Here is a 44,522-nt window from a genome sequence, read left to right as displayed (position 1 = left end):
GGCCGGGGCGATCGGCTGGTCCACGTGCTGCTCGGCCCGGTCCCGCCGCTGCTGGCCGGCGCCACCCCGCCCGCCGGCACCGACCTGCGAGCCCCACGTGGCGCGGACCCGGCCACGGACGGCGCGGTGCGGTCCGACGCCGGTGCGGTCTCGCCCGAGGCGCTGGTCGCCGACCTGTGCCGACTGCTGGGCCCGGCACCGACCACCGACGTGCCCGCGCTCTACGACGCGCTGTGGAACCACCCGGTGGTGCTGCGCCGGCTCCTGGACACATCGGGCGCGGATCTGCGCGCGTGGCTGGAGGTGATTCGGCCGTGGGACGACCGCGCGCCCGAATGGCTCGCGCCGTACGCGCTGTTGGCCGGCGAGCGGTTGCGGACGGCCGAGATACCCAGTGCCGAGGCGGTGTTCACGCTGCGCGTGGCCGGGCACACCGACCCCGCCACGATCGCCGCCGTCCTGCACGACCTGTGGCCGACGCTGGTCCCGCTGACCGACCGTCGCGCGGATCCCGCCGCTCAGGGCCTGGCCGCGCTCCTGGGTACCCCGCTGGGTGCGCAGGCCCCGGTCGCCGCCCGAGTACGCGCCGATGTACTGCGGCTCGCGCTGGGCGGTGCGCCCACGGACGGGCCGTACGTCGCGGCGGACCTGTTGGCGCTGCGGCACGAGCCGGTCGCCGAGGGGCGGTTCGCCGGCTGGATCGCCGCGCTGCTGCGTGCCGTGCCGGTCACCGCCGAACTGCTCGGCGAACTGGTCCGGGCCGGCGATCCCGCGGTCACCGCCGCGGTCGCGGACGCGGTGCTCGCCGACGCCCGCCTCGCCGAACTGCCCGGACTGGACAACGCGTGGTGGGCGGCGGTTGCCCGGGCCCGCCCGGAACTGGCCGGGCGCGCCGCGAGCGGTTGGTTCCGCGACGCGCTGCGCGGGGTGGATGCCGAAGCGGTGGCCCGGGTGTGGGCGGGCGAGATCGTCGACGGCCCGGCCCGGGCGCGCCGCGACCTGTACGTGCACGAGGTCGGCCGCTGGTGGCACGGCGCCGGCGACCGCGAGCGCGACCTGCTGCTGCCGCACCTGGAACGCGAACTGACCGCCCGCGGGCCGACGCCGGCGCAGGCACGCGAGGAACTGCGGGCGATCAGGGTGCTGATCGCCGCGCACAGTTGGGGGCCGGAGGCCGCATTGCTGATCGTCGAGCGCGAACAGGACGAGTTCGACGCGTTCCGCCGACACCTCAAACAACTGCGGGCCGCGCTCAAACACGGCGAGGGGCCGCGTGCGCTCGCCGTCGCGGTGGTTGTGGCCCTGATCGCGCTGTGGGCCGCGGTGCCCGCGCACGACTCCGCGGCGGCCGCGCGGCCGGCGGCGGTCGGCGCCGAACCACCCGACCCGTACGGCGCCGAGCGGCTGATCGCGAGCCTGGGCGCGGATCGCGAGGGCGCGAACTACGTGATCCTGATCGATGCCTCGGAGTCGATGAACCGCACCGGCCGCTACGCCGCGGTCAAGACCGCGACGACCGCGTTCCTGGGCCGGCTCACCCCGTCCGACCGGGTCTCGCTGATCAGCTTCGACAGCACCGCGACGGAGTACGGCAACGGCCTCGAACCGGTCACCGATCCGGCCGCGATGGCCGCGCGGTTGCCCGCCCCGCAGGCCGGTGATCCGCCGTCGGGCGGCCCGGCGGGCACCGTGCCACCGACCCGGGCACCGGAGCCCGCCGACCTGCACGCGGCGCTCGACCGGGCGCTGACCGTGTTGCGCACATCCGCGCCGAACTCGGTGAACGGGGTGCTGCTGCTCTCGGACGAGGCCCGCGACGCGGTCGGCCCGGACCTGCGCAAGGACTTCGATCGGCTCGGCGAGGAGGGTCGCACGGTCACGGGCTTCGCGATCCCACTGGCGAGCGACAGCAGCGCGGGGCCGGCCCTGCAACGGGTGCTGTCGGACACGCGCATCCTGCGCGACAATCCGGCCGACCCGGGCACCGGTCTGACCCAGGCCCGAACCGGTCTGCAACTGCGCAGCGCCGCCCGGATCGTGGCGGCGGACCGGGACCGGGGCGTGCAGGCGACGTGGTTGATGCCGCCGGCCGAGCAGCCGGACGCGCTGGACTGCCGCGCGTTCCAACCGGTGCCGCCGAACACCCGGCTCGACCTGTCCTCGGGCCGCGAGTTGTGCCTGCGCCTGGTCGCGACCACGACCCGGGTCCCGCTCCAGGTCACCAGGCTGCGGGTGGACGGCGTCGGGGTGGTCGGCCTCAAGGACGGCGCGCCACTGTTGGCACCGGGCCGACCGGTCTACTTTTCGGTCAACCTCGCCGCGCGCACGCACCGCACCGACGGCATGTGGGCGGACGCCGGCCACTACGAGGCCAGGGCGCATGTGGTCGGCGAGGTGCACACCCCGTTGGCCGAGTCGTTCAAGGAGCACCTCCCGGACACCCGACTCGAAGTGCGGCCGGAGGTGTCCGGCGACGATCTGCTCTATCGGGGCGACGAACGGGTGGACCTCAGTTGGTGGCCGTGGCTGCTGGCGGGCCTGGGCACGCTCGCGTTCGGCGGAGCCGTGTGGTTCGGGTGGTCGTGGATACGCCCCCGTGTTCGACGCCGCCGGGTACCGTGACCGGCATGCGGATCTTTATCGTGGACGCGTTCACCGATCGACCGTTCCGAGGCAATCCGGCGGGGGTGTGTCTGCCCGACTCCGCGCACGCCGACGACGTTGCCTGGATGCAGTCGGTCGCGGCCGAGTTACGGCATTCCGAGACCGCGTTCGCGGTGCCCATGGGGGGCGTCGACGCGGACTTCGCGCTGCGCTGGTTCACCCCGCAGACCGAGGTGGACCTGTGCGGGCACGCGACCCTGGCGACCGCGCACGTGTTGTTCGGGCAGGGCCTGGCGAGCACGTCCCGGATTCGCTTCGCGACCCGCAGCGGGGTGCTCACCGCGACGCTGGACAGCTCCGGTGTGCTCCTGGACTTCCCCGCGCTGCCGCCGCGCGAGGTACCGGCACCGGCCGACCTGGGCCTGGCCCTGGGGGTGGAGCCGATCCGGGTGGCCGCGGGTGGTGACGACCTGCTGGTCGAGGTGGCGTCCGAGGCGGTCGTGCGGGCGGTGGTCCCGGACCTGGAGATGATCGCCGCGCTGCCGTATCGGGCGCTGATCATCACCGCCGCGGGCGAGGGCCGGGCCGACTTCGTCTCGCGCGTGTTCGCCCCCTCGGTGGGCGTCGCCGAGGACCCGGTCACCGGTTCGGCACACTGCGTGCTCGGCCCGTACTGGGCGCCGCGCCTGGACCGCAGGCGGATGGACGGCGCGCAACTGTCGGCGCGCGGCGGCACGGTCGGAGTGGAGTTGGTCGGCGACCGGGTGCGGCTGTCGGGACGGGCGGTCACGGTGCTGGAGGGCGACCTGGTCACCGACTGAGCGGGCACGGCCGAGCGGGCACGACCGAGTGGGCACGGCCGAACGGGCCGGGACCGGCGAGATCGGCACTGCGCGGATCGGCACTGCGCGCATCGACGGAAACGAGAGTGGATCATCGTGCCCGCCGTTGCCGGCGTGCGGGCACCAACCGACCTGACGCACCGTCAGCAGAGCCGGGAGCCGCACCATGTCATGAAGCTGGAGGGCTGACCCGGACCGGACCCGCGCGCGCTCACCCGCTCGGCCGCGTCATCACGTCGCGCAGACACTCGCGCAGCCACGCGTGCCCCGGATCGGCGCTGTTGCGCGGGTGCCAGGCCAGGCCCATCGGCAGCGGCGGCAGGTCCATCGGCACCTCGAACGTACGCAGCCCCATCTCCTCGACCATCGTGGCGAGTTGGTTCGCGATCAGGCCGACCAGGTCGCTCGACCGGAGGACGAACAGCGAGGACGGGAAGGTCGGCACGGTGCCCACCACCCGTCGGGTCAGGCCCAGTTCGGCGAGCGCGGAGTCGACCGGTCCGTGCAGTTTGCCCCGGCGCGAGACGATCAGGTGCTCGGCGGCGGCGAACCGCTCGGGGGTGCACCGACCGTCCAGCAGCGGGTGACCGACCCGGACGCACGCGACCATGTGGTCGTCGAAGAGGTGCTCGGTGTGCACCTCCGGCGAGATGGTGTCGATCACGCCCACCTCCAGGTCGGCGACCCCCTCGCGCAGCGCCGGGGTGTCGACGTAGCTCTCCGCGAGGAACTTCAGCCGCACTCCCGGTGCCTCCCGCGCCGCACGCGCGAACAGCGGCGCGGCGCACGCGGCGGTGAAGGCGTCGTGCGAGAGCACGGTGAAGGTGCGCGACAGGGTGCTCAGATCCACGTCGCCGGCGGCGGTGAACAGGGTCCTGGCGCGTTCCACGATGACCCGCACCTCGGCCCGGATGGCCAGTGCGTGCGGGGTGGGCACCATCGAGCGGCCGGCCCGGACCAGGACCGGATCGCCCAGCGCCTTGCGAATCCGGCCGAGCGTACGGCTCATCGCGGGCTCGGACAGGTGCATGCGCTGCGCCGCGCCGGAGACGCTGCACTCCTCCAGGAGCGCGTCCAGCGCGGTGAGCAGGTTGAGGTCCATTCCCGATTGCGTCACACGCATCCTTCCCATGCAGAACATGCACTGGAGTCAATCGACGTCCCACCCTACGGTGAAGGGGTCCGGACACGCAGTTCCCCGCGTCACCCCTTCTTCTTCCGTCAGTCGGCTTCTCCTGGGGGACCCATGTCCACGCCCGTTCCGGCCACGTCGGTGCATCGCGCCGGTGGCGCCGAACCCGACCGCGCCGGCGCCTCGCGCGCCGTACTGATCGCGATGTGCGCCTGCGTGCTGGTCGCGCAGAGCATGGTCGCCGCGATCAACCTGGCCATTCCACAACTGGCCGCGTCCCGGCTGCACCCGTCCGCCGACAGCATCCTGTGGATCGTCGACGCCTACGTGATCGTCTTCGCCGGCCTGCTCATCCCCGCCGGCGCCCTCGGCGACCGCTACGGCCGCAAGGGCGCGCTGCTCGCCGGGCTCGGCGTGTTCGCCGCCGGCGCCACGCTCAGCGCGCTCGCCGCGAACTCGGCCACGCTGATCGCCGGCCGCGGTATCTCCGGTGCGGGCGCGGCGCTGATCATGCCCGCGACCATGTCCATCCTGATGCACGTCTTCCCGGCCGAGCGCCGGCCGCAGGCGATGGCGTCCTGGACCCTCGCGGTCGGCCTGGGTGGTCTGCTCGGCAACGTGGGCGGCGGCCTGGTCCAGGAGTACCTGCCCTGGCAGGGCCTGTTCTGGATCATGGTCCCACTGGCCGCGGTGCTCGCCGCGGTCGTCCAGTGGGTGACCCCGCGTACCGCCACCCACCCGGCCGCGCTCGACCCGATCGGATCCGCACTGCTGGTCGCCGGCCTGGTCGCGGTGCTGTACGGGATCATCGAGGGCCCGGAGTTCGGCTGGGGTTCCGGCCATGTGATCGGCGGCTTCGCGCTCGGCGGCCTGCTCTTGGCCGGCTTCGTGCTGCACGCGCTGCGCGCCGAGCACCCGCTGCTCGACCCGCGCGTGTTCACGTCCGCCAAGCTGCGGGCCGGCGTGCTCGGCATCGGTGCGAGCTTCTTCGGGCTGTTCGCGCTGTTCTTCATCAACGCCCAGTACCTGCAATACGTGAAGGGCTTCTCGGCGCTGCGCACCGGCTTTGCGATCATCCCGCTCACGGTCGGCATGGCGCTCGCGCCCAAGGTCGCGGTCAAGGCGCAACAGCGCTACGGCACCCGGCCGCTGGTGGTGTTCGGGCTGAGCCTGATCGGGATCGGGCTGCTGTGCATGGCGAGCGTGGACGCGCACACCCCGTACGCGGTGTACGCCGGATTCCTGTTGATCCTCTCGGTGGGCACCGGTCTGTGCGCGCCCGCGTTGTCCTTCGGGGTGGTCTCCGAACTCCCGGCCCACCAGTCGGGGTTGGGCTCGGGACTGAACACCGCCGCGCGAGAGGTCGGCGCCGCGTTGGGGGTCGCGGTGTTCGGCACCATCCTGGCCGCCCGTTTCTCCGGTCAGCCGGCCGCGGAACTGTCCCGGAGCCGGGGCGCGGAACACGCCGGTGTCGTGGACTCGTTCACCGACGCGATGTCGGTCGGCTTCCTGGTGGTGGGCGGCCTGCTGCTGGTGGCCACGGCGGTGGTCGCGATGGGCTATCGGGACCGCCCGGTGGCCTCGGCCATCCCGGCCGGTGCGGGCGGTGCCGCATGAACCGGGTGACGAGTCGGCGTCGCGGGCCGGTGGGACGGCTGCTCGATCGGGTGTTCCTGACCGGCACGATCGTGGAGACCGAGGCGATCGCGGCCCGGATGCGGCGAATCCGGATCGGCGACCCCGCGTTGCTCGGATTGGCCTGCCGACCCGGACAGCAGGTCCGGGTGCACGTGAACGACATGCTCTCGATGGCGGGTTGGCGCCAGGGCGCGGGCAACCTGCTGCGCACCTACTCGGTGTGGGACAACGACCCGGCGGCCGGGACGCTGGACCTGTGCGTGATGGACCACGACGGCGGCCCGGGACCGGGAGTCGCGTGGGGTCGGGCGGCGCGGCCCGGCGACCGGGTCCGGTTCGGCCGGCCCGAGGGCGGCTTCGTGGGGCGGGCGGATGCGCCGTACCACGTGTTCGTCGGCGAGGAGACCGCATCGGTGGCGCTGGGCGCGATGATCGCGGCGGTGGGTTCCGCGGTGAACGTGTACGGGGTGATCGAGACCGCGACCGAGGCCGACCGGCTGCCGATGCCGCACGCCGAGCGGCTCACCTGGTTGACCCGCGGCGACGCGTCCGCGGCGTCCTCGACGACGCTCGCCGAGGCGGTCGGCCGGCTGGTGCTGCCGGCGACGCCGGGCGTCGCCTATGTGGCGGGCGAGGCGAGGACGGTCAAGCTGGTCCGCGACCGGTTCGTCGCCGACCACGGCTGGGACCGCCGCTCGGTGGTCACCAAGCCCTTCTGGTCCCCGGGCCGAACGGGCATGGACTGACCGTGTCCGGTCCGGGTCGCCCGGTCCGGTCGGGCCGCCCCCGGCGATGGCCCGACCTCGGGTGCCGGTCGAGTGGACGTCGACTCGACCGGCACCGTACGCGCCCATTGCCGTCGCCCGACCGGCGCCGACGGTCGGGTGACGACGACAGGCGGGGCCTACCCGGTCACACCACGCCGAAGGCGGTCATCGCCTCGGCGACGCGCAGGAAGCCGGCCACGTTGGCGCCCAGCACGTAGTCGCCCTCGTGGCCGTGCTCGGCGGCCGTCTCCAGGCACGTGGCGTGGATGTCGCGCATGATCGCGCCCAGCCGGGCGTCGGTGTCGGCGAAGCTCCACGACGTGCGGGCCGCGTTCTGCGCCATCTCCAGGGCCGAGGTGGCCACGCCGCCCGCGTTCGCCGCCTTGCCCGGTGCGAACGGCACACCCGCCGCGCGGAAGACGCGCACCGCGTCCGGTGTGCACGGCATGTTGGCACCCTCCGCGACCGCCATCAGACCGTGCTTGACCAGGTGCGCGGCAGCCGTACCGGAAAGCTCGTTCTGCGTCGCGCAGGGCAGCGCGACATCGCACGGGACCTCCCAGACCGAGCCGCCCGACACGTAGCGCGCGTGCGGCACGCGGTCCGCGTATTCCGCGATCCGGCCGCGTCGCTCCAGCTTGATCTCCTTGAGCAGATCCAGGTCGATGCCCTTGTCGTCGACGATGTAGCCGGCCGAGTCGGACGCCGCCACGACCTGGGCGCCGAGTTCGCGGGCCTTCTCGATCGCGAAGATCGACACGTTGCCCGAACCGGAAACCACCGCACGGCGATCCAACAGGTCGTCGCCGCGCACCCGCAACATCTCGGCCAGGAAGTACACACAGCCGTAGCCGGTCGCCTCGGTGCGCACCTGCGATCCGCCCCAACCCAGACCCTTGCCGGTGAGCACCCCGGACTCGTACCTGTTGGTGATCCGTCGGTACTGGCCGAACAGGTAGCCGATCTCTCGCCCGCCGACCCCGATGTCGCCCGCCGGCACGTCGGTGTGCTCGCCCAGGTGTCGGTACAACTCGGTCATGAACGACTGACAAAAGCGCATCACCTCGGCGTCCGAGTGGCCCTTGGGGTCGAAGTCCGAACCACCCTTGCCGCCGCCGATGCCCAGCCCGGTGAGGGCGTTCTTGAAGATCTGTTCGAAGCCGAGGAACTTGACCACGCTCAGATTGACCGAGGGATGAAAGCGCAGGCCCCCCTTGTATGGACCGAGCGCGCCGTTGAACTCGACTCGAAAGCCGCGGTTGACCCGGACCCGACCGGAGTCGTCGGTCCACGGCACCCGGAACAGCACCTGGCGTTCGGGCTCCACGAGCCGCTCCAACAGCGCCGCGTCGGCCAGTTCGGGCCGCCTGGTGAGCGCCGCGGCGAGGCTTTCCAGTACCTCGTGCACCGCCTGGTGGAACTCGGGCTCGCCGGGGTTGCGGCGCAGTACCTCGTCGAAGGTTGTGGCTGCCGGGCCGGTCAGCTCGGCGAATGTCTGGGCACTCATGGGTGGTTGTCCTTCCGTCGACGGGTGCGTCGCGGGCGATCGCATGCGGTCACGCTATCCGTCCTGCGGGCCCGGGCGATCGCTGCGCGCCTTCGTGTCGGGATGAGGGAACGCCCTCGTTCGTGTCGAACCCCCACCTGCGATGCTGCATTCCGTGTGGCCCAAAAGATTTGATGCAGCGTCACGTCGAGTGGCGGCCCTGGTACTTGTGCTCCTGACGACCGCGTGCGGGACGGGCGGGTCGGACGGCGCCGACGCTCGGTCCGATCCGCCGGCCCGGTACACCCCGATCGAGGTCGGCGTGCCCGATCCGGTGCTCGCCCCCCCGGTCCCGGCGCCGCCGTGCGATCCGAGTCGGAGCCTGACCCCGACCACCCCGGCCCGGGCGGGCGCGATGCCGGGCGGTTCGACGATGCGGGCGATCCAGGACCGGGGTCGGCTGCTGGTCGGCGTCGACCAGAACACCCGGATGTTCGCCGCGCGCAATTCGAGCACCGGGGCGCTTGAGGGCTTCGACATCGACCTGGCCCGGGAGGTGGCCAAGGCGATCTTCGGCGACGCCGACCGGATCCAGTTCAAGACCATCCCGCCCGGTCGCCGGATCGACGTCCTGGTCAACGGCGAGGTGGACATGGTCGTGGACGCGATGACCATCACCTGTGAGCGCCGGCAACAGGTGGAGTTCTCCGGTGTGTACCTGGACGACGCGCTGCGTTTCCTGGTGCCCAAGGGCACCAAGGTGGCGAGCCTGGCCGATCTGGCCGGACAGTACGTGTGCGTGTCCTCGAACACCACGCCCGAGCGCCGGGTGGCCGAGTCCAAGGCCCGGGTGTACGCCGTCGCGGACCGCACCGACTGCCTGGTCGCGCTCCAGGAGGGCCGGGTGGCGGCGGCGTACACCAATGCGTCGCTCCTGGAGAGCCTGCGCGAGCAGGACCCGTGGCTGGAGGTGGTCGGGCCGACCGCCGTGGAGGAGGTCAAGGGCATTGCGATACCCAAGGGGCAGACCGACTTCGTGCGCTTCCTCAACGGCGTGCTGGAGCAGCTGAAGAGCAACGATCGGTGGCAGGCGCTGTATGACAAATGGCTGCGCGCGGCGCTCGGACCGGCCAAGCCGCCGACCACCACCTACGGCGGATGACCGTTGTGGCAGCGGTTACTGACGATGCGTCAGGTCGCTGCTACGTTGCCGCCATGTTCCTTTCGCTCGGACTGCCCACACACCTGGTCGAGGCCGGCGCCGATCTGATCAGCGCCGAGGCCGTGATGGAGATGTCCCGCGCGGCCGAGTCCGCCGGGTTCGACGCGGTCTTCACCACCGACCACCCGTTCCCCGGCGACCAGTGGCTCGCCCACGGCGGCCACCACACGCTCGACCCGATGGTCACACTGTCCTTCGCGGCGGCGGCCACCACGCGGCTGCGGCTGCACACCAACCTGTTCGTACCGGCGTACCGCAACCCTTATCTGTCCGCGAAGATGATCTCCTCGTTGGACGCGCTGTCCGGCGGTCGGGTGATCCTGGGCGTGGGCGCGGGCTACTTGGAGCCCGAGTTCGCCGCGCTGGGCGCCGACTACGCGAACCGCAACGATGTGCTGGACGACGCGCTGCGGGCGATGCGCGCGGCGTGGACCGGGGAGAGCGTGGGCGGCAACACCATGCGCCCGCGCCCGGCGCAGCCGCGGATCCCGATCTGGGTGGGCGGCAACAGCAAGCGGGCGATCCGCCGAGTGGTGGACCTGTGCGACGGCTGGCTGCCGATGCCGGCCCCTGCGGGCGCGTCCAAGTACCTCAAGACCCCGGGCCTGGAGACGCTCGCAGACCTGGCGGCGCGGCTGGATTACGCCCGCGAGTACGCGGCCTCGGTGGGCCGTACCGACCCGATCGACGTCACCTTCATGCCGCGCGGGATGAGCATGTTCGACGGCGACGGCATCGACCACGAGGCGATCGTCGCGGACCTGACCGAGCAGGCCGAGGCCGGGGTGACCGGGGTGACGCTGACCCTGCCGGCCACGTCGCGGGCGCAGTACCTGGAGCAGACCACCGCGTTCGGCGAGCTGGTCGTGCCGCACGTCAAGAAGTTGGCCGTGCGCCCGCTCCTGGGCTGAACGGCGCCCGCTCCTGTGTTGGAACGGCGCCCGCTCCCGGGCTCGAACGGGAAGGGCCCGACGCCGATCGGCCGATCGGCGCCGGGCCCTTGCGTCATCGCGGGCTCACTGGCTGTACGAGCCGATGAATTCGCCGATCCGGGTGATCGCGTCGGTCAGGTCGTCGACCTGGGGGAGGGTCACCACGCGGAAGTGGTCCGGCTGGTGCCAGTTGAATCCGGTGCCCTGCACGACCAGGATCCGTTGGCTCTGGAGCAGGTCGAGGACGAACTTCTCGTCGTCGACGATCTTGCACACGTCCGGGTCGATCCGGGGGAACGCGTACAGCGCACCCTTGGGCTTGACGCAGGTCACCCCCGGGATCGAGGTCAGCGCCTCGTACGCGGCGTCGCGCTGGGCGTGCAGCCGGCCGCCGGGCAGGATCAGATCGTTGATGCTCTGGTAGCCGCCCAGCGCGGTGGCGATCGCGTGCTGTGAGGGCACGTTCGCGCACAGGCGCATGTTGGCCAGGATGTTCAGGCCCTCGATGTAGCTCGCCGCATGCCGCTTGGGACCGGACAGCAGCAGCCAGCCGGAACGGAATCCGGCCACCCGGTATGCCTTGGACAGGCCGTTGAAGGTCAGACACAGCAGGTCCGGCGCGAGTGAGGCGAGCGGGACGTGCACGGCGTCGTCGTAGAGGATCTTGTCGTAGATCTCGTCGGCGAGGAGGAGGAGTCCGTGCCGGCGGGCGAGATCGACGATGCCTTCCAGGATCGGCTGCGGATAGACCGAGCCGGTCGGGTTGTTCGGATTGATCACCACGATCGCGCGGGTGCGGTCGGTGATCTTGGCCGCGATGTCGTCGAGGTCGGGATACCACTCCGCGCCCTCGTCGCACAGATAGTGCACCGGGGTGCCGCCGGACAGGCTCACCGCGGCCGTCCACAGCGGGTAGTCCGGCATCGGCACGAGCACCTCGTCGCCGTTGTTCAACAGCGCCTGCAGAGCCATCACGATCAGCTCGGACACGCCGTTGCCCAGGTAGACGTCGTCGACGTCGACGCCCTCGATGCCGCGCGTCTGGTAGTGCTGCACCACCGCCCTGCGGGCGGACAGCACACCCTTGGAATCCGAGTAGCCCTGTGCGGCCGGAAGGTTGCGGATCATGTCGTGCAGGATTTCGTCGGGTGCCTCGAAACCGAACGGCGCCGGGTTGCCGATGTTCAGCTTGAGGATCCGGTGGCCCTCGTCCTCCAGGCGTTTCGCCTCGTCGAGGACCGGGCCGCGAATGTCGTAACAGACGTCCGCGAGTTTCCCCGATTGGCGTACCTCGGGCAACGGACGATGTTGTGGCTGCGACAACTCTTCGACGCTCACCTGGATATCTCCTCCTCGCAGGGCAATCGCCCGCGCGATCCTCGGGTGCACGGTGTGGGCGGGCGACCTTGCGAGTCTTCCACGCCCGGGGTCCGGCACGCAGTGGGATATTTGCCACGTGGATCACCCGATACCCGCTCGGGACCGCGCCGGCACCCGCCCGTGACGCCGCCGGCCGGCCGACAAGAGTTCATCCGCGCGTTGCCCGCGTGGCAGATCCAAAACACCCGACGGCGCGCTCGCGGTGCCACCCTGCCGCACATGGACCTGTCGTACTTCTACGGAACAGCAGGCGAAATCGACGCCGCGAGTCTGTACCGGCTGCTGTCGCTGCGCAGCCGGGTATTCGTGGTCGCACGCAGGCAGCCCTGGCTCGATCCCGACGGCCGTGACATCGAGCCCGGTACCGCGCACCTGTGGGCGGAACAGGACGGAGTGGCGGTGTCCACGCTGCGCCTGACCGAGGAGGGAGACGGCCTGTTGCGGATGGGCCGCGTGTGTACGTTGTTGTCGCATCGGCGGCAGGGTCATGCCACCGTCCTGGTTCGGCACGCCCTGGTCCTGGCGGGCCCGCGCCCGGTGATCGCCGACGTGTACGCGCGCAGCGCCGACTGGTTCACCGGTCGCGGGTTCGAACCGCGCGGCGGGCGCACCGTCGTGGACGGTGAGCCGCACACCTCGATCCAGCACGTTCCCGCGGCGCGACGCGCACCGGCGCCGTCCGGCGGGTCCGGTCCGGGGCATCGGGACGGTGGGTACGTACCGGCGTGGGCGTCGACCTGAGCGGGACGTCGACCCGAGCGGGGCATCGCCCCGGACGGGTGTCGATCCGACCGCGCGCCGATCCGGGCGGGCATCGACCCGCGGCCTTGATCCGAACCTCGCGCGCCCCGGTACTCTCGGGTGCCCGGCCCTGACCATTCGCAGGCGCCGGACTCCGGCGATCCGACGCGTCCGTCGCCGTGCCGGCAAGAATGTGCCCGGGAACGACCCGGCGGGATTCGGGTCACGCCCGGGCATCCCACCCGCCGTCACGCGCCCGTGCGATCCGCGGCGTCGCGGGGCCGGAAACCGGTGGCCTCGCGGGCCCCACGGCGATGCCGGGACGTGTTTGGATGGCCTCTCGCGTCGGGGAGGGATCGGCCATGCGATTTGTAGTCCTGGGGGCCGGGGCAGTCGGCAGCGTCCTCGGTGCTCGCCTCGCGCAGGCGGGGCACGTCGTACACCTGGTGGGCCGGCGCGCCCACGTCGACGCCATCCGCGCGCACGGACTTCGGGTCCAGTTCCCGGACGGCGAGGACGTGGTGCGGCTGGACGCGGTGACCGACATCGCGGCACTGGACCCGCTCGTGGACTGGGCCGAAGTGGATGCGGTGGTGCTGTGCGTGAAGTCCCACGACACCGCCGACGCACTGCGTGAGCTGGCCCGATACGCCGATTCGCGGGTGCCGATCCTGTGTGCGCAAAACGGCGTGGCCAACGAGGGCACCGCGCTGCGCCTGTTCGCGAACGTCTACGGGGTCCTGGTCGCGTGCCCGACCGCCTTCCTCGAACCGGGCGTCGTGCGCGCGTACTCGTCGCCGGTGACCGGGGTCCTGGACATCGGCCGCTACCCGCACGGCCGGGACACGTTCGCGGCCCAGGTGTCACGTGTCTTGTCGGGCGCCGGCTACGGCTCCGAGGTGTACGAGGACATCACCGCGTACAAGTACGGCAAGCTGGTGACCAACCTGGGCAACGCCGTCGAGGCGCTGTGCGGCCCGAGCGCGCGCGGCGGCAATCTGGACCGATTGGCCATGGACGAGGCCCGCACGGTGCTCTTCTCGGCGGGCATCCATGCCGAGTTCGCGCCGGTGAGCACGCTCGTCCAGGTGCGCCCGGTGCGCGGCGAGCGGCGACCCGGCGGCTCGTCCTGGCAGAGCCTGTACCGCCACACCGGCGGCATCGAGACCGACTACCTCAACGGCGAGATCGTCCGGATCGGCCGGCTGCACGGCGTGCCGACCCCGGTCAACGCCGAGTTGCAGCGCGCGGCGAACCGATTGGTCGCGATCGGCGGCGAACCCGGCTCGGTGTCCGAACTCGACCTGCTCCGCGCCGTCGTGGACGGTCGGGATTCGGCCCGCTGAGGACGCCGAGCCGCGCCAACCGGGAGCGGATGGGAAAAGCCGGTGACCGGCATGTCGGCCGCTCGCTAACCTGACGCTCCGTCGGCGATCGGCCGACGTGCCGACCCGACGCTCCGTCGGCAGGTGCCCACGATCCGCCCGTGAAGGGAGCAAACCGATGGGAGCCGCCAGTGCACCCGGGTGACGCCCGTTTCGCGGATCCCGCGGAGCCATAGGGCCGGCCGCCGGATCCGCCGCACGTCCCTCGGGGGGACCCCATGAACGACCCGGACACCCACTCCCGCACACCATCCCTCGAGGACTGTCTCGCCGTCCTCGGCGCGCTCTCCGACCTGGGGCCGGAGGCGCCCGAGCGGCGGCGGATCGAGCAGGCGCTCGCCTCCTTCATCCGTTCCGGGCGCCACCGCCGCAGGGCCGAGCAGCGTGAGCTGCGCACGCGGGAGCGCACCGCGGTGACCGAGCGGACCGCGCTGGGCGCCGCCGACCGGATCGAGGACCTCCCGCTGGACGACACCGGGCTGCCCTCGTGTGTCGGCGTGGTCGAGATGGGCCTGCGCTGCTACGTCTGCAAGCGGCCCTACCGGCGGGTCGACGGCTTCTATCACCGGCTGTGCCCCTCGTGCGCGGTGGAGAACCGACAACGACGCCACGCGCGCACCGACCTGACCGGGCGGCGGGCGCTGGTCACCGGCGGTCGGGTGAAGATCGGCCACGAACTGGTGCTCAAACTCCTGCGCGACGGCGCGGAGGTGATCGTGACGTCGCGCTTTCCGCACGACACGCACGAGCGGTTCGCCGCCGTGCCGGACTACGACGCGTGGGCGCACCGGCTGCACGTGCACGCGATCGACCTGCGCGACCTCGGCGGGCTGGTGGCCTGGTGCGATCGATTGGTGGCCGAAGGCCGCCCCCTGGACATCCTGGTCAACAACGCGGCGCAGACGATCCGGCGCCCGGCGTCGGCGTACGGGCCGTTGTTGGCGGCCGAGCGGGCCGCGCTCGGGGCCGGTGCGTTCGCGTTCGCGCCCGGGATCGGTTCGTTCGCGCTCGACCGGTTGCCCGCCGACGGGTGGGACCCGGCCGCGCCGTCGCTCGGTGCGGAGCCGGCTCGGGTCGAGCCGGACGCGGCGGGGCTGATTCCGGACCGGGCTTCGGCCAACTCGTGGTCCAGGCGGGTGGACGAGGTGGATCCGGTGGAGCTGCTCGAAGTGCAACTCGTCAACGTCACTGCACCGTTCGTGCTGGTGAGCCGGCTGCTGCCGCTGCTGCGCGCGGCCGTGCGCGAGCGGCGCTACATCGTCAACGTGTCGGCGGTGGAGGGCCAGTTCGGGCGCGCTTACAAGTCGCCCGGGCATCCGCACACCAACATGGCCAAGGCCGCGCTCAACATGTTGACCCGAACCAGCGCCGAGGAACTGGCCACCGACGGCGTGTACATGACCAGCGTGGACACGGGCTGGATCACCGACGAGAAGCCGCTCCCGGACAAGGCGCGGGTCGCGGCGGCCGGGTTCCGCACGCCGTTGGACATCGTCGACGGTGCGGCTCGGGTGTACGACCCCATCGTGCGCGGGGAGCGAGGAGAGCCGGTGTTCGGGTGTTTCCTCAAGGACTATCGGGTCGCGCCCTGGTGATCGGGGGGCACCCCGACGGTCGGGTTCGACGGGGCGGACCGGAGGGTGTCCCGGCAGTCGGTTTCGACTACCGGGACACCCCGCACGGAACCGGCCTGCGCGGTGGCACGGGTTTGCCGAGCCGCAGACGGCGATCGGTGATCCGGGCGACCCACATCAGTCGGCTTCCGCCAGGATCAGGTAGAGCCGCTTGCGCGTGTCGGTGACGACCTCCAGGGCCTTGGCCCGCTGCGCCTCGGTGCCGTTCATCATCAGCTGGCGCAGTGCGTCGCCGATGCCGTGCATCGCCGAGCGCAGGTCGTGGACCGCCTCGAAGTCGACGCCCTGGCTGGCCTCGTCCCAGGGCTTGGTGCCCTCGGGGAGTGCGGCGGCCTCCTCACGGCCGGCGTCGGTGAGGGTGAACAGCTTGCGGCCGCTGCCCTCGACGCCCTCGATCACACCCTCGTCCTCCAGGAGCTGGAGGGTCGGGTAGACCGAACCGGGGCTGGGCTTCCACACACCGCCGGTGCGTTCGCCGATCTCCTGGATCATCTCGTAGCCGTGCATCGGCCGTTCGGTGAGCAGGGCCAGGATCGAGGCCCGTACGTCGCCGCGTCGGGCGCGACCGCGCCCACGGCCTCGACCGCGCCCTTCCGGTCCGCCACGGCCACCGTGGCCGTGCCCGCGTCCCCACGGGCCGGGGCCGGGCGGGCCCCACGGTCCGAAGGCGGGGCGGTTCTGTCCTTCTGCGCCCCACGGGGGGCGCCCTTTGCTGCGGTGCATGGGTTTCTCCTTGTGAAGAGGCGACTCGTCGAGCCGCCGATCGACCTTGCATTTGATCAGGCGGTCGTTCTCCCGGTTGGTCCGGTTGATCTTCCGTGTTGATCTTCTGTGTTGATCTTCTGTGCGTATCGCGATCGTTCGCGATGCCTCAACGATATATCGGGAGTGCTTCTTTCGCAAGCATGTGCTGTGGAGTGCCGTCTGTCCTGTGACAGCGATGCTTCACCGTTTGCCATCGAAGATTGACCGGGTGGGGTTGCTGGTGGTCTGGGGGGACGGTGGGGGTACCGGCGCGTGCGTTCGGTGATGCCGCGTTGTCCGCGTTCGAACTGGACTTCTTCGAGTCGGGTGAGCGTCGGCGGCAGCCGCTTGGGCAGGGCTGGAGCACGAGGTTCGAATTGGCGGATCCGGTACGGGAGTTCCGTTGGGCCAAGGGTGGCGCGAGTTTCCCCGGCTGATACCCGCGACCACCCTCGGATCCGGCCGCGCCGGGCGCCGGGCCGGACGCGGTCGCCCGGCCCGAGTACGGCCCGGATCGTTCGCGCTGACGGCGCGTCAGCGAGCGAAGGCCGCCGAGTTTTCGCCGCCCTCGCCGGCATCGCCCTCACCTCGGCCAGGCCCGAGCGCCGAGAGCAGGCCGAACGCCTCCTCGACCTCACCCTGGACGGACTGAAACCCGTGCCGCGAGTCCCCGAAAACACAGCATTTGGGAAGCTCTTCTCGACGATCTGGTCTCCGTCTCAAGTGACCTGGTCTGATTCGTCGTTGATCTCAGTTGATCTGGTTCGTCATCCTGATCACTGCACTACTCTGTCGAGCCATGAATGCGGCCCGCTGGTTGGCAGACACCCGGACCTCGTACGACACGGTCGCGGTCAGCTATGCCGACCAACTACGCGAGGTTCTGGCCGGGGCGCCGTATCTTCGGGCGGCTCTGGCGCTGTTCGCCGACTTGGTGCACGCCGCCGGCGGTGGGCCGGTGGCGGACGTGGGCTGCGGACCTGGACACGTCACCGCTCACCTGCACGAGCTGGGTGTGGACGCTTTCGGCATCGACCTTTCATCCGTGATGATCGACGTGGCTCGGCGTGACCACCCCCGCCTGCGGTTCGAGGTGGGCTCGATGACCGACCTCGACCTCGCCGATGCTTCAGTCGTCGGCCTGCTCGCATTTTGGTCGTTGATTCACGTCCCCGACGAAGCAGTGCCCACGGTGTTCGGCCACTTTCGGCGCGTGTTGCGTCCCGGCGGACCACTGCTGCTCGGCTTTCACGTCGGCGACGAGTCGAGGCTGAAGACGCAGGGCTACGGCGGCCACCCGATGAACGTCCACGTTCACCGCCGCCGGCCCGACCAAGTGGCGGCCTGGCTACGCGATGCCGGGTTCACCGTCGAGGCCCAAATGCTGATCGACCCCGACGAGAGCGTTCCGGGTGCGGTCCTCTTCGCACGCCGTCAGTCCTAGCCACGTCAGCAGTCCAGTTGCAGCCGACCATGTTCAGTGAGACGGAATGCCCACCGGCTGTATTTCCTACCCCGCGGACAACAGCAGATGCCGACCGTGACCGACCATTTGCCCTTGGCCCCAGAGATCTGGGCCCCGTCTCAGATGATCTGGTTCTCGGGGTGTGTGAAGCAGGTGGTCACTCATTTGACTACTGGGCGGCGACCTCGCGTGACCGGGTGGGGTTACGAGTCGTGGGTGGAGCGGGACGCCGCGAGCGGCGCGCTATCGCCATCCGCGCTGCCATCGGGTGTCGGCGGCGGAGCTGTTGCGGGAGGTGTTCGTCGAACCGCAGTTGCTGTTCGCGGGGGCCGACGACGTCGGAGACCGGATTGCGGTGTTGCCGGTGCTCTATCACCTGCTCTGGCGGCACGAACGACGAGGTGGGAGGGGCTCGGGTGAATCGGGGTGGGCGGGCGGGAACCCGGGTCGCCCGCCGTGCGTCCTTGGGGGGCGTGAGGTTCGCAGACCGGTCGGTAGACCGGTCGTCCCGTTCGGTCGGACGGCGGGCCTGCACGGGTTCTCCACGAAACCCGCACGAGGCGGACGCGCGAGACGCGTTGGGCGAGCCTCGCTTACGGGTAGATTTCGGTTGATAGCTCTTGGTGATCGACTGGCGTGGGGAGAGGGCTGTGTGGACCTGGTTGGCGGTGGGGGTGGTCGCATACCTGGCGTTCCTCGCGTGCGTGGTCGTGGTGCTTCGGGCCGCCAAGGCGCGGGCGCGGGTGGAGCGGGCCGCCGACGTGCAAGCGGTCGGGGCGCCGACGCCGGCGGGGGAGTCGACGGAGGCGATCGCGCCGGTTCCCGAGGGTGATCGGCCGACGGCCGAGCCGGTGGTCGAGGGCGACGAGGCACGTGCTCATCCGCTGCCGGACGAGCACGTTCGGCCGGTGCGCGAGTGCGACGGGGGACCGTCCGGGCCGCCCGCTCCGCCCGCCTCGCGGGCCCGGGGCTGAACCCGGCGGCGGTTTTCCGGCTTCTGTGCAGGGTAGGCGCGGCGCATGGTTGATCCGATTGTCACGACCACCCAGGACGGGGATGACCAGCGTCCACTCGGCGAATTGGTGCCGGCACCGGACCGCGTGATGCGCGTCGCCGAGATGATTCGCCACCTCTTGGAGGAACTGCGCGACGCACCGCTGGACGAGTCCGGTCGCGGCCGGGTGCGAGTGGTCTACGAGCGCTCCCTGCCCGAGCTGCGGCGCTCGCTCGCACCCGACCTGTACGAGGAACTGGAGCGCCTCGCCCGGCCCTTCGCCGACGGCGATGCGCCGAGCGTGGCGGAACTGCGGATAGTGCACGCCCAGCTGATCGGCTGGCTGGAAGGGTTGTGGGGCGGCATTCGGCTGACCCTGATGTTGCGGAACAACGCCGAGGTGGGACCGCCGAACGGGTTCCCGGACCAAGAGGACGACGGCTCGTATCTGTGAGTGCGGGCCGCGGCGGGCATCGGGTAGCCGGCCGTGAGGGCGCGGCGGCGGCCCGAATCCATGACTGTGCCAAGCTGATCGTTCGTCAGCCGAGCATCCGTGGAGTCGTCACCATGACCGAGCAGGCATCCGCCGAGACCGGGCCGGCCGCCGCCGAGCCGCGCCACGAACTGGATCGGGACACCACGTGCGTCCCGCGCCCGGACGCACCGGGCACCTACGACACCACGCTCTCGCCGGACTGGGCGTTCGGCATGGGCCTCAACGGCGGATACCTGCTCGCCCTCGCCGGCCGCGCGCTCGGTGCGGCGCTGCCGCACCCCGACCCGTTCACGATCACCGCGCACTACCTGACCACCTCGCAGCCGGGGCCCGCCCAGGTGCGTACGGAGGTATTGCGCACGGGGCGCACGCTCAGCACCGGCACCGCCCGGATCGTGCAGGACGGCGAGACCCGGGTGCACGTGACCGCCTCCTACGGCGATCTGGCCGGGTTGGACCCGCAGGTGCGGACCGGCGCCCGGCCGCCGGAATTGCCCTCGCCCGCGCGGTGCGCCGCGAGTTTTGCCGATGTGGCGCCGATTCGGCGCACCACGTTCATGGACCGCACCGAGCAATTGCTCGACCCGGCGACGGCCGGCTGGCTCACCGGGAAGCCGTCCGGACGCGGCGAGGTGCGCGCCTGGTGGCGGCTCGCGGACGGCCGCGAGCCGGATCCGCTCGCGCTGCTGTTGGCGGTCGACGCGCTCCCGCCGACCGCGTTCGACCTGGGCCTGCGCGGCTGGGTGCCGACCGTGGAGCTGACCGTGCACGTGCGGGCCAGGCCGGTGCCGGGGTGGCTGCGGGTGTCGTTGACCACGCGCAACCTGGCCGGCGGCTACCTGGAGGAGGACGGCGAGGTATGGGATTCGGCGGACCGACTGGTCGCGCAGTCCCGGCAGTTGGCCCGGGCGCCTCGGCGGCGGGAGGAGTAGGGCGGGTCGGGCGGCGATGCGGGTCGGGCGCTTGCGGGTGAAGTGGCCGACCCGGGCCGCGGCGCGGGGCCCGGCGTGGAGTCAGCGCGGGGGGCCGTACGGCCCGGGAGGGCCGTAGGGACCCTGCGGGCCTTGGGGGCCGGGGCCGTACGGGCCGGGTTGGCCCGGGGGGTAGGGGCCCGGTCCGCCGTACGGGCCCGGCCCGGGCGGTGGGGGCGGAGTGCCGTGCGGGCCGCCGGGGCCGCCCCACGTGTTGTTCTGGAAGCCGTCCCGGCCCATGCCCACGAAGCGGTTCCCGTCCATCGCGGTTACGTTCGGAGGCAGGATCTCGCTGGGCTGGACCACCACGTAGCCCTCGCCGATGAAGGCCATCGTCCAGCCCTCGCCGGTCTGTCGGCGACGGCGCCAGATGCGCTCCGATGTGGTCTGCGCCTGGAGGCTGGTCTGTAGACCGGCGGTCCAGGCGATCACCGCGTCGGCGTCCGCGAACACCTCGCGATCGTTGGAGGCGCGCAGTACCAGCGGTGCGCCGGACGTGGTGATCACGACCTTGCCGGTGCCGCCGATCTGCATCGAATAGGCGCCCATGCCGCCCACGTTGTAGCCCGCGTCGATCTGGACGACGCTCCAGTTCAGCGTGTTGTCCAAGGCCAGGACGTTCTCGTCCTCGATGATCAGCGACTCGTTGTGCAGATTCAGGATGTGGATGCTCTGCGCCTGGTTGGCCAGGTAGACCGTGCCGCATCCGTGGCAGCGCATCAGGTCCAGCATGTCGCCGGTCAGGGCGCCGGTGCGGATCTCGGCGGCGGTCTGGAACGCCCCCTCGAACTGCACATTTCCCTGGTAGGCCACCATCGCGCCCTTGCGGGCGAGCACCTCGGTGCCCACCTCCGGGGCCAGCAGTACCCGGAGCATGTGCGCGTTCTGCAGGCTGTAGCGCTCTGCGGACTGGCTCACCGTGTGGTTGAACAGCGGACTCTGCACGAGGTCTCCGACGGATCCGGCAATGGCATGGGTGCGGTTGGCACATGGTTCGTGTGACCAGACCATGATTCCGCGTCGATGGTTCCCTCGGAACCAAGGGTGACCCATGTCGACGGGTATGGTGCGGGAGAATCTCTCTGTTACGGCGTTACAGGATCTCGGGAGCGCGCCATGACCACACCGACACCGACACCGACACCGATACCGACGGCGATACCGACCTCGACCGGGCCTCGGCCATCGGAGGAGCCCTCGGGAGGGCTCGTTCGGCACCTGGGTCGGATCGGGTTGTGGACCGCCGCGCTCGACTTCCTGCCCGTGTCGCAGCTGCGCGAGACCGTGGCCGAGTTCGACGAACTCGGCTACGGCGCACTGTGGTGGGGCGAGACGGTGGGCCGCGAGGCGTTCACCCAGGCACTGTTGGTGCTGGGCGCCGCACCGCGCATCGCCGCGGCGACGGGGATCGCCAATGTGTGGGCCCGGGACGCGATGGCCGCAAACGCGGCGTCGCGCACGGTGCACGAGGCGTACCCCGGGCGCTTCCTGACCGGACTGGGGATCAGCCACGGCGGGCTGGTCGAGGGACTGCGGCCGGGTGGGCGCAGGTACGAGAAGCCGCTCGCGCACATGCGGGAGTACCTGGACGCGATGGACTCCGCGCTGTACTTCGCGGCCGGCGGCGACGCCCCGCGCCCGCCGCGCGTGCTCGCGGCGCTCGGCCCGCGGATGCTGGACCTCGCTCGGGAGCGGGCCGAGGGCGCGCACACCTATCTGGTCACGCCCGAGCACACCGCCGAGGCGCGCGCGGCGTTGGGCGCGGATCGATTGCTCGCGGTGGAGCAGGCCGTCGTCGTCGCCACGGACCGGGAGACGGTGCTGCGGCGCGCCCGCGAGCACCTGCGGATCTACCTCGAACTGCCCAACTACCGTCGCAACCTGCTGCGTCTGGGCCTGAGCGAGGACGACTTCGCCGACGGCGGCAGCGAACGCCTGGTCGACCGACTGGTGGTCTCGGGCGACGAATCGGCGATCCGCTCGGGCGTGGACGCGCACTTCGCCGCCGGGGCCGATCACGTCTGCGTCCAGGTTCTCGGCGACACGATGACCGCGGCGCCGATGGCGGATTGGCGATCGCTGGCCGCGGTACTGCTCTGAGGGACGTGCCGCGGGGCACCGGGGGCATGGGCCCACCCGGTGCCCCGGCCCGCTCCGCGCGGCCGTCGTCGGGTCCGGGTGGGGGGCCGTACGGGTCAGGACGTGAGGGCGGCCACGGCCGCGTCCACGTCGGCGTCGGTGTTGTACACGTGGAAGGCGAGCCGGGTGCGGCCCGCGCGGGCCGCACCGCGGATGTCGGCGGCCTCGAGGCGGGCCCGGGCGTCGGGGAGGTCGATCGCGACGATCGCGCTGTCGCCGGGAGGCAGGCCCAGGGCGGTCAGGAAGCGGTTGGCCAGGGCGACGTCGTGTGCGTGGATGCGCTCGACGCCGATCCGCTCGACCAGTTCGAGCGCGGGATCGGCGCCCACCTGGCACAACCACGAGGGCGAGGTGTCGAACCGGCGTGCGGTGTCGGTCAGGCGCAGCGGCGGGCCGTAGTAGGGGTCGACGTCGGGCGCTCCGCCGTACCAGTTGGCGGCGTGCGGGAGGGTGCGGGCGGCCAGTTCCGGCGCGACGTAGCCGTAGGCCGCGCCGCGCGGGGCCATCAGCCACTTGTAGGCGCTGACCACGAACAGGTCGTACCGCGTGGCGTCCACCGGCAGCCACCCGCATGCCTGCGTGCCGTCCACGTAGACGCTCGCGCCGTACGCGCGGGCCGCCGCGACGATGTCCGCCTCGGCGGCGATCGACCCGTCGGCGGACTGGACCAGGCTGAACGCGACGGCCGTGGTGCGCTCGTCGATCGCCGCGACGAGCTCGGAAATCGGTACCGTGACCACCTCGACATCTCGGGCCTCTTGGACCAGCCACGGGAACAGGTTCGAGGTGAACTCGACCTCCGGCACCACGAGTCGCCCACCGGCCGGCAGCCCGGCGGCGAACGGTGCGAGCAGCCCGGAGGTGGTGTTGCCCGACATGATCGCCTCGGCCGGCGCGCCGACGATCCGCCCGAAGGTCGCGCGCGCCCGCTCACCGGCCGCATGGAAACCGTCCATGTCGGTACGCCCGCGATGCCAGGTCTCCTGCGCTCGGGTCAGCGCGGCGATGGCGACGTCCGGCGGCAGTCCGCTGCTTGCGGTGTTGAGCCAGCCGGGGTCGGCACTCCAGTGCGAAAGCGCCGGGCCGGGCTCCGCGTCGGGGTTCGCGTTCGGGTCCAGTTTCAGGTCCATGTCGCGAGGCTAGGCGGCTCGCGGCCCCCGGAACCAGATCCACCCTGTCGCAGGTGGCCTGATTTTTCAGCGAGCTCGGGAGGCTGCGCTCAAGCGTGGAGGGCGCCGGCGGTCGGCCCCCGGCCCCTCGTGACGCCCCGTCGAGCGCCGCCTGCCGCCCCCGTGTCGTACTCCGGGGGTCGGCAGGGGCCTGGAGCGTGCGCTAGCGCCGGTCCGCGTCGCCCGGGTCGCCGTCGGTGCGGGTGGCGAGCCAGCCGGGCCAGGGGACCGGCGGGTTGGGGAGGGGGGTGATGTCGCGTTCGGCGCACAGGCGGTCGAAGCCCTCGCGGTCGGCGGGGACCGCTCGGGGATCCCCGCACATGATCTCGTACAGAGTGGCGCCCTCGGGGCCGGCGATCAGGGGACCGAAGGCGGCGCCCTGTTCGAGGGTGATGTGGGTGCCGGCGGGGCAGGGGCGGTCGCCGATCAGGACCTCGCCGGCGAGCACGAAGACGTAGTGCTCGGACATGTGACCGTGCCGTTCGACCACGACTCCCGCGTCGTAGCGGGCGTAGATGACCATCCGCTCGGGGGACCACTCCAGGAACTTCTCCCAGACCGAGGTGCGTCGGCCGCCGTGCGACTGGGCCTTGACCTCGTGCCACGGGGTTTCGGAGATGTGGGTGATGCGCAGTTCGGGCTCTCGATCCGCCACGGGGGTTGCCTTCCCAGGAAGTGACGATGCGTCAGATCGATCTTGGCACAGAATCCCACGTTGAGTTTTGACTGATATTTGGCGAATTGCCGGCTCTTGTGCGCCAAATACTTACGGGGAATTTACCCCCGGGCCTCGTCGGGCGGTGATCAAGTGTTCCGAGGGCGCATAAAGTCGGTTGGTACACCCAACCAAAAACCCTGTCACGGGGCGCCGTACCGTCTTGTCGGTGGCCCGTACATGTAAGGAACCAACCTTGAAGAGCGCGCAGCAGGCGCCGTCCGCCACTGTCCCGCCCATCGCACCCAAAGCCCCGATCACGACCGCGCCCGCAGGCATGAGCCGGACGGGTTTCGTTCTACTCGTCCTGATCATGGGTGCGCTGACCTACTCGCTGCTCCAGTCGATGCTGGCGCCGGCCCTCCCACAGATCCAGACCGAGATCGGTGCGAGCGCCGACGCCACCTCGTGGCTGATGACCGGCTACCTGCTGTGCGCCTCGGTGACCACGCCCATCCTCGGGCGCCTGGGCGACATGTACGGCAAGAAGCGCCTGTTCGTGTTCACCATCGGCATGCTCGCGTTCGGCTCGCTGGTGTGTGCGCTCGCCGACTCGGTCGGACTGATGATCATCGGCCGGGTGGTCCAGGGCTTCGGCGGCGCCGTCTTCCCGCTCTCCTTCGGCATCGTGCGCGACGAGTTTGCGCCGGAGCGCCGGGCCGGTGCGATCGGCCTGATGTCCGCGATCATGGGCATCGGCGGCGGCATAGGCATCGTGGTCACCGGCCCGATCATGGACCACCTGTCCTACCACTGGCTGTTCTGGATCCCGATGGCGACCTGCCTCATCACCGCGATCGCTTCGTGGTTCCTGATCCCCGACTCGCCGGTCCGGGTCAAGGCGAGGATCCACTGGCTCGGTGGCGCGCTGTTGTCGCTCGGCCTGGTCGGCGTGATGCTGGCGCTGAGCAAGGGCGAGTCCTGGGGCTGGGGTTCGCTGAACACCATCGGCCTGTTCGTGGCCGGCTTCGTCTTCCTCGGGCTGTGGGTGTTCGCCGAGTCGCACACGGACGAACCGCTCGTGGACATGCGGGTGATGCGGCTGCGCGGAGTGTGGGCGACCAACCTCGGTGGCCTGCTCGTCGGCTTCTCGATGATGGCGGGCATGCTGCTGGTCCCGCGCTTTCTGCAGATGCCCGAGAGCACCGGCTACGGCTTCGGCACCACGGTGACCGTGTCCGGTCTGTACGTGCTTCCGCAGGCCTTCGCGATGCTGCTGATCGGCCCCATGGCGGGCGTGATCGACAGACGTTTCGGCTCGAAGATGGCGATGGTCGCCGGCTGCGTGCTGATGGCCACGGGCTTCGCGTTCCTGGCGCTCCTGCACACCAGCGGCCGGCACATCCTGGTCGCCATGTTCGTCTTCGGCATCGGCATCGGGCTCGCCATGTCGGCGATGGCCAACCTGATCGTGGGCGCCGTCCCGGTCGAGCAGACCGGCATCGCCACCGGCATCAACACGATCGCCCGCACCGTCGGCATGTCCTGCGCGAGCGCGATCTCCACGACGCTGCTCACCGCCAACCCCGGCCCGGGCGGACTGCCCGCCGAACGCGGCTTCATCCTGACCTTCGTCTGCGCGGCCGTCGCCGCGCTCGTCGCCCTCGGCGTCACCTTCGTGGTGCCCAGCCGGGCCAAGCCGAGCGCTCGCCCCGTCGCCTGAGACCCGCGGTCCGGGCGTCGCCCGTTCCCCGCGTCCTGGTCCCCCGCCCAGGGGTGGGGTTGACCCCACCCCCGATCCGCGTGGTCGCACCCTCGTGACGCACACCACCCGATCCGTAGCGTCGAGCCTGTTGGTTTCGACAGGCGTTACGAGGCACGGGAGGCAGCATGTTCGGGCGAGGCGGTCGCGGTACACGGCAGGCGAAGAAGGATGCCGCGTACACCCCGCGGTACGCGGCGCCCGCGTCGGTCGACTGCGCGGTGCGGTTGGACGCGGTGACCAAGGCGTACGGCAAGGGCGCGTCGGCGGTGCACGCGCTGCGCGGCATCGACCTGGCCATCCCCAGGGGCACGTTCACCGCCGTGATGGGTCCGTCCGGATCCGGCAAGAGCACGTTCCTGCACTGCGCCGCGGGTCTGGACCGGCCGGACGGTGGCCGGGTGCTGCTGGGCACCGACGACCTGACCGCGATGAAGGAGAACGAGCTCACCCGGCTGCGCCGGACCCGGCTCGGCTTCGTCTTCCAGGCGTTCAACCTGCTGCCCTCGCTCACCGTCGAGAAGAACGTCCTGCTCCCGCTGCGCCTGGCGGGGGTACGCGCCGACCGCCGGCGCGCCGCCGAGGTGCTCGCGACGGTCGGCCTGGACCGGCACGCGAGCCGACGGCCCGCCCAACTGTCAGGCGGCCAGCAACAACGCGTGGCGATCGCCCGCGCCCTGGTCACCCGACCCGACGTGCTGTTCGCGGACGAGCCCACCGGGGCGCTGGACACCACCACCGCCGCCGAGGTGCTCGACCTGCTGCGCCGCGCGGTGGACGACACCGGCGCCACCATCGTCATGGTCACCCACGACCCGGTCGCCGCGTCCTACGCGGACCGGGTGGTCTTCCTGGCCGCCGGCAACCTCGCGGGTGAGCTGTACCGGCCCACCCCCGAGGCGATCGCCGCCCGGATGGTCGATCTCTCGCAGGTGGGCACCCGGCAGGAACAGGCCGCCTGATGTCTCTTCTTCGACCCAACGGTCTCGCGCGCACCTCGGTGCGCTTTCGACCCGCGTCCTTCGCGGGCTCGTTCGTGGCGCTCCTGTTCGCCGCGATGCTGGTCACGATGTGCGGCGTGTTCATGGAGAGCGGTCTGCGCGCACACGCCGCGCCCGAGCGCTACGCCGACACACCCGTGCTGGTCAGCGGCCCGGACAAGGTGAGCAAGCGGCTGGGCCACGGCGAGGGCACGTACACCGAGTCGGCGCCGCTGCCCGAGCGCTCCCGGATCGACGCCGGGCTCGCGGGCCGGATCGCCGCGGTGCCCGGGGTGCGCACGGTCATCCCCGACCTGACCTTCCCGGCGCAGACCGACCGGGCCGTCCTGGACGCCCACGGGTGGTCCTCGGCGCCGCTGGCGGGCACCCGCGGGGGCACCGTGCCCGGCGCGGGGCAGGCCGTACTGACCACGGCCGCCGCAGGCGCGACCAAGGTCGGCGACACGCTGCGGGTGGCCACGCCCGGTGGCGAGGTCGCGCTGCGGGTGAGCGGCGTGGTGCCGGGTCACGGCGCACACCTGTACGTGGCGGACGCGGAGGCGCAGCGACTGGCCGGACACCCCGGCACGGTCACCGCGATCGGGGTGCTCCCGACGGCCGGCGCGGACACCGGCAAGGTCGCCGCGGACGTGCGCACCGCGCTGGCCGGCACCGGCGCCAAGGTGTCCACCGGGGACGCCCGCGGTGTGGCCGAGCACGCCCAGTTCGGCGACACGAAGGAAATGCTCACCTCGATCGGCGGCACCCTGGGCGGCATCGTGCTCGCGGTGGCGATCTTCGTGGTCGCCGGCGCGACCGCGCTGTCGGTGAGCCAGCGTCGCCGCGACATCGCACTGCTGCGCGCCGTGGGCGCCACCCCGTGGCAGATCCGCCGGATGATCGCGACCGAGACCGGTCTGGTCTCGCTGGTCGCGGGCATCCTCGGGGCGTTGCCCGGTGCGCTGCTGGCTCGCTGGTGGTTCGACGCGATGGACGATCGCGGCCTGATCGCGCACGGCGTCACGCTGTCGGTGGGCCCGATCCCGATGCTTGTCGCGGTCGGGGCGGGCACGCTCACCGCACTGGGCGCGGGGCTGCTCGCGGCCCGGCGCAGCGCGAAGATCAGGCCCACCGAGGCACTGGGCGACGCCGCCACCGAGAAGGCCTTCGTCGGCTGGTTCCGGCTGGTGCTCGGTCTCGGCGCGCTCGGTGGTGCGATCGCGGTGACCCGGATCGCGCTGAACGCGACCGGCGACGACGCGGTCGGCGCGGCCGGCGGCGTGATCATGCTGTTCATGGTCGCGATCGGCCTGCTCGGCCCGAGCCTGGCGCACCTGTTGGTGTCGCTGCTCGGCTGGGTGGGAAGCCTGTTCGGCACCACCGGCCAACTCGCGTTCGACAACGCCCGGGCCAACTCGCGGCGCCTCGCGTCGGCGATCACCCCGATCGCGCTGTCGGTCGCCTTCGCCGCGACGCTGAGCTTCATGTTCGCCGCCGAGGACCACTACGCGAGCGTGCAGTCCAAGGACGCGGTGACCGCGGACCGGGTGCTGGCCGGGCCCGGATTCACCGCGCAGACCGCCACCGACGTCGCGGGTACTCCCGGTGTCGCGTCGGTGACCTCGGTGCTGAACACCTCGGTCGTGATCGTCCGCAGCGGCGGCCTGGAAAAGCAGAGCGCGCAGGGTATCGGCGGCACCGCGCAGGACCTGGCGAGCACGCTGGACCTGGACGTGCGCGAGGGCGGCACCGACGCCCTGCGACCCGGCGCGCCGCAACCGGCGGGCGGAGCGGTCGCGTTGGACCGGATGATCGCCTCGGCGCTGCACGGCAAGGTCGGCGGGCAGGTGTCGATGTGGCTCGGCGACGGAACCGAGATCCGGCCGACCGTGGTGGCGTTGTACGACCGCGGTCTGGGCACCGCAGCCGTGACGCTGCCGCGGGCCGCGGTCGCCGGGCACGTGCAGAGCGCGATGGATACGCGCCTGCTGGTGAAGTTCGCCGCCGGTGCGGACACCCGCGCCACCGACGCGGCGCTGACCACGCTGACCGGGCGTCACCCGGGCACGTCGGTCGCCGATCGGGCCGGGTATGCCACCCAGGTGGACAAGGACCGCGAGACCAACAAGTGGCTGAACTACGTGATGCTGGTCATCCTCGCCGGCTTCGCGACGATCGCCGCGATCAACACGATGGCGGTCACCACCGCGGCCCGCACGCGGGAGTTGGGCCTGATGCGGATGATCGGCAGCACCAACGGTCAGGTCCGGGCGGTGATCCGCCGCGAGGCGATCATGGTGGGCGTGATCGGTCTGGGTCTGGGTCTGTCGGTGGCCCTGGCCACGCTGGTCCCGGTCAACAAGGGCTCGTACGGCACCACCGTCCCGTATGTGCCGCTGCCGCTCTGCCTGGCGATCAGCGCGGCGGCGCTGCTCCTGGCACCACTGACGGTGGCCCCGGTGGCCCGCCGGTTGTTGCGGCTGGCTCCGATCGACGCGGTCGGGGCCAAGGAGTAGGGCGCGTGCCGGCCGGCCGGTAGCCGCAGCCGCCGCACCACGAGCGCCGGATGGACCGATCGCGGTCCGTCCGGCGCCTCGTGCGCTCGCGACCGTGACCCGTCCGGCGGTGCCGGGCGGTGCGGCCGCGCCAAGGTTCCTCGCACAGGGCCTGGGTGGGGCCGGGGTGCTTCGGTTGCTCAAGGGGGCGTGCGGCCCGGCGTGACCAAACCGGTTTCGTAGGCGAAGACCACCAGTTGGGCCCGGTCGCGCACGGACAGCTTGATCATCGCCCGGCTTACGTGGGTCTTCGCGGTGAGCGGACTGAGCACCAGGTGTCGGGCGATCTCGTCGTTGGAGAGCCCACGACCGACCAGCCCGACGATTTCCCGCTCGCGTTCGGTGAGCAGGGCCAGTTCGGCGGACGGCGGGGCGGTGGGACGCGAGGCGCCGGCCGCGTACTCCTCGATCAGCCGGCGGGTCACATTCGGCGACAACAACGCGTCACCCGCCGCGACCACCCGCACACCGCGCAGGAGTTCGGCCGGTTCGGTGTCCTTGACCAGGAAGCCGCTCGCACCGTTGCGCAGCGCCTCGAAGACGTACTCGTCGAGGTCGAACGTGGTCAGGATGACCACGCGCACGTCGCTCAGCGCCGGGTCCGCCGCGATCACCCGGGCCGCCTCCAGGCCGTCCATGCCCGGCATCCGGATGTCCATCAGCACGACGTCGGGGCGCAGTTCGCCGGTGAGCCGGATCGCCTCGGCGCCCTCGCCCGCCTCGCCCACGACCTCCATGTCCGGCTGCGCGGACAGCAGGGCCCGAAAGCCCGCGCGCACCAGGGCCTGGTCGTCGGCCAGCACCAACCTGATCATGCGTCTCCCTCGATGGGCTGCGTCGGACCGCCGGCGGTCGCCGCCGACTCGGTCGGCGCACGTCTGCCGCCATCATGCCCGTCGACGCGCTCACCGTAGGGCAGGTGGGCCTGGACGTGAAAGCCGCGCCCGGGCACCGGCCCCGCGACACAGCGGCCACCGAGCGCGGCGGCCCGCCGGCGCATGCCGTGCAGTCCGTTGCCGCCGGAGGTCAGCGCGTCGGCGGGGGCCGGTCTCGGCTCGGGCCCGGTGCCTCGGCCGTTGTCGCGGATCGACAACTCCAAACCGGTCTCGCCGTAGGTCACCCCGACCACGGCCTCGCTCGCCGCGGCGTGCCGCAGGGTGTTGGTCAGCGCCTCCTGCACGATCCGAAAGCCCGCCAGGTCCACCGCCGAGGTCAGCGGGCGGGCGGTGCCGGCGCGCTCGACCCGCACGGTCAGGCCACCGGCCGAGGTGCGCGCGACCAGGTCGTCGAGCCGATCCAGACCCGCGGTGGGCGTACGCGGGGCGCCGTCCGGACCCGAACGGTCGACCGAGTCGCCCTTGAGGATGTCCAGCACCGAGCGCAACTCGCGCAGCGCCTCCCGACTCGCGTACTTGACCGCGGTCAGCGCCTCGCGGGCCTGCTCCGGCGACGAGTCCATCAACTCCAGGCCCACCGAGGCCTGCACGTTCATCAGCGAGATGTGGTGTGCGAGCACGTCGTGCAACTCGCGGGCGATCCGCAGCCGTTCGTCACCCGCTCGGCGGCGCTCGGCCTCGGCCAGGCCGAGCGACTGCACCCGGGCCCGCTGCGCCTCGGCGGCGTTGAACGCGCGGCGCAGCCGGACCACCTCGCCGATGCCCGCGAGCACCAGCAGCCACGCGGCGGTGCCCAACGCCGGAACGAGGTCGGGCGTCGGTTCGGAAGTCACCAGCGGCGAGATCCAGACGAAGCCGGTGTAGCCCAGCACCAGGACCACATACGCCAACAGGCGCAGGCCGGCGGCGAACGCGCCCCACAGCGCGATGATCATCGCGAAGAAGATCGGGCCGCGCGGATAGTCGAGCATCGTGTAGACCAGCGCCGAGCCGACCGCGACCAGGAGCACGCCCGCGCGGTACCGGCGGCGCACGATCAGCGCCAACGGGCCGGCGACGATCAGCAGCACACCCCACACGTCCGGGTCCCGGGTGGCGTCCGGCCGGCGGTGGGCCGCGAAGAGCATCAAGCCCAGTTGCACCACGCAGACCAGCACCCCGAGCGCGATGTCGCGCACGACGGGCGGCACCGGGCCGAGGGTGTGCGCGAGCCAGTGCGCGCCGGGGCGGGAAACCCGCGACCACGGTGGTTTGGGCCGCGAGCCCCAGCGCCGGGGTGGGGGATTCGAGGGGCACGTCATGTGATCAACGGTAGGGGGCGTGCAGGGCCGTGCGCGTCGGCTGGACGTGGGCTTGTCGGATGCTCCCAGAGGAGCAGGCGGGGCCCTGTGGACTGCTCCGCTGGGAGCAGGAACGCGCTGGTCGACGGCCCCTTCGACCTGCCGGGGCAGCAGGTCCGGTGCATCCCCGGGCGGGACGCCGGCCGGGCCGCGAATCGGAAGAGTTGATCCCGTCGACGAGGCCCCGGAACGAAGCCGATTCCGCATCTCGCCGACGCGGCTCGGGACCACGCCCCGACCCCGCGCCCTCGTCCGCCATTGCTTCCTGGAGGTCACCGTGAACGCGTCCCCGACGACCGGGAAACGGCGCTATTCGAGGTCGGTCCGCAGGGCGGTCAACTCCGGACACGTCGTGTTCGCGGTCGGCCTGCTGGGCGTCGAGTGGGTCATGCTGCTGATCGCCGTCGTGGCCCGCTCGACCGACGACCCCGCGCTGCGCCACGGCGCCTATCAACTCATGCGGATATTCGCGCCGGCGGGCGGCATCCCGTTCGCCGTGCTGTCCCTGATCACCGGCGTGCTGCTGTGCCTGCGGACGCCGTGGGGGCTGTGGCAGCACCTCTGGATCAAGATCAAGATCGTGCTGCTGATCGCGGTGATCGTGGCCGGCGCCGGTGTGGTCAGCCAGTTCGCACATCGGATGATCGCCGCCTCCGCTTCCGGAGGGAACGCGGACGCGCTGCCGCCACTACAGACCTGGCACCTGGTCGTGGTGATCTTCCAGCTGCTCGCGCTGATCGCCTCGACGGCGCTGTCCGTCTTCAAGCCCTCGGGCGGCCGCGGCCGCCCCCGGTCGAACCGCCGCACCGACGCCACGCCGAGCGGTCGGCGCGCCTTGGCCGGCACCGGCGGCGAGGCCGATCCGGCCGGCGCCGCGCGCGAGCCCGCCGGTGCGGGCCGACCCGCCCCTCTTCGTTCGTCCCGTCCCCTCTCCCGAGAAGGATCGTCATGACCACCACCATCGACCCCACGAACCCCCACGCGGCACGGGCCGAACACGTCTCGCGGGTGCACGGCGAAGGGGACACCGTGGTGCGCGCCCTGGACGACGTCACCATCGGCTTCCCGCGCGGCAGGTTCACCGCCGTGATGGGCCCCTCGGGATCCGGCAAGTCCACGCTGCTGCACTGCCTGGCCGGCCTCGACGACATCACCGACGGCGCGATCTTTCTCGGCGACACCGAGTTGGGCTCGCTCACCGACCGGCAGCTCACCCGGCTGCGCCGGGACCGGATCGGATTCGTCTTCCAGGCGTTAAACCTGCTGCCCACGATGACCGCGCTGGAGAACATCGTGCTGCCCGCGTCGCTCGCGGGCCGCAAGTCGGACCCGGCCTGGCTGGACCGGGTGGTCGCGGCGGTCGGGTTGGAGCAGCGGCTGCACCACCGGCCCGGCGAGCTCTCCGGCGGGCAGCAGCAGCGGGTCGCGGTGGCCCGGGCACTGGTCGGCCGGCCGGAGATCGTGATGGCCGACGAGCCGACCGGCAACCTCGACACGCGCTCCGGCGCCGAGGTGCTCGCGCTGCTGCGCGACGCCGTGAACGAACTCGAACAGACCGTGCTGATGGTTACCCACGACCCGGTCGCCGCGGGCTACGCGGACAGCGTGGTGTTCCTGGCCGACGGTCGGATAGCCGACCACATGCAGGCGCCGACACCGGACCGGGTGCTGGACCGGATGAAGGCATTCGACCACGTCGCCGCAGCTGCCGGCGCCCAAGGGGAGTGACATCCGATGCTGATTCGACTCTCGCTCGCCAACCTGTGGGCCCGCAAACGCCGGCTCGTGGGACTCGCACTCGCCGTGCTGCTGGGCACGGCCTTCCTCTCCGGCGCGCTGGTGCTGGCCGACACGATGAACTCCTCCATCGGCGGGCTGATCCGCGACAGCGGCGCCGGTACCGACGTCGTGGTGCGCAACTCCACCTCGGTCACCGACCAACCCGGCACCCAGCGCGGCGCGATCGACGCCGCGCTGGTGGACCGAGTCCGTACGGTGCCCGGTGTCGCGGGCGCCGAACCGGTGATCCAGGGCTACGGCCAGGTGGTCGGCAAGGACGGCAAGGCGCTGACCGGGAACGGCCCACGGACTGCCGGCAAGTGGATATCGGACCCGGCCCTGACGCCGTACCGGCTGGCCACCGGCCGCACGCCGACGGCGCCCGACGAGGTGGTGATCGACCGGGGCACCGCCAAACAGGGGCACCTGAGGCCCGGCGACCGGGTTACGGTCCTCACCCCCGGGCCGGTGCCGGTGACCATCGTGGGCGTGGCCACCTTCGGTGACCTGGACGCCTTCGGCGGCGGCTCCTACACCGCCTTCGACCTCGACGGCGCGCGCCGGCACGTGCTGCGCGACCCCGGCAAGGTGGGCACGATCGCGGTCCGGGCCGTGCCCGGCACCGACCAGAAGGACCTGGCCGTGCGAATCCAGCGGGCCCTGCCGGCCGACGTCCAGGCGGTGCCCGGCAGCGTGGCCACCGGCGAGGCGGTGTCCGCCGTGGAGGACGGCTTCCTGCGCATCTTCCGCACCTTCCTGACCGTCTTCGCCGCGATCGCGCTGGTCGTCGCGGCCTTCTCGATCAACCACACGTTCTCCGTGGTGGCCACACAGCGCACCCGCGAGGTCGCGCTGATGCGGGCGCTGGGCGCGAGCCGGAGCCAGGCGCTGCGGCAGGCGCTGATCGAGGCCCTGGTGATCGGTGTGGTGGCCTCCGCACTCGGCCTCGTGGCCGGGCTCGGTCTGGCCGCCGGCCTCAAGGAGCTCTTCGCCGGACTGGGCTTCGAACTGCCCGCCCGGGGACTGACGTTCAAGGCGTCAACCGCGCTCACGGTGCTGCCCGTCGGCATCCTGGTGACCGCGTTCGCCGCCCTGGTGCCGGCCGTGCGTGGCTCGCGGGTGGCACCGGTGACGGCGCTGCGCGGGGCGGGCGCGGAGCGCACCGAGCTGCCGCGCCGGCGGCTGATCGCGGGCCTGGTGCTGCTTGCGGCCGGCCTCGCCGCGGGCATCGCCGGCGGCGGCCTGGTGGGCCTGGCGATCGCCGCCCCGGCCCTGCTCGCGGGTGTGCTGCTGGTCGCCCCGGCGGGCATCCGGGCGGCCGGCGGACCGCTCACCGCGCCGTTGCCGCGACTGCGGGGCGCGCCCGGCGCGTTGGCCCGCGGCAACCTGCTGCGCAGTCCGCGCCGGACGGCCGGTGCGGCGACCGCGATGCTGCTCGGGATCGCCATCGTCACACTGTTCGCCGTGTTCGCGGCCTCGCTCAAGGAGGGTGCCGGCGACCAGACCCGGAAGGTGATCGCGGGACAGCTGGTGATCGGCGGATCCTCGCCCGGTGGCTGGGCCGGTGGCGGCCACAGTCCCGAACTCACACGCAAAGCGTCCGAGTTGCCTGGCGTGGTCGCGGCGACCGGGATCCGCAACGCGGGCGCGCTCGTGGACGGGCACAGTCGGCAGCTGCCGGCAGTGGACTCGGCCCGGCTGGACCGGCTGTTCGATCTCGACGTGAAGCAGGGGCGGGTGACCGGGCTCGGCACGAACGGCATGGCGGTGTCCGCGGACACCGCGAAGGACCGGGGTTGGCGGCTCGGTTCGACCGCCGAGGTCACTTTCCCGGACGGCGTAAGGCAGTCGTTCACGGTCACCGGGCTCTACGACCGCACGGCCGTGGTCGGCGACTACCTCATCGATCGCATCGCGTGGGAGTCGCACGCGGACGCGGCCCTGGACGCGGCGACGGTGCTGCGGTTGGCGCCGGGCACCTCGACGGACACGGTCGAGGCCGAGGTCGAGCGGCTGGCCAAGGACTACGGCGCGCCGCCGGTACGCGACCGGGAAGGGTTCGTGCAGGCGCGGGCCGCGATGTTGCAGACGCTGGTGGCGGTGGTCTACGTGCTGCTCGCGCTCGCTTTGGTGATCGCGCTGGGTGGGATCGCCAACACGCTGTCCCTGGCGGCCTACGAACGCACCCGCGAACTGGGCCTGTTGCGGGCGATCGGCGCGGCGCGATCCCAGGTGCGGTCGGCGTTGCGCTGGGAATCGACGCTGGTCGCGGTGATCGGGGCGGCGAGCGGGCTCGTGGTGGGCCTGTTCCTGGGCTGGGTGGCGATCCGTGCGATCGGCGGCGCGAACACGGGGGCGGCGCTGCCGTTCTCGGTGCCCACGGTGCAACTGGCGGTGCTGGTGGGGGTGGGCGCGCTCGGTGGCCTGGCGGCCGGGGCGAGGCCCGCTGCGCGGGCCGCCCGGTTGCCGGTCCTGCGCTCGATCGCGACCGAGTAGGTAAGCCGTCCTCCTCAAACGCACTCGCGCTTGCGCCTGTGGTGCGGGGAGGTTGGTGTGGCCTCAAACGCCGGCCGGGCTGGAGGATTCGGTCCGGTCGGCGTTCGCGTTTGTGCCTGTGGTGGGTCGAGGGGCAGCGTCGTCCTCAAGCGCCGGACGGGCTGAGCCCGGCTTTCGGCCGAGGTGGGCTCAAATGCCGGGCGGGCTGAGGGTTTTGGTTCGGTTCGGGGGTTGGGTTTGTGTCTGTGGTGGGTCGAGGGGCAGCGTCGTCCTCAAGCGCCGGGCGGGCTGAGCCCGGCTTTCGGCCGAGGTGGGCTCAGGGCGGGCTGGAGGTTTTGGTCCGGTTGGCGGTTGCGGTTGTCTCCGGGGTGTGGGTGATCGAGACCACCTCGGCCGGAGGCCCCGGCTGTGTTATGCCGCGTGTTCCTTCGTGCCGGTGAAGGCTGCCCAGAGGGAGGCGTAGGGGCCTGCCTGGGTGAGGAGTTGGGTGTGGGTGCCGAGTTCGACGAGTCGGCCTCGGTCGATGACGGCGATGCGGTCGGCGCGTGCGGCGGTGGTCAGGCGGTGGGCGACGACCAGGGTGGTGCGGCGGCCGGTGAGTGCCTCGGTCGCGCGGGTGACCGCGGCCTCGGTGGCCAGGTCGAGCGCGGCGGTGGCCTCGTCGAGCAGGAGGATGTCCGGGTCGACCAGGTAGGCGCGGGCGAGTGCGATCAGTTGGCGCTGGCCCGCCGACAGGTTGCGCCCACGCTCGCCGACGTCGTGCAGGTAGCCCCCGTTCAGCTCGGCGATCGCGGCGTGCGCGCCGACCGCACGGGCCGCCGCCTCGACCTCGGCGTCGGTGGCCTCGGAGCGGCCGTACGCGATCGCGTCCCGCACGCTGCCCGGAGCCAGGTACGCCTCCTGCGGGACGATGCCGAGCCGGTGCCGGTAGGCCGAGAGGTCGTAGTCGCGCACGTCCACCCCGTCCACCAGCACCGCGCCGGCGGTCACGTCGTAGAACCGGGCCACCAGCTTGACCAGTGTGGACTTGCCCGCCCCGGTCTCTCCCACCAGCGCGACCGTCTCGCCCGGCTCGATGTACAGCGAGATGCCGGACAACACCTCGGGCGAACTTGTCGCCGTGCCGCCGTCGCCCGACTCGGCGGCGGCGACGACGGCCGGGGTGGCAACGGGGACGGCGGCGACGTCCTCGTCCACGAACGCGGGTTCGTTGTACGCGAACCGCACGTTCTCGAAGGTGATCGCCCCCTTGAGCCCGCTCGCCGGCACCGGTACCGGCACGGCAGCAGGCGGCGTCGTGGTGGGCGTGCGCAGCAGGTCGCGGATCCGGCGCAGCCCCACCGCCGCCTGCTGGTAGCCGTCGAAGACCTGCGAGAGCTGCTGGATCGGCGAGAAGAACATGTCGATGTAGAGCAGGTAGGCGATCAACGCACCCGCCGACAGCGTCCCGCCGCCGACCCGATGCGCGCCGACGATCAACGCGAGGCCCGCCGCGACATTGGACAGGAACTGCCCGAACGGGAAGTAGAGCGCGATGTAGCGCTGCGCCCGCAGCCGCGATGCGCGGTAGTCGTCGCTGCGTTCGGCGAACCGCTCCGAGTTGCGGCCCTCGCGGCGAAACGCCTGCGACACCCGCAACCCCGCGACGTTCTCCTGGAGGTCCGCGTTGACCACGCTGACCTTCTCGCGCGCCTCCGTGTAGGCCTTGGACGACTTGGACCGGAACACCACGGTGGCCGCGATCAGGATCGGCAGCACACTCATCACGATCAGCCCGAGCTCCCAGTCGAGCACGAGCAGCGCGATCATGATCCCGAAGAAGGTCAACACGCTGACCACCGCGCTGATCAACCCGGTCTGCAAGAACGTGGACAGCGCGTCCACGTCGGTGGTCATCCGGGTCATGATCCGCCCGGACAACTCGCGTTCGTAATAGTCCAGGCCCAGCCGTTGCAGATGCGCGAAGGTCTTCACCCGCAGCGTGTAGAGCAACCGCTCGCCGGTGCGGCCCGCGATCAGCGCCTGGGCGACGTTGACGAACCAGTCGGCCGCCACGATCACCACGGCGATCAGCGACACGGTCATGATCGCGCCGGTCGCCCCGTCGTCGATGCCCCGGTCGATCCCGTCCCGGATCAGCGCCGGCAGCGCGAGTTGCGCGCCGGTGTCCAGGATCACCAGGACGAAGGCGAGCGACAGCGCCCACCGGAACGGCCGCAGCAGCGAGCGCAGATCGAACGCCGAGTCGGAGCGACGCGCCTGCGCGTCGTCCACGTCGGGCCGATCCGTCGCGGGCGGAAGCTTGTCCACCTGGGCGAGCAACTCCGGCGTCGCCTGAAGCATCGCCGCCCAACCGCGCGGGCCGCCGCCCGTCCCGGTTGGGGCGATCGCGCTCGGCGCGGCCACGGGCACCTGGTCGGTCGACGCCGAGCGGTCCCACAGCGCGGGCGTCACCCCGCTCGCGGCGAGCGGCGCGACCGGCTCGGCGAGCGCGAGCGGCTCGTGCGCGTCCACACCCTCCGCGTCCTCGCCCGGCCCGGACAGCAGCAGCCGATACAGCGGGCAGCGCGCGCTCAGTTCGTCGTGGCTGCCCACGTCCACCAGCCGGCCCCGATCCAGCACCGCGATCCGGTCGGCCAGTTGCAGCGTCGAGCGGCGGTGCGCGACCAGGATCGTGGTGCGCCCGGCCATCACGCGGTGCAGCGTGGCGTGGATCTCCGCCTCGACCTTGGGGTCCACCGCCGAGGTCGCGTCGTCCAGCAGCAGGATCCGCGGATCGGTGAGCAACGCCCGGGCGAGCGCCACCCGCTGCCGTTGCCCGCCGGACAGGGTCAGCCCCTGCTCGCCGACCACCGTGTCGTAGCCGGCGGGCAGTTCGCGGATGAACACGTCGGCCTCGGCCGCCCGCGCCGCCGCGAGCACCTGCTCCTCGGTCGCGTCCGGCCGGCCGTACGCGATGTTGGCCCGCACGGTGTCCGAGAACAGGAAGCTGTCCTCCATCACCAGCCCGATCGCGGAGCGCAGCGAGTCGAAGGTCAGATCCCGCACGTCGCGCCCGTCCACCAGGATCGCGCCGGACTGCACGTCGTAGAACCGGGGCAGCAGCATCGACACGGTGGACTTGCCCGATCCGGAGGTGCCCACCAGGGCCAGCGTCTCGCCCGGCTCCACCCGCAGCGACAACCCGTCGAGCACCGGCCGCGAGGCGACGTAGCCGAACCGCACGTCGGTCAACTCGACCGAGGCGGCGACCACCGGCAGCACCTCGGCGTCCGGCTTCTCGGTCACGATCGGCTGGGAGTCGATCACCTCGAAGATGCGCTCGACGCTGGCCCTGGCCTGCTGGCCGAACGTCAACAGGCCGGAGAGCATCCGCACCGGCCCGACCAACTGGCCCAGATAGGTGGAGAAGGCCAAGAATGTGCCCAGGGTGATCTCGCCCCGGACCGCCAACCAGCCGCCGAGCGCGAGCACGCCGACCTGGCCGAGCGCGGGGATCGCCGCGAGCGTGGGCGTGTACCGACTGTTCAACCTGACCGAGCGCACCCGGGAGGCGAACAGCCTGCGGCCGGCCGTCTCCAGCCGGTGCAGTTCCTGCTCCTCCTGCCCGAAGCCCTTGACCACCCGGACCCCGGTCACCGCGCTCTCCACGACGCCGGCCAGCGCGGCGGCGTCCTGCTGAGCCTGCCACGTGGCGGGGAACAGCCGCTTCCGGGACAGGTAGGCCACCGCGAACAACCCCGGCCCCACCGCCAGCGACACCAGCGTGAGCAGCGGCGACAGCCAGAACATCACGCCGAGCGAGATGACGAAGAGCAGCACGTTGCCCGTCATCATCGGGATCATCGACATGAAGCCCTGGACCATCGTCACGTCGGAGATCCCCCGGCTGACGATCTGCCCGGTCTGCAATTCGTCCTGCCGCGCGCCGTCCAGCCGGGACAGCGCGCCGAAGATACGGGTACGCAGGTCGTACTGCACGTCCAGGGACAACTTGCCGCCGACGTAGCGCCGCGTGTACGTACAGCCGAAGACCACCACGGCCGCGCCCAGCAGCAGCACCGACAGCGGCAGCAGCCCGCCCAACTCGCCGGCGACCGCGTCGTCGACCACCCTGCGCTGCACCAGCGGGACCAGCGCGGTGACGGCCATACCCAGCAGGGACGCGCCGAACGCGATCAGCACGCTGCTTTGGTACCGCCACGAGGCGGCCATCAGGCGGCGCAGCCAGCCGTGTTCGGGGCGGCCTGGCGCGGGTCCGGTTGTCATGGACAACCATTCTAATTGTCAACCGAGAAAATGATGTTCGGACGACCCGATCACACCCTGGACCGCGCACGGCGCGCGGGCCATCGTGGGCCGCGATCCGCTGTCCGACCGGAACCACCCACCAGACGCGCGGACCCGACCGCCGGTGGATCGCCCGAAACCGCCCCGACCGCCGGCAACCCGCACAGGAGCCTCCCGTCGACGTCTGCGGCTCGCGCTGCGGTCCGCCGCACGGGCTGATTCCGGCGGGTGACCACGGTGCCGGCGTTTTCGACGGCCCGAGGGTCATCACCGACGGTTCGGCTTGATCCATGTCGACTTCCCGACCGGAATTCGCACGCCGCGAGCGTCCCGTCATTGGCTGCGTGATCGAATCGGTGCCGGGCGGCCCGAATAACGCTCGGCACAGGACATGGACACGTGCGGGAGCGCGCAGGCGCATAATCCTCACCCTTCCGAGTGAAATTGCGTGTCCTGGGCCCTGGGCCAACCGATGACGTCACCCGGGAGGGCGAACGGCGTCTTTTTCTTTGCCGACAAAACCCTAGAGTTGCCGCGCCGCCATGAAATCCCCGGGCGGCGCGGCGGAGTCGTGCCCGGAATTCCGGAGTGCGGCGGGACGCCGATTCGTTTCCCCCGACGTCCCCGGTGAAGGGCAATTCCATGGTCAAGCACGGATTCCGCAAGGCGGCCGTGATCGTCACGGCGGTCATTTTCGGGTCGATGGCCTCGCTGTACATTCCTGCGGCACGCGCCGCGCAGACGCCCCGCGAGCCGCTGATGCCGGACAGCTTCCTGCCGGCCCAACTGTTGCTGCCCTTCCAGAGCGCGGTCTTCAACACCGACGGCACGGTCGTGTTCGGCTGACCGCGCACCGCCCACCGCGGACCACCGGCGCCGGCGGCGGCCCCGGAGTCGAGGGGCGAGGAACGGTGCGTCGTCCCCTCGGCCTCGGCCTCGTCCCCTCGACCCGGGATCGCCCGCGGCCCGGGATCACCCCCGGCACTCGGTCACGTCGGGCGCTCGGTCACGTCGGGCGGTCGGCTACTTCAGCCGACCGGCGATCGCCTTGAGGCCCTCGGCGGCGTACTTCTCGTCCAAGTCGCCACCGGGAGCGCCGGCCGAGGCCGTGCACGTCGTCATTCCCGGGGCGTGACCGCCCTCACGGCCTTGCAAACCCGCCACATAGTGCTCAACACAGTCAAGCATCTACTCGGCGGAGTGTGCCATGCCATTCGGACCCGACACCACCACCGACGAGGTCCTGGCGGGCCTCGATCCGACAGGCCGCACCATCGTGATCACCGGCGGCACCTCCGGCCTGGGCCGGGAGAGCGCGCGGGCGCTCGCGGCGGCCGGCGCGCACGTGGTGCTGACCGCACGCGACGCGGACAAGGGTCGGGCGGCGGTCGCGGACCTGCCCGAGAAGGTGGAGTACGCCGTCCTGGACCTCACCTCGCTCGCCTCGATCCGCGCCGCCGCCGCCGAACTGCGCGAGCGATTCCCGAGGTTGGATGTACTCGTCAACAACGCGGGAGTGATGGCGACTCCGTTCGCCCGCACCGCGGACGGCTTCGAGCTGCAATTCGGCACCAACCATGTGGGCCACTTCCTGTGGACCAACCTGCTGGTGCCCACCCTCGTTCCGGGCGCGCGAGTGGTCAACCTCAGCTCCGCCGGTCACGTCGCGTCCGGGATCCGCTGGGCCGACCCCAACTACGAGAGCGCGCCCGAGGATTACCACCCCTGGCAGGCGTACGGCGCGTCCAAGACCGCGAACCTCCTGTTCACCGTCGAACTGGATCGCCGGCTGCGCGGGCGCGGCGTACGGTCCCTCGCGGTGCACCCGGGCATGGTGGCGACCAACCTCGGTCGGCATATGACCCGCGACGCCGGGCGCGATCTGCAGAGGAAGGTCACCGCCGCGAACATGCCGCCGATCAAGCAGGTGGCAAGCGGCGCGGCGACCCAGGTCTGGGCGGCGGTCGGGAGCGAACTCGCGGACGTGGGCGGCGTCTACCTCGCGGACTGCGCGATCACCACCGAGCACGCGCCGTGGGCGCTGGACGAGGCGGACGCCGCCCGGTTGTGGACGCTGTCCGAGGGCCTGGTCGGCGAAGACTTCGCCTGGTGAGGGTCTACACCGGGATGGATCCGCGGCTGCCGCTGCGCGAGGTGGCGGCGCACGCGCGCCGGGCCGAGGCGGCCGGCTTCGACGGGTTGCACGTGGCCGAGACGGTGCACGACGCGTTCGCGGTCGCGTTGCTCGCACTCGAGCACACCGAGCGGATCGTGGTGCGCACGTCGGTCGCGCTGGCCTTCGTGCGCTCGCCGCTGCTGACCGCGTACGCCGCGTGGGACCTGGCCCGGTTCTCCGGCGGCCGGTTCCAACTCGGCCTGGGCAGTCAGGTCCGGCAGAACATCGAGGACCGGTACGGGATGCCGTGGTCGCCGCCGGTGGCCCGGATGCGCGACTACGTGGGCGCGGTGCGGGCCGCCTTCGAGGCGTTCCGGACCGGCGAACCACCCGCGCACGAGGGACCGCATCACCGACTCACCCGGATGCAGCCGTACTTCAACCCCGGCCCGGATCCGGACACCACCGCCCCGCGCATCCTGCTGGGTGGGGTCGGCCGGGCGATGTGCGCGCTCGCCGGCGAAATCGCGGACGGCCTGGTCACCCATCCCACCAACTCCGGCCCGCGCTGGCTGGATACCGTGGCCCGCCCCGCCGTGGCCGAGGGCCTGGCCCGTGCGGCGGTCCCGCGTGCGTTCGAACTCGTCGCCGGCACGCAACTGATCGCGGGCCCGGACCGGACCGTGTTGCACGCGGAACGCGAGCGGCAGCGGCGGCTGTTCGCGTTCCTGTACTCGACGCCCGCGTATCGCGGCACGCTCGACCTGTACGGGTGGGGCGAACTCCAGGACCGGTTGCAGCTGATGATCCGCCGGGACGACTGGTCCGAGTTGGCCCGACACGTCACCGACGAGGTGCTCGACACGCTCGTGCCGATGGGGCTCTACGAGGAGTTGCCCGCGTTGATCCGAGCACGCTGGGGCGGCCTGGCGGATGCGGTCACCGTGCCGCTGCCCGCCGATCCGGCGCAGGACGCGCGGATTCGGGAGGTGCTGCTCGCGCTGCGCTGAACCGGGCGCGCCGAGCCGTCGATCGGACCTGGCAGTGGGGCGACGGGCCCGCGAGCGGGGGGAATGCCCGCGGGCCCGTCTTCCTCGGCGGCGCACTGGGGGGAGGTGCACGCCGCCGGCCGCCCCGCCGGTACCGTCCCGGGCCCGGCGGGAGCCTGAGGCCACGATGCCGCGTCGGTACCCCTTCGCGCCGGGGGATCGCCATATCCGATCCCCCCGGGTCGTCGAATACAGTCCACCTCCTGGGGATTGGCTCTTTGTGGGCAGGCCAGTCGGGCGAAGAATGGAAACTGGCCTGGTCGTCGTGCAGGCCGATTCCACCGTGCCACCGGGAGTGTGTCGTGAACGCGTGTGTCGCCTGGTCCCTGGTCCTGTTCGTCGTGGGAACCGCCCTGCTCGGCCCCCGATTCGGCGCCGACACGCGCGACGGCGCGGATTGGTCCGCAACCCGGGAGCGGACCCGGACGCCGGCCGTCGACTCGCCCGACCCGCCGCCGACCGGCGGACCGGCGCCGATGCGGACCGCGGCGCCGCCGGCGATATCTGACGGATGGTCAGCTTTGCCGGGTCGCGCCCGTACGGGCGGCCCGGACCAGCGAATTCCATCGAGTGATCTTCTCGTCGGGGGCACTCCCGGTCGCTCCCTGTGAGCGCTAACATCCGCGCTGAGGAGCTGCCGGAAAAGCCGTGCGCGCGGAATCCGCCGAACCCGTGATTCGGGGACCGCGGTGGGCCGTCCGGTGCCGTCCGGTATCGACAGCCGCAGCCCACCCGGGGGTCCATCTCCATGCACAGCGCCATCCGCCGTCGTATCCGCCCCGGAGCAATCGGTGCGGGGTTGCTCGCGACGCTGTGCGCACTCGCCGCGTTCGCGCCGGCGGCGGTCGCCGGCGCCGACCGGC

Annotated in this window: 34 protein-coding genes and 1 pseudogene; 25 read left to right on the top strand and 10 right to left on the bottom strand. The window is 71.7% G+C overall.

Translation table 11 applies throughout. The features are described 5' to 3' along the window. Nucleotides 1-2,622 (top strand): vWA domain-containing protein (locus ABZS54_RS22310; protein WP_355538671.1); only part of this gene is annotated, 2,622 nt, incomplete at its 5' end. A gap of 5 nt (nucleotides 2,623-2,627) precedes the next feature. Further along, nucleotides 2,628-3,425 (top strand): PhzF family phenazine biosynthesis isomerase, encoded by a 798-nt coding sequence (locus ABZS54_RS22305; protein WP_355538668.1) that lies wholly within the window; start codon nucleotides 2,628-2,630, stop codon nucleotides 3,423-3,425. Between the two features lie 232 nt (nucleotides 3,426-3,657). Here ABZS54_RS22305 and ABZS54_RS22300 read toward each other — a convergent pair whose 3' ends face one another. Beyond that, nucleotides 3,658-4,569, bottom strand: a complete 912-nt coding sequence (locus ABZS54_RS22300; RefSeq protein ID WP_355538665.1) for a LysR family transcriptional regulator — start codon at nucleotides 4,567-4,569, stop codon at nucleotides 3,658-3,660. Between the two features lie 123 nt (nucleotides 4,570-4,692). Here ABZS54_RS22300 and ABZS54_RS22295 point away from each other — a divergent pair, with 123 nt between their 5' ends. Both ABZS54_RS22295 and ABZS54_RS22290 read left to right on the top strand, forming a co-directional pair. Beyond that, a complete protein-coding gene (locus tag ABZS54_RS22295) occupies nucleotides 4,693-6,195 on the top strand; it encodes an MFS transporter (RefSeq protein WP_355538662.1) in 1,503 nt (500 codons plus the stop codon). Continuing rightward, nucleotides 6,192-6,962, top strand: coding sequence for a siderophore-interacting protein (locus ABZS54_RS22290; RefSeq protein ID WP_355538659.1), 771 nt, complete (start codon nucleotides 6,192-6,194; stop codon nucleotides 6,960-6,962). The genes ABZS54_RS22295 and ABZS54_RS22290 overlap by 4 nt, the downstream gene beginning before the upstream one ends. Before the next feature lie 166 nt (nucleotides 6,963-7,128). Here ABZS54_RS22290 and gdhA read toward each other — a convergent pair whose 3' ends face one another. Further along, on the bottom strand, nucleotides 7,129-8,490 hold the full coding sequence (gene gdhA, locus ABZS54_RS22285) for an NADP-specific glutamate dehydrogenase (RefSeq protein ID WP_355538656.1): 1,362 nt from the start codon (nucleotides 8,488-8,490) through the stop codon (nucleotides 7,129-7,131). A gap of 208 nt (nucleotides 8,491-8,698) precedes the next feature. Between gdhA and ABZS54_RS22280 the strand changes: the two genes are divergently transcribed. Next, nucleotides 8,699-9,631, top strand: a complete 933-nt coding sequence (locus ABZS54_RS22280; protein WP_355538653.1) for a glutamate ABC transporter substrate-binding protein — start codon at nucleotides 8,699-8,701, stop codon at nucleotides 9,629-9,631. A 53-nt stretch (nucleotides 9,632-9,684) separates the two neighbouring features. Beyond that, on the top strand, nucleotides 9,685-10,602 hold the full coding sequence (locus ABZS54_RS22275; RefSeq protein WP_355538650.1) for an LLM class F420-dependent oxidoreductase: 918 nt from the start codon (nucleotides 9,685-9,687) through the stop codon (nucleotides 10,600-10,602). Between the two features lie 105 nt (nucleotides 10,603-10,707). Here ABZS54_RS22275 and ABZS54_RS22270 read toward each other — a convergent pair whose 3' ends face one another. After that, complete coding sequence (locus ABZS54_RS22270) at nucleotides 10,708-11,922, bottom strand: pyridoxal phosphate-dependent aminotransferase (RefSeq protein WP_355538674.1); 1,215 nt, start codon at nucleotides 11,920-11,922, stop codon at nucleotides 10,708-10,710. A 300-nt stretch (nucleotides 11,923-12,222) separates the two neighbouring features. Between ABZS54_RS22270 and ABZS54_RS22265 the strand changes: the two genes are divergently transcribed. The 3 genes from ABZS54_RS22265 to ABZS54_RS22255 all read left to right on the top strand — a co-directional run bounded on the left by ABZS54_RS22265 (nucleotide 12,223) and on the right by ABZS54_RS22255 (nucleotide 15,724). Then, on the top strand, nucleotides 12,223-12,744 hold the full coding sequence (locus tag ABZS54_RS22265) for a GNAT family N-acetyltransferase (RefSeq protein WP_355538647.1): 522 nt from the start codon (nucleotides 12,223-12,225) through the stop codon (nucleotides 12,742-12,744). A gap of 362 nt (nucleotides 12,745-13,106) precedes the next feature. After that, a complete protein-coding gene (locus tag ABZS54_RS22260) occupies nucleotides 13,107-14,090 on the top strand; it encodes a 2-dehydropantoate 2-reductase (RefSeq protein WP_355538644.1) in 984 nt (327 codons plus the stop codon). Between the two features lie 257 nt (nucleotides 14,091-14,347). Next, entirely contained in the window at nucleotides 14,348-15,724 is a 1,377-nt protein-coding gene (locus tag ABZS54_RS22255) for an SDR family oxidoreductase (RefSeq protein ID WP_355538641.1), read from the top strand. A 156-nt stretch (nucleotides 15,725-15,880) separates the two neighbouring features. Here the strand turns inward: ABZS54_RS22255 and ABZS54_RS22250 are convergent, their stop codons facing one another. Continuing rightward, nucleotides 15,881-16,486, bottom strand: coding sequence for a PadR family transcriptional regulator (locus ABZS54_RS22250; RefSeq protein WP_355538638.1), 606 nt, complete (start codon nucleotides 16,484-16,486; stop codon nucleotides 15,881-15,883). A gap of 314 nt (nucleotides 16,487-16,800) precedes the next feature. On the opposite strand from ABZS54_RS22250, the gene ABZS54_RS22245 reads away from it, so the two are divergent. The 6 genes and pseudogenes from ABZS54_RS22245 to ABZS54_RS22220 all read left to right on the top strand — a co-directional run bounded on the left by ABZS54_RS22245 (nucleotide 16,801) and on the right by ABZS54_RS22220 (nucleotide 20,394). Beyond that, nucleotides 16,801-16,944, top strand: coding sequence for a hypothetical protein (locus ABZS54_RS22245; protein WP_355538635.1), 144 nt, complete (start codon nucleotides 16,801-16,803; stop codon nucleotides 16,942-16,944). Nucleotides 16,945-17,062: 118 nt separating this feature from the next. Continuing rightward, nucleotides 17,063-17,164 (top strand): annotated as a pseudogene (locus ABZS54_RS22240) (TetR/AcrR family transcriptional regulator); the annotation flags it as partial. 142 nt (nucleotides 17,165-17,306) lie between these two features. Next, entirely contained in the window at nucleotides 17,307-17,951 is a 645-nt protein-coding gene (locus ABZS54_RS22235; RefSeq protein ID WP_355538632.1) for a class I SAM-dependent methyltransferase, read from the top strand. 671 nt (nucleotides 17,952-18,622) lie between these two features. Beyond that, the gene (locus ABZS54_RS22230) at nucleotides 18,623-18,946 is read left to right on the top strand and encodes a hypothetical protein (RefSeq protein WP_355538629.1); all 324 of its coding nucleotides are present in this window, start codon (nucleotides 18,623-18,625) and stop codon (nucleotides 18,944-18,946) included. A gap of 45 nt (nucleotides 18,947-18,991) precedes the next feature. After that, on the top strand, nucleotides 18,992-19,420 hold the full coding sequence (locus ABZS54_RS22225; protein ID WP_355538626.1) for a proteasome activator: 429 nt from the start codon (nucleotides 18,992-18,994) through the stop codon (nucleotides 19,418-19,420). 113 nt (nucleotides 19,421-19,533) lie between these two features. Beyond that, nucleotides 19,534-20,394: a thioesterase family protein gene (locus ABZS54_RS22220; protein ID WP_355538623.1), complete on the top strand. Its 861-nt coding sequence runs from the start codon at nucleotides 19,534-19,536 to the stop codon at nucleotides 20,392-20,394. 81 nt (nucleotides 20,395-20,475) lie between these two features. Here ABZS54_RS22220 and ABZS54_RS22215 read toward each other — a convergent pair whose 3' ends face one another. Further along, nucleotides 20,476-21,378 (bottom strand): AIM24 family protein, encoded by a 903-nt coding sequence (locus tag ABZS54_RS22215; protein WP_355538620.1) that lies wholly within the window; start codon nucleotides 21,376-21,378, stop codon nucleotides 20,476-20,478. A gap of 171 nt (nucleotides 21,379-21,549) precedes the next feature. Between ABZS54_RS22215 and ABZS54_RS22210 the strand changes: the two genes are divergently transcribed. Then, nucleotides 21,550-22,533 carry a TIGR03620 family F420-dependent LLM class oxidoreductase gene (locus tag ABZS54_RS22210; protein WP_355538617.1) on the top strand — a complete coding sequence of 328 codons (984 nt, stop codon included), beginning with the start codon at nucleotides 21,550-21,552 and terminating at the stop codon, nucleotides 22,531-22,533. Between the two features lie 95 nt (nucleotides 22,534-22,628). Here ABZS54_RS22210 and ABZS54_RS22205 read toward each other — a convergent pair whose 3' ends face one another. Continuing rightward, complete coding sequence (locus ABZS54_RS22205) at nucleotides 22,629-23,702, bottom strand: aminotransferase class V-fold PLP-dependent enzyme (RefSeq protein WP_355538614.1); 1,074 nt, start codon at nucleotides 23,700-23,702, stop codon at nucleotides 22,629-22,631. Between the two features lie 202 nt (nucleotides 23,703-23,904). Continuing rightward, nucleotides 23,905-24,396 (bottom strand): hypothetical protein, encoded by a 492-nt coding sequence (locus ABZS54_RS22200; protein WP_355538611.1) that lies wholly within the window; start codon nucleotides 24,394-24,396, stop codon nucleotides 23,905-23,907. A gap of 256 nt (nucleotides 24,397-24,652) precedes the next feature. Between ABZS54_RS22200 and ABZS54_RS22195 the strand changes: the two genes are divergently transcribed. The 3 genes from ABZS54_RS22195 (at nucleotide 24,653) to ABZS54_RS22185 (ending at nucleotide 29,654) form a co-directional block, all read left to right on the top strand. Then, the gene (locus tag ABZS54_RS22195) at nucleotides 24,653-26,119 is read left to right on the top strand and encodes an MFS transporter (RefSeq protein WP_355538608.1); all 1,467 of its coding nucleotides are present in this window, start codon (nucleotides 24,653-24,655) and stop codon (nucleotides 26,117-26,119) included. A gap of 167 nt (nucleotides 26,120-26,286) precedes the next feature. Further along, nucleotides 26,287-27,120 carry an ABC transporter ATP-binding protein gene (locus tag ABZS54_RS22190; RefSeq protein WP_355538605.1) on the top strand — a complete coding sequence of 278 codons (834 nt, stop codon included), beginning with the start codon at nucleotides 26,287-26,289 and terminating at the stop codon, nucleotides 27,118-27,120. Then, nucleotides 27,120-29,654 (top strand): ABC transporter permease, encoded by a 2,535-nt coding sequence (locus tag ABZS54_RS22185; RefSeq protein WP_355538602.1) that lies wholly within the window; start codon nucleotides 27,120-27,122, stop codon nucleotides 29,652-29,654. The genes ABZS54_RS22190 and ABZS54_RS22185 overlap by 1 nt, the downstream gene beginning before the upstream one ends. A gap of 179 nt (nucleotides 29,655-29,833) precedes the next feature. Here the strand turns inward: ABZS54_RS22185 and ABZS54_RS22180 are convergent, their stop codons facing one another. Together ABZS54_RS22180 and ABZS54_RS22175 are read right to left on the bottom strand one after the other, a co-directional pair. Then, the gene (locus ABZS54_RS22180) at nucleotides 29,834-30,508 is read right to left on the bottom strand and encodes a response regulator transcription factor (RefSeq protein WP_355538599.1); all 675 of its coding nucleotides are present in this window, start codon (nucleotides 30,506-30,508) and stop codon (nucleotides 29,834-29,836) included. Further along, nucleotides 30,505-31,890 (bottom strand): sensor histidine kinase, encoded by a 1,386-nt coding sequence (locus tag ABZS54_RS22175; protein WP_355538596.1) that lies wholly within the window; start codon nucleotides 31,888-31,890, stop codon nucleotides 30,505-30,507. The genes ABZS54_RS22180 and ABZS54_RS22175 overlap by 4 nt, the downstream gene beginning before the upstream one ends. Before the next feature lie 316 nt (nucleotides 31,891-32,206). Between ABZS54_RS22175 and ABZS54_RS22170 the strand changes: the two genes are divergently transcribed. From ABZS54_RS22170 to ABZS54_RS22160, 3 genes are read left to right on the top strand one after another with little or no spacing between them, the layout of a single operon-like run. Then, nucleotides 32,207-32,881, top strand: a complete 675-nt coding sequence (locus tag ABZS54_RS22170; RefSeq protein WP_355538593.1) for a DUF2269 family protein — start codon at nucleotides 32,207-32,209, stop codon at nucleotides 32,879-32,881. Next, on the top strand, nucleotides 32,878-33,657 hold the full coding sequence (locus tag ABZS54_RS22165; protein WP_355538590.1) for an ABC transporter ATP-binding protein: 780 nt from the start codon (nucleotides 32,878-32,880) through the stop codon (nucleotides 33,655-33,657). The genes ABZS54_RS22170 and ABZS54_RS22165 overlap by 4 nt, the downstream gene beginning before the upstream one ends. A 6-nt stretch (nucleotides 33,658-33,663) precedes the next feature. Then, nucleotides 33,664-36,204 (top strand): FtsX-like permease family protein, encoded by a 2,541-nt coding sequence (locus ABZS54_RS22160; RefSeq protein ID WP_355538587.1) that lies wholly within the window; start codon nucleotides 33,664-33,666, stop codon nucleotides 36,202-36,204. A gap of 411 nt (nucleotides 36,205-36,615) precedes the next feature. Here ABZS54_RS22160 and ABZS54_RS22155 read toward each other — a convergent pair whose 3' ends face one another. Continuing rightward, entirely contained in the window at nucleotides 36,616-40,473 is a 3,858-nt protein-coding gene (locus ABZS54_RS22155; protein WP_355538584.1) for an ABC transporter ATP-binding protein, read from the bottom strand. A gap of 663 nt (nucleotides 40,474-41,136) precedes the next feature. Here ABZS54_RS22155 and ABZS54_RS22150 point away from each other — a divergent pair. The 3 genes from ABZS54_RS22150 (at nucleotide 41,137) to ABZS54_RS22140 (ending at nucleotide 43,620) form a co-directional block, all read left to right on the top strand. Then, complete coding sequence (locus tag ABZS54_RS22150; RefSeq protein WP_355538581.1) at nucleotides 41,137-41,340, top strand: hypothetical protein; 204 nt, start codon at nucleotides 41,137-41,139, stop codon at nucleotides 41,338-41,340. Between the two features lie 361 nt (nucleotides 41,341-41,701). Beyond that, nucleotides 41,702-42,607, top strand: a complete 906-nt coding sequence (locus ABZS54_RS22145; protein WP_355538579.1) for an SDR family NAD(P)-dependent oxidoreductase — start codon at nucleotides 41,702-41,704, stop codon at nucleotides 42,605-42,607. Further along, complete coding sequence (locus ABZS54_RS22140; RefSeq protein WP_355538576.1) at nucleotides 42,604-43,620, top strand: TIGR03617 family F420-dependent LLM class oxidoreductase; 1,017 nt, start codon at nucleotides 42,604-42,606, stop codon at nucleotides 43,618-43,620. Before ABZS54_RS22145 ends, ABZS54_RS22140 begins: the two co-directional genes overlap by 4 nt. Nucleotides 43,621-44,522: the final 902 nt, after the last annotated feature.

The sequence above is a fragment of the Embleya sp. NPDC005575 genome (genome assembly GCF_040605455.1).
Classification (GTDB): Bacteria; Actinomycetota; Actinomycetes; order Streptomycetales; family Streptomycetaceae; genus Embleya.
The sequence above is the reverse complement of the archived record's forward strand: the minus strand, read 5'-3'. Positions and strand labels throughout refer to the sequence as shown.

Excerpts from the sequence above, each read along its gene's own strand:
- ABZS54_RS22190 (WP_355538605.1), top strand. The coding sequence starts at position 26,287 with ATGTTCGGGCGAGGCGGTCGCGGTACACGGCAGGCGAAGAAGGATGCC.
- ABZS54_RS22290 (WP_355538659.1), top strand. The coding sequence starts at position 6,192 with ATGAACCGGGTGACGAGTCGGCGTCGCGGGCCGGTGGGACGGCTGCTC.
- ABZS54_RS22155 (WP_355538584.1), bottom strand. The coding sequence starts at position 40,473 with ATGACAACCGGACCCGCGCCAGGCCGCCCCGAACACGGCTGGCTGCGC.
- ABZS54_RS22180 (WP_355538599.1), bottom strand. The coding sequence starts at position 30,508 with ATGATCAGGTTGGTGCTGGCCGACGACCAGGCCCTGGTGCGCGCGGGC.
- ABZS54_RS22185 (WP_355538602.1), top strand. The coding sequence starts at position 27,120 with ATGTCTCTTCTTCGACCCAACGGTCTCGCGCGCACCTCGGTGCGCTTT.
- ABZS54_RS22145 (WP_355538579.1), top strand. The coding sequence starts at position 41,702 with ATGCCATTCGGACCCGACACCACCACCGACGAGGTCCTGGCGGGCCTC.
- ABZS54_RS22250 (WP_355538638.1), bottom strand. The coding sequence starts at position 16,486 with ATGCACCGCAGCAAAGGGCGCCCCCCGTGGGGCGCAGAAGGACAGAAC.
- ABZS54_RS22275 (WP_355538650.1), top strand. The coding sequence starts at position 9,685 with ATGTTCCTTTCGCTCGGACTGCCCACACACCTGGTCGAGGCCGGCGCC.
- ABZS54_RS22255 (WP_355538641.1), top strand. The coding sequence starts at position 14,348 with ATGAACGACCCGGACACCCACTCCCGCACACCATCCCTCGAGGACTGT.
- ABZS54_RS22235 (WP_355538632.1), top strand. The coding sequence starts at position 17,307 with ATGAATGCGGCCCGCTGGTTGGCAGACACCCGGACCTCGTACGACACG.
- ABZS54_RS22160 (WP_355538587.1), top strand. The coding sequence starts at position 33,664 with ATGCTGATTCGACTCTCGCTCGCCAACCTGTGGGCCCGCAAACGCCGG.
- ABZS54_RS22300 (WP_355538665.1), bottom strand. The coding sequence starts at position 4,569 with ATGCGTGTGACGCAATCGGGAATGGACCTCAACCTGCTCACCGCGCTG.
- ABZS54_RS22205 (WP_355538614.1), bottom strand. The coding sequence starts at position 23,702 with ATGGACCTGAAACTGGACCCGAACGCGAACCCCGACGCGGAGCCCGGC.
- ABZS54_RS22265 (WP_355538647.1), top strand. The coding sequence starts at position 12,223 with ATGGACCTGTCGTACTTCTACGGAACAGCAGGCGAAATCGACGCCGCG.
- gdhA (WP_355538656.1), bottom strand. The coding sequence starts at position 8,490 with ATGAGTGCCCAGACATTCGCCGAGCTGACCGGCCCGGCAGCCACAACC.
- ABZS54_RS22295 (WP_355538662.1), top strand. The coding sequence starts at position 4,693 with ATGTCCACGCCCGTTCCGGCCACGTCGGTGCATCGCGCCGGTGGCGCC.
- ABZS54_RS22225 (WP_355538626.1), top strand. The coding sequence starts at position 18,992 with ATGGTTGATCCGATTGTCACGACCACCCAGGACGGGGATGACCAGCGT.
- ABZS54_RS22150 (WP_355538581.1), top strand. The coding sequence starts at position 41,137 with ATGGTCAAGCACGGATTCCGCAAGGCGGCCGTGATCGTCACGGCGGTC.
- ABZS54_RS22175 (WP_355538596.1), bottom strand. The coding sequence starts at position 31,890 with ATGACGTGCCCCTCGAATCCCCCACCCCGGCGCTGGGGCTCGCGGCCC.
- ABZS54_RS22165 (WP_355538590.1), top strand. The coding sequence starts at position 32,878 with ATGACCACCACCATCGACCCCACGAACCCCCACGCGGCACGGGCCGAA.
- ABZS54_RS22210 (WP_355538617.1), top strand. The coding sequence starts at position 21,550 with ATGACCACACCGACACCGACACCGACACCGATACCGACGGCGATACCG.
- ABZS54_RS22305 (WP_355538668.1), top strand. The coding sequence starts at position 2,628 with ATGCGGATCTTTATCGTGGACGCGTTCACCGATCGACCGTTCCGAGGC.
- ABZS54_RS22260 (WP_355538644.1), top strand. The coding sequence starts at position 13,107 with ATGCGATTTGTAGTCCTGGGGGCCGGGGCAGTCGGCAGCGTCCTCGGT.
- ABZS54_RS22220 (WP_355538623.1), top strand. The coding sequence starts at position 19,534 with ATGACCGAGCAGGCATCCGCCGAGACCGGGCCGGCCGCCGCCGAGCCG.